Source organism: Mesorhizobium sp. M0848, from assembly GCF_040319805.1.
Taxonomy (GTDB): domain Bacteria; phylum Pseudomonadota; class Alphaproteobacteria; order Rhizobiales; family Rhizobiaceae; genus Mesorhizobium.
Genome location: NZ_JAMYOM010000004.1, coordinates 110,326 through 165,425, shown reverse-complemented (window position 1 = coordinate 165,425; position 55,100 = coordinate 110,326). Strand labels below are relative to the sequence as shown.

General features: G+C 61.9%; 60 protein-coding genes, 1 tRNA gene and 2 pseudogenes (2 of these 63 only partly in view). 25 read left to right on the top strand and 38 right to left on the bottom strand.

Annotated features, from left to right (window positions below):
- Positions 1-2,032 carry the 3' portion of a DNA topoisomerase IV subunit B gene (parE, locus tag NKH95_RS06135; protein WP_023810500.1) on the top strand. It extends 26 nt beyond the left edge of the window, so the window shows 2,032 of its 2,058 coding nt (coding positions 27-2,058); the start codon falls outside the window, past its left edge; its stop codon occupies positions 2,030-2,032.
- A 45-nt stretch (positions 2,033-2,077) separates the two neighbouring features.
- The gene (locus NKH95_RS06130) at positions 2,078-4,144 is read left to right on the top strand and encodes an FUSC family protein (RefSeq protein ID WP_352610680.1); all 2,067 of its coding nucleotides are present in this window, start codon (positions 2,078-2,080) and stop codon (positions 4,142-4,144) included.
- Here NKH95_RS06130 and NKH95_RS06125 read toward each other — a convergent pair.
- A complete protein-coding gene (locus tag NKH95_RS06125; RefSeq protein WP_352610678.1) occupies positions 4,141-5,265 on the bottom strand; it encodes a DUF2336 domain-containing protein in 1,125 nt (374 codons plus the stop codon). The two genes, NKH95_RS06130 and NKH95_RS06125, sit on opposite strands and share 4 nt — an antisense overlap.
- Positions 5,266-5,414: 149 nt before the next feature.
- Between NKH95_RS06125 and NKH95_RS06120 the strand changes: the two genes are divergently transcribed.
- On the top strand, positions 5,415-5,867 hold the full coding sequence (locus tag NKH95_RS06120; protein WP_023810497.1) for a MaoC family dehydratase: 453 nt from the start codon (positions 5,415-5,417) through the stop codon (positions 5,865-5,867).
- A 3-nt stretch (positions 5,868-5,870) separates the two neighbouring features.
- Positions 5,871-6,752, top strand: a complete 882-nt coding sequence (locus NKH95_RS06115; protein ID WP_352891183.1) for an HpcH/HpaI aldolase/citrate lyase family protein — start codon at positions 5,871-5,873, stop codon at positions 6,750-6,752.
- A gap of 7 nt (positions 6,753-6,759) precedes the next feature.
- Here NKH95_RS06115 and NKH95_RS06110 read toward each other — a convergent pair whose 3' ends face one another.
- A complete protein-coding gene (locus tag NKH95_RS06110) occupies positions 6,760-7,434 on the bottom strand; it encodes a methyltransferase family protein (protein ID WP_352552893.1) in 675 nt (224 codons plus the stop codon).
- 108 nt (positions 7,435-7,542) lie between these two features.
- Between NKH95_RS06110 and NKH95_RS06105 the strand changes: the two genes are divergently transcribed.
- The gene (locus NKH95_RS06105) at positions 7,543-8,274 is read left to right on the top strand and encodes a TetR/AcrR family transcriptional regulator (protein ID WP_352440237.1); all 732 of its coding nucleotides are present in this window, start codon (positions 7,543-7,545) and stop codon (positions 8,272-8,274) included.
- On the opposite strand, the gene NKH95_RS06100 is transcribed toward NKH95_RS06105, so the two are convergent.
- Positions 8,271-8,879, bottom strand: a complete 609-nt coding sequence (locus tag NKH95_RS06100; RefSeq protein WP_352891181.1) for a flavin reductase family protein — start codon at positions 8,877-8,879, stop codon at positions 8,271-8,273. The genes NKH95_RS06105 and NKH95_RS06100 overlap by 4 nt on opposite strands.
- Positions 8,880-9,464, bottom strand: a complete 585-nt coding sequence (locus tag NKH95_RS06095) for a nitroreductase family protein (protein ID WP_352891179.1) — start codon at positions 9,462-9,464, stop codon at positions 8,880-8,882.
- A gap of 153 nt (positions 9,465-9,617) precedes the next feature.
- On the opposite strand from NKH95_RS06095, the gene NKH95_RS06090 reads away from it, so the two are divergent.
- A complete protein-coding gene (locus tag NKH95_RS06090) occupies positions 9,618-10,580 on the top strand; it encodes an RgsD C-terminal domain-containing protein (protein WP_023810491.1) in 963 nt (320 codons plus the stop codon).
- Positions 10,581-10,614: 34 nt separating this feature from the next.
- Here the strand turns inward: NKH95_RS06090 and NKH95_RS06085 are convergent, their stop codons facing one another.
- The 7 genes from NKH95_RS06085 to NKH95_RS06055 all read right to left on the bottom strand — a co-directional run bounded on the left by NKH95_RS06085 (position 10,615) and on the right by NKH95_RS06055 (position 16,073).
- On the bottom strand, positions 10,615-10,929 hold the full coding sequence (locus tag NKH95_RS06085) for a type II toxin-antitoxin system RelE/ParE family toxin (protein WP_023810490.1): 315 nt from the start codon (positions 10,927-10,929) through the stop codon (positions 10,615-10,617).
- Positions 10,919-11,194 (bottom strand): type II toxin-antitoxin system ParD family antitoxin, encoded by a 276-nt coding sequence (locus tag NKH95_RS06080; RefSeq protein ID WP_023810489.1) that lies wholly within the window; start codon positions 11,192-11,194, stop codon positions 10,919-10,921. The genes NKH95_RS06085 and NKH95_RS06080 overlap by 11 nt, the downstream gene beginning before the upstream one ends.
- Before the next feature lie 108 nt (positions 11,195-11,302).
- Positions 11,303-12,241: a lysophospholipid acyltransferase family protein gene (locus NKH95_RS06075; protein WP_352720252.1), complete on the bottom strand. Its 939-nt coding sequence runs from the start codon at positions 12,239-12,241 to the stop codon at positions 11,303-11,305.
- An 86-nt stretch (positions 12,242-12,327) separates the two neighbouring features.
- Entirely contained in the window at positions 12,328-14,304 is a 1,977-nt protein-coding gene (gene thrS / locus NKH95_RS06070; RefSeq protein WP_352891178.1) for a threonine--tRNA ligase, read from the bottom strand.
- Positions 14,305-14,479: 175 nt separating this feature from the next.
- Positions 14,480-15,307 carry a class D beta-lactamase gene (gene blaOXA, locus NKH95_RS06065; protein WP_352891176.1) on the bottom strand — a complete coding sequence of 276 codons (828 nt, stop codon included), beginning with the start codon at positions 15,305-15,307 and terminating at the stop codon, positions 14,480-14,482.
- A gap of 147 nt (positions 15,308-15,454) precedes the next feature.
- Entirely contained in the window at positions 15,455-15,829 is a 375-nt protein-coding gene (yidD, locus tag NKH95_RS06060) for a membrane protein insertion efficiency factor YidD (protein WP_127297163.1), read from the bottom strand.
- A gap of 85 nt (positions 15,830-15,914) precedes the next feature.
- The gene (locus NKH95_RS06055; protein WP_081734812.1) at positions 15,915-16,073 is read right to left on the bottom strand and encodes a hypothetical protein; all 159 of its coding nucleotides are present in this window, start codon (positions 16,071-16,073) and stop codon (positions 15,915-15,917) included.
- 91 nt (positions 16,074-16,164) lie between these two features.
- On the opposite strand from NKH95_RS06055, the gene NKH95_RS06050 reads away from it, so the two are divergent.
- A complete protein-coding gene (locus NKH95_RS06050; protein WP_023810484.1) occupies positions 16,165-17,070 on the top strand; it encodes a LysR substrate-binding domain-containing protein in 906 nt (301 codons plus the stop codon).
- 18 nt (positions 17,071-17,088) lie between these two features.
- On the opposite strand, the gene NKH95_RS06045 is transcribed toward NKH95_RS06050, so the two are convergent.
- Positions 17,089-17,526 (bottom strand): iron-sulfur cluster assembly scaffold protein, encoded by a 438-nt coding sequence (locus NKH95_RS06045; RefSeq protein ID WP_352630189.1) that lies wholly within the window; start codon positions 17,524-17,526, stop codon positions 17,089-17,091.
- Between the two features lie 239 nt (positions 17,527-17,765).
- On the opposite strand from NKH95_RS06045, the gene folE reads away from it, so the two are divergent.
- The 3 genes from folE (at position 17,766) to NKH95_RS06030 (ending at position 20,009) form a co-directional block, all read left to right on the top strand.
- Positions 17,766-18,401, top strand: coding sequence for a GTP cyclohydrolase I FolE (gene folE, locus NKH95_RS06040; protein ID WP_023810482.1), 636 nt, complete (start codon positions 17,766-17,768; stop codon positions 18,399-18,401).
- 90 nt (positions 18,402-18,491) lie between these two features.
- Entirely contained in the window at positions 18,492-18,953 is a 462-nt protein-coding gene (gene hisI, locus NKH95_RS06035) for a phosphoribosyl-AMP cyclohydrolase (protein WP_352440229.1), read from the top strand.
- An 81-nt stretch (positions 18,954-19,034) separates the two neighbouring features.
- Entirely contained in the window at positions 19,035-20,009 is a 975-nt protein-coding gene (locus NKH95_RS06030) for a patatin family protein (protein ID WP_196815316.1), read from the top strand.
- 7 nt (positions 20,010-20,016) lie between these two features.
- Here the strand turns inward: NKH95_RS06030 and recJ are convergent, their stop codons facing one another.
- The 8 genes from recJ to NKH95_RS05990 all read right to left on the bottom strand — a co-directional run bounded on the left by recJ (position 20,017) and on the right by NKH95_RS05990 (position 27,218).
- Positions 20,017-21,801 carry a single-stranded-DNA-specific exonuclease RecJ gene (gene recJ / locus NKH95_RS06025; RefSeq protein ID WP_023810479.1) on the bottom strand — a complete coding sequence of 595 codons (1,785 nt, stop codon included), beginning with the start codon at positions 21,799-21,801 and terminating at the stop codon, positions 20,017-20,019.
- 180 nt (positions 21,802-21,981) lie between these two features.
- A complete protein-coding gene (locus tag NKH95_RS06020) occupies positions 21,982-22,215 on the bottom strand; it encodes a DUF6434 domain-containing protein (protein WP_352891175.1) in 234 nt (77 codons plus the stop codon).
- Positions 22,216-22,288: 73 nt separating this feature from the next.
- A complete protein-coding gene (gene glpX, locus NKH95_RS06015) occupies positions 22,289-23,272 on the bottom strand; it encodes a class II fructose-bisphosphatase (RefSeq protein WP_023810477.1) in 984 nt (327 codons plus the stop codon).
- Between the two features lie 202 nt (positions 23,273-23,474).
- Positions 23,475-23,642: a Thivi_2564 family membrane protein gene (locus NKH95_RS06010; protein WP_023810476.1), complete on the bottom strand. Its 168-nt coding sequence runs from the start codon at positions 23,640-23,642 to the stop codon at positions 23,475-23,477.
- 71 nt (positions 23,643-23,713) lie between these two features.
- Positions 23,714-24,070 (bottom strand): hypothetical protein, encoded by a 357-nt coding sequence (locus tag NKH95_RS06005; protein ID WP_023810475.1) that lies wholly within the window; start codon positions 24,068-24,070, stop codon positions 23,714-23,716.
- 132 nt (positions 24,071-24,202) lie between these two features.
- Positions 24,203-25,516: a homoserine dehydrogenase gene (locus NKH95_RS06000; protein WP_352891174.1), complete on the bottom strand. Its 1,314-nt coding sequence runs from the start codon at positions 25,514-25,516 to the stop codon at positions 24,203-24,205.
- 47 nt (positions 25,517-25,563) lie between these two features.
- Positions 25,564-26,781: an LL-diaminopimelate aminotransferase gene (locus NKH95_RS05995; RefSeq protein WP_023810473.1), complete on the bottom strand. Its 1,218-nt coding sequence runs from the start codon at positions 26,779-26,781 to the stop codon at positions 25,564-25,566.
- A gap of 44 nt (positions 26,782-26,825) precedes the next feature.
- Positions 26,826-27,218 (bottom strand): hypothetical protein, encoded by a 393-nt coding sequence (locus NKH95_RS05990; RefSeq protein WP_023810472.1) that lies wholly within the window; start codon positions 27,216-27,218, stop codon positions 26,826-26,828.
- A gap of 97 nt (positions 27,219-27,315) precedes the next feature.
- Between NKH95_RS05990 and phaC the strand changes: the two genes are divergently transcribed.
- The 4 genes from phaC (at position 27,316) to NKH95_RS05970 (ending at position 31,525) form a co-directional block, all read left to right on the top strand.
- Positions 27,316-29,151: a class I poly(R)-hydroxyalkanoic acid synthase gene (gene phaC, locus NKH95_RS05985; RefSeq protein ID WP_023810471.1), complete on the top strand. Its 1,836-nt coding sequence runs from the start codon at positions 27,316-27,318 to the stop codon at positions 29,149-29,151.
- Positions 29,152-29,367: 216 nt separating this feature from the next.
- Positions 29,368-30,615 (top strand): YcbK family protein, encoded by a 1,248-nt coding sequence (locus NKH95_RS05980; RefSeq protein WP_023810470.1) that lies wholly within the window; start codon positions 29,368-29,370, stop codon positions 30,613-30,615.
- A 241-nt stretch (positions 30,616-30,856) separates the two neighbouring features.
- Positions 30,857-30,931 (top strand) — tRNA-Glu (locus tag NKH95_RS05975).
- Between the two features lie 351 nt (positions 30,932-31,282).
- A complete protein-coding gene (locus NKH95_RS05970; protein WP_023810468.1) occupies positions 31,283-31,525 on the top strand; it encodes a DUF6894 family protein in 243 nt (80 codons plus the stop codon).
- A gap of 155 nt (positions 31,526-31,680) precedes the next feature.
- Here the strand turns inward: NKH95_RS05970 and NKH95_RS05965 are convergent.
- Positions 31,681-31,913: pseudogene (locus NKH95_RS05965) on the bottom strand (hypothetical protein).
- A 769-nt stretch (positions 31,914-32,682) separates the two neighbouring features.
- On the opposite strand from NKH95_RS05965, the gene NKH95_RS05960 reads away from it, so the two are divergent.
- On the top strand, positions 32,683-32,901 hold the full coding sequence (locus NKH95_RS05960; RefSeq protein ID WP_352440221.1) for a hypothetical protein: 219 nt from the start codon (positions 32,683-32,685) through the stop codon (positions 32,899-32,901).
- Positions 32,902-32,939: 38 nt separating this feature from the next.
- Positions 32,940-33,239, top strand: a complete 300-nt coding sequence (locus tag NKH95_RS05955) for a hypothetical protein (RefSeq protein ID WP_245273186.1) — start codon at positions 32,940-32,942, stop codon at positions 33,237-33,239.
- A gap of 491 nt (positions 33,240-33,730) precedes the next feature.
- Here the strand turns inward: NKH95_RS05955 and NKH95_RS33440 are convergent, their stop codons facing one another.
- From NKH95_RS33440 to NKH95_RS05890, 12 genes and pseudogenes are all read right to left on the bottom strand, one after another.
- Positions 33,731-34,246, bottom strand: coding sequence for a class I SAM-dependent methyltransferase (locus NKH95_RS33440; protein WP_502895167.1), 516 nt, complete (start codon positions 34,244-34,246; stop codon positions 33,731-33,733).
- 4 nt (positions 34,247-34,250) lie between these two features.
- A pseudogene (locus NKH95_RS05940) lies at positions 34,251-34,457 on the bottom strand (methyltransferase domain-containing protein); the annotation flags it as partial.
- Between the two features lie 362 nt (positions 34,458-34,819).
- Positions 34,820-35,119 carry a hypothetical protein gene (locus NKH95_RS05935; RefSeq protein WP_127297149.1) on the bottom strand — a complete coding sequence of 100 codons (300 nt, stop codon included), beginning with the start codon at positions 35,117-35,119 and terminating at the stop codon, positions 34,820-34,822.
- A gap of 451 nt (positions 35,120-35,570) precedes the next feature.
- Entirely contained in the window at positions 35,571-35,873 is a 303-nt protein-coding gene (locus NKH95_RS05930; RefSeq protein WP_023810464.1) for a DUF1330 domain-containing protein, read from the bottom strand.
- Positions 35,874-35,987: 114 nt separating this feature from the next.
- Positions 35,988-36,230, bottom strand: a complete 243-nt coding sequence (locus NKH95_RS05925; protein WP_081734816.1) for a hypothetical protein — start codon at positions 36,228-36,230, stop codon at positions 35,988-35,990.
- Between the two features lie 394 nt (positions 36,231-36,624).
- Positions 36,625-37,032, bottom strand: coding sequence for a TadE/TadG family type IV pilus assembly protein (locus NKH95_RS05920; protein WP_023810463.1), 408 nt, complete (start codon positions 37,030-37,032; stop codon positions 36,625-36,627).
- A complete protein-coding gene (locus tag NKH95_RS05915) occupies positions 37,022-37,447 on the bottom strand; it encodes a TadE/TadG family type IV pilus assembly protein (RefSeq protein WP_050592670.1) in 426 nt (141 codons plus the stop codon). Before NKH95_RS05915 ends, NKH95_RS05920 begins: the two co-directional genes overlap by 11 nt.
- Before the next feature lie 19 nt (positions 37,448-37,466).
- Positions 37,467-38,648, bottom strand: coding sequence for a pilus assembly protein TadG-related protein (locus NKH95_RS05910; protein ID WP_081734815.1), 1,182 nt, complete (start codon positions 38,646-38,648; stop codon positions 37,467-37,469).
- 327 nt (positions 38,649-38,975) lie between these two features.
- Positions 38,976-39,251 carry a DUF6074 family protein gene (locus NKH95_RS05905; protein WP_502895166.1) on the bottom strand — a complete coding sequence of 92 codons (276 nt, stop codon included), beginning with the start codon at positions 39,249-39,251 and terminating at the stop codon, positions 38,976-38,978.
- A gap of 203 nt (positions 39,252-39,454) precedes the next feature.
- Positions 39,455-39,751, bottom strand: coding sequence for a DUF982 domain-containing protein (locus NKH95_RS05900; RefSeq protein WP_352440220.1), 297 nt, complete (start codon positions 39,749-39,751; stop codon positions 39,455-39,457).
- 160 nt (positions 39,752-39,911) lie between these two features.
- A complete protein-coding gene (locus NKH95_RS05895; protein ID WP_352440219.1) occupies positions 39,912-40,037 on the bottom strand; it encodes a hypothetical protein in 126 nt (41 codons plus the stop codon).
- A gap of 113 nt (positions 40,038-40,150) precedes the next feature.
- On the bottom strand, positions 40,151-40,573 hold the full coding sequence (locus NKH95_RS05890) for a hypothetical protein (RefSeq protein ID WP_352440218.1): 423 nt from the start codon (positions 40,571-40,573) through the stop codon (positions 40,151-40,153).
- Between the two features lie 200 nt (positions 40,574-40,773).
- Between NKH95_RS05890 and map the strand changes: the two genes are divergently transcribed.
- Complete coding sequence (gene map / locus NKH95_RS05885) at positions 40,774-41,601, top strand: type I methionyl aminopeptidase (RefSeq protein ID WP_013532002.1); 828 nt, start codon at positions 40,774-40,776, stop codon at positions 41,599-41,601.
- A 27-nt stretch (positions 41,602-41,628) separates the two neighbouring features.
- On the opposite strand, the gene NKH95_RS05880 is transcribed toward map, so the two are convergent.
- From NKH95_RS05880 to NKH95_RS05870, 3 genes are read right to left on the bottom strand one after another with little or no spacing between them, the layout of a single operon-like run.
- A complete protein-coding gene (locus NKH95_RS05880; protein ID WP_352440217.1) occupies positions 41,629-42,954 on the bottom strand; it encodes a sensor histidine kinase in 1,326 nt (441 codons plus the stop codon).
- Complete coding sequence (locus NKH95_RS05875; RefSeq protein WP_032900681.1) at positions 42,951-43,712, bottom strand: response regulator; 762 nt, start codon at positions 43,710-43,712, stop codon at positions 42,951-42,953. The genes NKH95_RS05880 and NKH95_RS05875 overlap by 4 nt, the downstream gene beginning before the upstream one ends.
- 41 nt (positions 43,713-43,753) lie before the next feature.
- Positions 43,754-44,611, bottom strand: a complete 858-nt coding sequence (locus tag NKH95_RS05870) for a MipA/OmpV family protein (protein WP_352440216.1) — start codon at positions 44,609-44,611, stop codon at positions 43,754-43,756.
- Between the two features lie 251 nt (positions 44,612-44,862).
- Between NKH95_RS05870 and radC the strand changes: the two genes are divergently transcribed.
- The 8 genes from radC (at position 44,863) to NKH95_RS05830 (ending at position 52,991) form a co-directional block, all read left to right on the top strand.
- The gene (radC, locus tag NKH95_RS05865; protein WP_023810452.1) at positions 44,863-45,624 is read left to right on the top strand and encodes a RadC family protein; all 762 of its coding nucleotides are present in this window, start codon (positions 44,863-44,865) and stop codon (positions 45,622-45,624) included.
- Between the two features lie 254 nt (positions 45,625-45,878).
- On the top strand, positions 45,879-47,060 hold the full coding sequence (locus tag NKH95_RS05860; protein WP_352440215.1) for a carbohydrate kinase family protein: 1,182 nt from the start codon (positions 45,879-45,881) through the stop codon (positions 47,058-47,060).
- Between the two features lie 72 nt (positions 47,061-47,132).
- Complete coding sequence (locus NKH95_RS05855) at positions 47,133-47,906, top strand: glutamine amidotransferase (RefSeq protein ID WP_023810450.1); 774 nt, start codon at positions 47,133-47,135, stop codon at positions 47,904-47,906.
- Between the two features lie 27 nt (positions 47,907-47,933).
- Entirely contained in the window at positions 47,934-48,704 is a 771-nt protein-coding gene (locus NKH95_RS05850; protein WP_023810449.1) for an ATP-binding cassette domain-containing protein, read from the top strand.
- A 33-nt stretch (positions 48,705-48,737) separates the two neighbouring features.
- Positions 48,738-49,724 carry an autoinducer 2 ABC transporter substrate-binding protein gene (locus NKH95_RS05845; protein WP_027036878.1) on the top strand — a complete coding sequence of 329 codons (987 nt, stop codon included), beginning with the start codon at positions 48,738-48,740 and terminating at the stop codon, positions 49,722-49,724.
- A 47-nt stretch (positions 49,725-49,771) separates the two neighbouring features.
- Positions 49,772-50,719 carry an ABC transporter permease gene (locus NKH95_RS05840; RefSeq protein ID WP_352440213.1) on the top strand — a complete coding sequence of 316 codons (948 nt, stop codon included), beginning with the start codon at positions 49,772-49,774 and terminating at the stop codon, positions 50,717-50,719.
- Positions 50,716-51,675, top strand: a complete 960-nt coding sequence (locus NKH95_RS05835; protein ID WP_128303348.1) for an ABC transporter permease — start codon at positions 50,716-50,718, stop codon at positions 51,673-51,675. The genes NKH95_RS05840 and NKH95_RS05835 overlap by 4 nt, the downstream gene beginning before the upstream one ends.
- Positions 51,675-52,991, top strand: a complete 1,317-nt coding sequence (locus NKH95_RS05830) for a M20 family metallopeptidase (RefSeq protein WP_352796731.1) — start codon at positions 51,675-51,677, stop codon at positions 52,989-52,991. Before NKH95_RS05835 ends, NKH95_RS05830 begins: the two co-directional genes overlap by 1 nt.
- Positions 52,992-53,245: 254 nt before the next feature.
- On the opposite strand, the gene NKH95_RS05825 is transcribed toward NKH95_RS05830, so the two are convergent.
- Both NKH95_RS05825 and tig read right to left on the bottom strand, forming a co-directional pair.
- Complete coding sequence (locus NKH95_RS05825) at positions 53,246-53,770, bottom strand: hypothetical protein (protein ID WP_023810444.1); 525 nt, start codon at positions 53,768-53,770, stop codon at positions 53,246-53,248.
- A gap of 160 nt (positions 53,771-53,930) precedes the next feature.
- Positions 53,931-55,100: the 3' portion of a trigger factor gene (tig, locus tag NKH95_RS05820; protein ID WP_352555251.1), read on the bottom strand. 297 nt of this gene lie beyond the right edge of the window; only the last 1,170 of its 1,467 coding nucleotides appear in the window; its start codon lies beyond the right edge, outside the window; it ends in the stop codon at positions 53,931-53,933.

The following is a 55,100-nucleotide window of genomic DNA, read 5'->3' as shown; positions in this document are numbered from 1 at the left end:
CAATGACGACAACAAGCCGCAGCCGGTTCGCGCGCCAGCGCGCCCTGCGGATCCACTGGTGGTGCAAGCCACCAAGCGTCCTGCCTCGACCAAGGACGGCAGCGAGGGCTATAGCGCCGCCGACATCGAGGTGCTGGAAGGGCTGGAGCCGGTGCGCCGACGGCCAGGCATGTATATCGGCGGCACCGACGACAAGGCGATGCACCATCTGTTCGCCGAGGTCATCGACAATTCGATGGACGAAGCGGTGGCCGGCCATGCCACCTTCATCGATGTCGAGCTCTCGGCCGATGGCTATCTCGCCGTGACCGACAATGGCCGCGGCATCCCGATCGATCCGCACCCGAAGTTCAAGAAGCCGGCGCTTGAAGTGATCATGACGACGCTGCATTCGGGCGGCAAGTTCGACTCCAAGGTTTACGAGACATCAGGCGGCCTGCATGGCGTCGGCGTGTCCGTGGTCAACGCGCTGTCGGACCATCTCGAGGTCGAGGTCGCGCGGGGACGGCAACTCTATCGGCAAAAATTCTCGCGCGGCGTTCCCGTGACCGGGCTGGAACAGTTGGGCGAGGTCCACAACCGGCGCGGCACAAAGATCCGCTTCCACCCCGACGAGCAGATTTTCGGCAAGGGCGCGGCGTTCGAACCGGCGCGGCTCTACCGCATGACGCGCTCGAAAGCCTATCTGTTCGGTGGTGTCGAGATCCGCTGGACCTGCGATCCGTCGCTGATCAAGGAAAAGGACCAGACACCGGCCAAGGCGGAATTCCATTTTCCCGGCGGCCTGAAGGACTATCTCAAGGCATCGCTCGGCGACGACTTCCAGGTGACGCGCGAAATCTTCGCCGGCAAGAGCGAGAAACAAGGCGGCCATGGGTCGCTGGAATGGGCGGTGACCTGGTTCGGCGGCGACGGCTTCATCAATTCCTACTGCAACACCATCCCGACCGGCGAAGGCGGCACACACGAGGCCGGCTTCCGCAACGTGCTGACGCGGGGCCTGCGCGCCTATGCCGATCTCGTCGGCAACAAGCGCGCCTCGATCGTCACCTCGGAAGACGTCATGATCTCGGCGGCGGGCATGCTGTCGGTGTTCATCCGCGAGCCGGAATTCGTCGGCCAGACCAAGGACAGGCTGGCGACGATCGAGGCGATCCGCATCGTCGAGACCGCGATCCGCGACCCGTTCGACCATTGGCTGGCCGACAATCCGCAGGAAGCCTCGAAGCTGCTCGAATGGGTGATCGCACGCGCCGACGAGCGCGTGCGCCGGCGCCAGGAAAAGGAAGTGTCGCGCAAGAGCGCGGTGCGCAAATTGCGGCTGCCGGGCAAGCTCGCCGACTGTACGCAGAATGCCGCGGCCGGCGCTGAACTGTTCATCGTCGAAGGCGACTCGGCCGGCGGCTCGGCCAAGCAGGCGCGCGATCGCGCCAGCCAAGCGGTGTTGCCATTGCGCGGAAAAATCCTCAACGTTGCCAGCGCCGGCAACGACAAGCTTGCCGGCAACCAGCAGATCTCGGACCTGATTCAGGCGCTCGGCTGCGGCACGCGGTCGAAATACCGCGACGAGGATTTGCGCTATGATCGCGTGATCATCATGACCGACGCCGACGTCGACGGCGCCCACATCGCCTCGCTGCTGATCACCTTCTTCTACCAGGAGATGCCGGCACTGGTGCGTGGTGGCCACCTCTATCTGGCGGTACCGCCGCTTTACTCGATCAGGCAAGGCGGCAAGGTCGCCTATGCCCGGGATGACGCGCACAAGGACGAGCTTATGCGCACCGAATTTACCGGGCGCGGCAAGGTTGAGCTTGGCCGCTTCAAGGGTCTGGGCGAGATGATGGCGGCCCAACTCAAGGAAACCACCATGGATCCGAGGAAGCGCACGCTGCTTCGGATCGATGTGATCGACGCCGAGGCGGCGACCAAGGACGCCGTCGATGCATTGATGGGCACCAAGCCGGAGGCCCGCTTCCGCTTCATCCAGGAACGCGCCGAATTCGCCGAGACGGAAGTGCTGGATATCTAGCCACCAGCCGGTCCATAACAAGGCTCCAGTTGCGGAGACGAGCATGTGACCTGGGCGCGGCTGAAAGGCTATTTCGAGACGAGTTTAGCCGGCTTGACGCAACCGACGCGTTCGGACTGGATTTTCTCGCTGCGCACTGTTTCGGCTGGCCTGATCGCTCTGCTAGCCGCCTATGCGCTGAAGCTCGACCATCCGCAATGGGCCATGATGACGGTGTTCATCGTCGCCCAGCCGGTTGCCGGCATGGTACTGGCGAAGGGCTTCTACCGGCTGCTCGGCACGCTGGTCGGCGGCATCGCCGCGATCGGCATCACCACCGTTTGCGGCACCAGCCCCTGGGTGCTGGTAACGGTGCTTGCCGTCTGGATCGGCATCTGCACCTTCGTCTCGTCGCTGCTGCGCAATCCGGAAGCCTATGGCGCCGCCCTCGCGGGCTACACCGCAATGATCATCGGCCTGCCCGCTTTCGGACAGCCGCATCTCGTCGTCGACCTCGCGGTCGCGCGCTGTGCCGAGATCGTGCTTGGCATTGTCTGCGCCGGCCTGACCAGCCGCCTGATCCTGCCAAAACTGGCCAGCGACGCCATCGTCTCGCGCCTGAAACGCTGCATCCTTGATCTTGCCACCTATGCCGGCGGTGCGTTCTCCGGCGGCGACCCGGCAACGCTGTCCGCGCTGCACCGAAAGCTGATCACTGATGCCCAGACGCTCGGCGAGATGCGCGCCTATGCCAGGCTCGAAGCGCCAAGCTTCGCGCCGCGCGCCCATCCAGTCCGGCGCACCATCGGACAACTGCTCTCCGCGCTCTCGGCGGCACGCGCGCTGCATTCGCACGCCGCCCCGAAGAATGCGGCGCTCATTCCGGTGCGCTCGGAATTACAATCGCTGGTCGGCGAGCTGGCGACCAAGCCCGGCGCGCTGGACGATACGGCGCTGTGGATGGCTCGGCTCGATGCGATTGCCGGAAACGCCCGGCAAATGCCCGATACCTCGACCGACCAGGGCAACGACAGGGTCGGCACTATCACCCGCCTGACCATCGCCGCCGATTTCGCCGATGCGCTCAAGCAGGTGCTGCGCGGCCTCGACGCCTTGCGCGCGCCTGCCACACGTCCGGCCCGGGGCAGCAGGCAGCCTGCGCTGGTGGTGCATCGCGATTACGCCGGCGCATCGCGTAACGCCTTGCGTGCTGCCCTTGCCACGCTGCTGGTCGCGGCCTTCTGGCTGACGACGAAATGGTCGGAAGCGGCCGGTACGGTCATTCTCGTTGCTGTCGTATCGAGCCTGTTTGCTGCTCGCCCCGACCCTGTGCAGGTCGCCTGGGGTTTCTTCAAGGGAACGCTTCTGGCGCTGCCGTTTGCCTTTCTCGTCGGCCAGATCGCATTGCCTGCCCTGCCCGGCTTCGGCTGGTTCATGCTGTTTGTCGTGCCCATCCTTGTACCGACGGCGCTGGCCATGGCCAATCCACGCTATGTCGGCGTGGCGACGGCCTTCGCCATCAACTTCCTTGCCTTCCTGAGCCCGCACCAGGCGATGACCTACGATCCCGGACCCTTCTTCGCCGGTTCGGCGTCGATCCTGGTCGGCATCCTGCTGGCGATCGGTGTCTTCATCGTCGTGCTGCCCGCCGATCCGTGGCTCGCGGCCAACCGCATCGTGCGCGCCATGCGCGAGGATCTGGCGCGGCTTTGCCTGCATGAGCGCGTGCCGAGACGTTCGGCCTTCGAGAGCCTCGCCTACGACCGCATCAACCAGCTGATGCCGCTGGTGCAGAATGCCGGTCAGAAGGGCGATGCGGTTCTGGGCGGCGGAGTCGCCGCCGTCACCGTCGGCCTGGAGGTCCTTCGGCTGCGCGATGCAAGCCAAAGCCATGCCATTCCATCCGAGACCGCGCTTTCGATCGCCAACTTCCTGAGGGGACTGGCGCGCGAACTGCTTTTCCGCGCCCCCAGCGATCCGCAGACCTCGACCGTCGCCGTCGCCCGGCAGTACGCAGCGAACATCGCCGAGCGAAACGGCACCAGCGAATTGCTGCAGATCGCGGCATCGCTGCGCATCATCGCCGCCGCGATGGAGGATTTCCCCGACTTTTTCGCGAGGGATAAAGGTTAAGCTGCCGCTATCGCCAGCGCGTGGCCTCGCGCGTTCTCGCGCAGCGCATCGAGATGGATCGACTTGATCAAGGCGGCAAGATCGCCTTCGGCGGATTGCCCACCCACTTCCTTGAGCATCAGCCAGCTGACCTCCTGCACACCGGCGATGCGCTTGCCGTTGGCAACCTCGCGCCAGATCTTCAGCGCACGCAGGATGATGGCATGGGTGACTGCGGCGAGTCCGGCGCTGCGGAACAGCGCCTGCAAGGCCACGTCGTGCCCACCGGCCAGCAGCGCCCTTACCCTCTGTTCGGACTGCTGGCTGAGCGCGACCAGCGCCGAGCCGAAGAAATCCACCTTGCCATGCGCGATGGTGCGGATCAGAAAGCTCGCGGTAAGGTCGCCACGCAGCCTGAGATGCTCGATCAGGGCCGCATGTTCTTCCTGGCGCGTGCCTTCGATCAGCGTCACGGAAGCCTTGACGCAGGCGTCGCGCATGACGCGGTCGGCTCGCGCCGCGCCCATCATCGCCATCACCAGTGGCGACGTTTTCAACATTTCGCCAAGCTTGACGAGCAGCATATGCCGGCAGTCGGCCGGCAGCCTGATATCCGATATCAGCGCCTCGCGCACCAGCGGCAGGTGCCCATGCCGTTCGGCCATGCGGCGGAAGCTGAGCGAGGCGATGTCGGCGCCGCTGTTGGCGAGCAGCACGGCGCAGGCGTCCGCCTCGCCGATCTCGGCGATGGCCGCCGACAGCGCCATCGAGACGAGTGGCCGCTCGGCGATCAATTTCTGTGTCGCCTTCGGACTTGAAGCCACGCGGTTGATCAGGTCGGCGTCGGTGAGCAGCGGCGAGCGCGCCAACACCACGCCGGCGACTTCCGGCTGGTCGGAGGCCAGCACGCTGATGATCTGCATTGGCGCGTGGTGGCTCATCGACAGCGCCTCGGCCATCGCCAGCCGCACCTTCGACGAGGCATCGTCGAGCAACAGCGTCAGCGCCGCCTCGGCGGCGCAACGGTCCTCGAAAGGCAATTCGGAATTGATATAGGCCCGGGCCAGAGCGCTCGCCGCCGCGGCGCGCTCCGACACCCTGGCCGTGTAGATCCATTTCAGGAAATGCGAAACAACAACCATGCCCGCCTGCTTACGCCCCTTGTCAGAAGCTTCTGACCCCACTGACGACCGTAGGCAGAATTGGTTTACGAACCGTTCACCATGTTCATTAACTGGCTTGCGAGCCTGATTTGCAGCGCCTATCACCGTCAAGCACCTGGGGAGAAGAAATGGCCGGGCTTTATCTCGAAGAGTTCGTTGTCGGCCATGTCTTCCAGCACACGCTGCGCAAGACCGTTACCGAAAGCGACAACATGCTGTTTTCGGTAATGACGCTGAACCCGCAGCCGCTGCACATCGACTTCGATTTCGCCGCCAAGAGCGAATGGGGCAAGCCGCTGGTCAACTCGCTGTTCACGCTCGGCCTGATGATCGGCATTTCGGTCAATGACATCACAGTCGGCACTACGGTCGCCAATCTCGGCATGAAGGAGACCGTGTTTCCGCATCCGGTCTTCCATGGCGACACCATTCGCGTTGAGACGACAGTCATCTCGGTGCGCGAGTCCAGGTCGAAACCCGATCGCGGCATCGTCGAATTCGAGCATCGCGCCTACAACCAGCATGGCGATCTCGTCGCCAAATGCACCAGGCAAGCGATGATGCTGAAGAAGGCGATCTGACGCATGCGTTCGCTGCTGTTCATCCCTGGCGATTCCCAGAGGAAACTGGAAAAGGGTTTTGGTGTCGGCGCCGACGTGGTCATCGTCGACCTCGAGGATTCCGTGGCACCGCACAACAAGGCGCTGGCACGCGAGGTGGCGGCGCGCTTCATCCTGGAACGCAGGGCGCAAACCGGTTCAGCCATCTATGTCAGGGTCAACGACCTGTCGACCGCGCTGACGGACGACGATCTCGCCGCACTGGTTCCAGCGAAACCCGACGGCATCATGCTGCCCAAGTCGAACAGCGGCCAGGATGTGCAGCACCTGTCGGCAAAGCTCAGGGTGCGCGAGGCCGAAAACGGCTTGGCCGACGGCGCGATCAAGATCCTGCCGATCATCACAGAAACGCCGGCAGGCGTGCTGGCGGCTGCGACCTATGCCGGGACAAGCGCGCGGCTTGCCGGCCTCACCTGGGGCGCTGAAGACCTGTCGGCGGCGATCGGCGCGCGCAACGCCCGCGACGAGCATGGCCGCTACACGGACGTGTTCCGTCACGCTCGCACCATGACCATACTTGCCGCCGGTGCGGCGGAGGTCGAGGCGATCGACACCGTCTTCCCGAATTTTCGCGACATGGCGGCCTTCGAAGCGGAATGCACCGAGGCCGAGCGCGATGGCTTCACCGGCAAGATGGCGATCCACCCCGATCAGGTGCCGGTCATCAACGCCGCCTTCACGCCGTCGATCGACGCCGTGAGACAATCGGCGGCAATCGTTGCCGCGTTCGCGGCAGCGGGAAGTCCCGGCGTCGTCAGCATCGACGGCAGGATGTTCGACCGCCCGCACCTGCGGCTAGCCGAGCGGCTTCTGGCGCGGGCAAAGGCGGCAGGTGTTTCCGCCTGAGCGCCTGCTACCAAACCAACGGGATCAGGCGGTAACGGACCCGGGCCACATAGTCGTCATAGCCGCGCAGGCCGGTGCGAAGCGTCTTCTCTTCAATGAAGGTGCGGATGGCCAGGAGAACGACGATCACGAGTACCGACGCCAGCCCCCACCAGGAACCAAGCAGAAGTGCCGTGCCGGCGAAGAAGAGGATGGCGCCGGCGTACATCGGATGGCGGACGTAGCTGTAAGGCCCCGTGGAGATCACATGTTGTCCGCGTTCATCCTGGATCTTCACCACGGGCGCCGCGAAACTGTTCTCCAGCATCGTCAGATAGCAGATCCAGATTCCGAGCAACAGGACGAGCGCGCCGACCACCTGCACCCAGACGGGAACCACGGACCAGCCGAAACGGACGTCGAACCCCATGAATATCTGCGAACCAAAGATGGCGAACAGTAGTATGGACAGCAGGACCTTGTCGGCCGTGTCCTGATTCTTCTGGATGGGAGAACTCAGCCGCTCATTCATCAGGCCGGGATCGCGCCTTGCCAGCGCCACGCCCAAGGTGAGACTGAGCCCCACCATCCCCACCAGATAGACCCAGGCCCCCGGCCAGTGCAGCGTGCCGGCCGACAGGAAGAGCAAGGCGCCCATGGCGCCAAACCAGACGAATGTTTGAAGGACCAATTTCGCGATCATGATCGGCCTTTCATGATATCCGCTCACTTGCGCTGGCAATTTTAGACCATCGGTCTACCATACCGACCGACGGTCTGTAATTCAAGCGAGCTGTGCAGAAGGTTCATCATGCCCCGTGTCATCAAGCATCCAGAGTTCAGGCGAGAAGAACTTCTGGACCATGCCCAGACGCTTTTTCTGACGCAGGGCTATGACAAAGCGAGCCTCAACGACGTGATTGCGTCCGCCGGCGTCTCCAAGGGCGCCTTCTATCACTACTTCCCCTCCAAGGAGGCTCTTCTGGAAGCCTTGGCCGATCGCTTTGCAAGACAGGCACTGGCTGGCGTGCAAGACATAATCGACGATCCGGGCCTAGACCCGCTTGACCGCCTGAATGGCCTGCTCAGCCAGTCGCGGCGGGCCAAGATCGAGACCGCGCCGGAAGCTTGGACTCTTTTCGAGACGATGTTTCGGCCTGAGAATCTGGTGCTTTTCCACCGTATCAATCTGGCCGCCAGCGCGTCGTTTTCACCTCTGCTGGTCAAGATCATCAGGCAAGGGATCGAAGACACCACTTTCAGGACCTTCGATCCGGAAGGTGTCGCCGACATCGTCATGCAGTTCGGCATGGCCACGCATGACGTCGTTGCCAAGGCAATTGCCGGGGGCAGCGACGCCGACATGGAGATCGCGATCGAGGCCCTGGAGAAACGCGTCAGGCTCTACGAGATCGCTCTCGACCGCATACTGGGCCTGCCCGATGGAAGCATCCGGATCGGCGAGCCCGGCTATGTGCGCACCGTCATGACGGCCAGGCGGCGAAAGAGTGCCGGCAAGGCGCTGGCCAAGCCTGATATCTAGTCCTTGTCCCAGCGCGGCCGGCGCATCGAAAACACTTGGTCGACGCTGGCATAGTCCATATAGCCGAGACGAGCGACATTGCCGGCCTTGGTGATGTCGAACAGGCCGTCTGTCAGGAAGGCGTCGTCGATGTGCACGCCGACCACCTCACCGGCAACAATCACAGCGCTTGTCGGCGATCCGTCCAGCGCCTTTGGCCGAAAAACTTCCGTCACCCGGCATTCGAGCGCAGCCGGCGCTGCCGCCACGCGCGGCGGCGCGACGAGGCGCGACGGCGCCATGGCAAGATCGGCATAGACGAACTCGTTGACGCCGCGCGGTGCGTTGACCGATGTGCGGTTCATCTTCTCCGCGAGATCGCGGCTGACGAGATTGGCGACGAACTCGCCGGTTTCCTGCGCGAAGGAGGCGCTGTCCTTCTCGCCTTCCGAGGAAAACCAGACGATGAACGGTCGCGTCGAGACGGCATTGAAGAAGGAGTATGGCGCGAGATTGACCTCGCCTGCCCCGTTCAGCGTCGAAATCCAGCCGATCGGACGCGGCGCCACGATCGCCTTCGAAGGGTCATGCGGCAGGCCGTGGCCCTTTGAGGGTTCGTAGAACATTCAGCCCGCCCACGGCCCCGAATAGTCGCCGTAAAGCTTTGCCGGATCGGGCCGCGGCCGCTCCGGCGCCGGGCCGGCATAGGAGCCGATATGGATGAAGCCGACGACGCGCTCCTGCGGCGCCAGCCCCAGCAGCGTCCTGCCCTCCGGCACATCCGAATACCAGTTGCTGATCATGTTGGTGCCATAGCCCAGCGCATTCGCTGCTATCATCAGGTTCATCGCCGCCATGCCGCCCGACAGGAACATTTCCCATTGCGGGATTTTGGGATTCTCCCGGGGGATAGATACGACGCCGATCACCAGCGGCGCGCGTGAGAACCGCGCCAGTTCCTGATTGCGGCGGCCTTCCGGCAATGGGCCCTCCCGCTGCTCTGCAAGCGCTGCCAGTTGCCTGCCGATCTCGGCGCGGGCGTCGCCACGGTAGACGATGAAGCGCCAGGGCTCCAATCGGCCATGGTCGGGCACCCGCGAAGCAGCAGTGATCATCGTCGCGACCTCCGCATCGCTCGGCGCCGGCTCCTTCAGATCGGGGATCGGAGCGGAGTTTCGGGTCAGCAGGAAATCGATGATCGGCGACGCCATGGGCGCAAGTCTCCTGAACATTCTGTTTTGAGCTGAAGCGCACCATCGGGAATTCGGGCGGCTCGGGCATTGGCGCGGGATACGCCGGACGGAAGAGTCGTATCGGACTCTTAAGCCTTGAAATTGCCACCGCCATGGGCTTCAACGCAAGGCATGTTTGAGGGGACTGTCCGTCTTTTCCTGATCTGGCTCGGCGCCCTGCTGTTCATGGCGCCGGTTTCGTACGCCATGGCGCAGAACGTCGACGGTGTCAGCGACCTGAAGCTTCCGGGAATTTCGAGCTACGCGACGCCGAAAGGCGAGACGTCACTGGCACTAAGCGGCGGCGGCGCCATCACATTGTCCGCCCAGTTGACCGACAAGGGTTCCGACATCACGCGCGGCATCGTCTGGCGGGTTTTCAAGCCCGAAGCCGTCAACGGCAAATTGCCGATGGTCGCCTCCTCCCATGGCGGCACCGCCGTCTTCCAGCTCGAGCCTGGCAGCTATCTGGTTCACGCCTCCTACGGCCGGGCCGGCGCCACCAAGCGCATCACTGTCGGCAAGGACGCCAAGCGCGAAAGCCTCGTGCTCGACGCCGGTGGCCTTAAGCTCGACGCCGTGCTGTCCGGCGGCGTGCGCATTCCGCCGAAGAAGCTGCGCTTTTCGATTTACGAGGGCACCGCCGAGGCCAATGGCGACCGCGCGCTGATCATTCCCGATGTCGAGCCTAACAGCGTCGTGCGGCTCAACGCCGGCATCTACCATGTCGTCTCGACCTATGGCGCGGTCAACGCGGTCATCCGCTCCGACATCCGTGTCGAGGCCGGCAAGCTGACCGAAGCGACCGTCGAGCACCACGCCGCCGAGATCACGATGAAGCTGGTGCGCGAAACCGGCGGCGAGGCGATCGCCGATACCTCCTGGTCGCTGCTCAATGAGTCCGGCGATCCGATCAAGGAAACTGTCGGCGCCTTCGCCTCTATGGTGCTGGCCGAGGGCGACTACACCATCATCGCCAAGAACCGCGACCGCATCTACCAGAAGGATTTTACGGTCGTGGCCGGGCAGAACCAGGAAATCGAGGTTCTGGCCACCGAGGCCGCGGCGATGGATCCCGAAGAAGGTGCTGATTAGACCAGACTGCAGTTCGCAATCCCTACCAGAGGAATCAGGTGTCTGCTTCATCCTCTGAACTGGCCGGATAATCCTGTCCGCCGTAGAGCACACGCAGGATGACCACGGTGTCACCGTTGACCCGGAAAACGATAGATACGCGGCGTTCAAAACCGACGATGCGGACGCCGGGGCCAACAGCGTCGCGCACGGTCCCGCGCTCCGGGAAGGTGGACAGCGCCATACACGCGGCCTCTATGCGGTTGACATAGTCGCCGGCACGCCGATTCCCGCTGTCGTTTTCGATGTAATTGTAGATGGCGAAGAGGTCGGCTTGAGCCGCTGGCCTGAAGACGACCTTATGCGTCACGCTTAGAGGCCTTCATGCGGTCCGCATGATGGGCGCGCAACGCTTTGAAGACGTCTTCTGCCGGGATGTCCGGACGCGGGTCGTCAAGGGCTTCCTGGACCTTGGCGTGCATAACAGCGGTGATGATCTGCTCCTCGCGATCGAGGGCGCGTAGCGCCGCGCGCATGACTTCGCTGGCGGAATCGTAGGCGCCCGAGGCCAGACGTGCGTCGACGCTGCTCTGCTGGCGGCCGAGGGTCACGGTGATTGGTTTGCTGGTTCTCATGGCAAGTTCGTTTCTTGCCTCCTTATAGCACCGCAACGTTACAGTGTCATACTATTTTCTGAACGGACGGTCGAGTCTCGGCCCCTCGCGAGCCGGACGTTTGTTGCCTCAAGCAGCCAGCTTGGTCCGCGCCGGCAGGAACGGAATCCGGCGGCGCCTCACGACTGGCGCAAGGTCGAACACGCCGCGATAAAGGCGGTCGAGCAACTCCTTGCGGTCGCGCAATGGCTCCAGTTCGCTCCAGCTCAGCATCTTGCCGACACGCACGTCGATCGCCTTGCCGGACAACCGCGCGAATTCGTGGATGAGCAGCGACGTGCGCAATGTCACCGAGGCCTTGCCGATGAATTTCGCCACCCGGCCGTCGCTCTCAGCCATGTTCATCGGGCCGCTGACCAGATGGAACAGCCTGCCGTTCTGCCCGGAAAAATGCATCGGGATGACCGACGCTTTGGCCTCCTGGACGAGACGGGCCGGAAACATCTTCCACGGCAGGTCGCGCGCCCGGCCAAAACCTTTTGGCGCGGTGGCGACACCGCCGGCCGGAAACACCACGATGGTGACGCCCTCCTTCAGCAGCCGCACCGCTTCATGGCGCACGGCCATGTTGTTCTTCAGCGCGTCCTTGGTCTCGGAAAAGTCGATCGGCAGCGAGTAGGGCTCCATCTCGCGGATCTTGAGCAGGTCCTTGTGGATCATCACCCGGAACGGCCGTCCGAGCTGCTCGGCCAGCGACAGCACGGCAATGCCGTCACCGATGCCGAACGGATGATTGGCGACGATCACCAGCGGCGTATCAGGCAATTGCGCTGGCGGCCACTGATCTGCCGTCCGCACGCGGACGTCGATCAGGTCGAGCATGCGGCTGAACACACGCTCGCCGGTCGGCACGACCTGGCGGCGCCAAAAATCGTAAAGCGCGGTGTAGCGGTCGCGGCCCGACAGGCCTTCGATCGAATGGATGAACCAGCGCGTCAGCGCCGGCTGGCGCGGATTGGCATAGGAAAGCTCGGGAAAGGGTCGTTCGCGCGATTTCAGCTTGAGCATAGGGGTTCGTTACAAGGTCGGCGTGACAAGGATATGAAAATGGCGGTGGATCGCTCCACCGCCATTTGGCCGAAAAACTATGCCGATCAGGCAGCGAGTTTGCGCCTGCGGTCGGGCGTGACGGCTTCTTCGGTCAATTGCGCGATCGCCTGGTCAAGGCCAAGCGATTCCTGGTCGCGTGAGCCCAGCCGGCGCATGTTGACCGTCTGCTCTTCGGCCTCGCGCTTGCCGCAGACGAGGATGACCGGAACCTTGGCCAGCGAGTGTTCGCGGACCTTGTAGTTGATCTTCTCGTTGCGCAAATCCGCTTCCGCCAACAGCCCGGCGGCCTTCAGCTTTGCCACCACTTCGGTCGCATAGCCGTCGGCATCCGAGGTGATCGTCGCCACCACCACCTGCAGCGGCGCGAACCACAGCGGGAAATGGCCGGAATAGTTCTCGATCAGGATGCCGAGGAAGCGCTCCATCGAACCGCAGATGGCGCGGTGCACCATCACAGGCTGCTTCTTCTCGGAATCGGAGCCGATATAGAAGGCGCCGAACCGTTCCGGCAGGTTGAAGTCGACCTGCGTCGTGCCGCACTGCCATTCGCGGCCGATGGCATCCTTGAGCACATATTCGAATTTCGGTCCGTAGAAGGCGCCTTCGCCCGGATTGATCGAGGTCTTGATGCGATTGCCGGATCGTGTCCTGATCGTCTCCAGCACGCTGCCCATGATTGCTTCGGCGTGATCCCAGGCTTCGTCGGTGCCGACGCGTTTGTCGGGCCGCGTCGAAAGCTTGACGCTGATTTCGTCAAAACCGAAATCAGCATAGGTCGACAGGATCAGGTCGTTGATGCGCAGGCACTCCGCGGCCAGCTGCTCCTCGGTGCAGAAGATGTGCGCATCGTCCTGCGTGAAGCCGCGCACACGCATCAGCCCGTGCAGCGCGCCCGACGGCTCGTAGCGATGCACATTGCCGAATTCCGCAAGCTTCACGGGTAGATCGCGATAGGACTTCAACCCATGCTTGAAAATCTGCACATGGCCCGGACAGTTCATCGGCTTTAACGCGAAGACCCGGTCGTCATCGGTGTCGTCGCCGGCGACCGTCACCTTGAACATGGCGTCGCGATACCAGCCCCAATGGCCTGACGTCTCCCACAGGCTCTTGTCGAGCACCTGCGGCGCGTTGACCTCCTGATAGCCATGCTCGTCGAGGCGGCGGCGCATGTAGTTGACCAAGTTCTGGAACATCTTCCAGCCCTTGGCATGCCAGAAGACGACGCCCGGTCCCTCTTCCTGGAAATGGAACAGGTCCATCTCGCGGCCGATCTTCCTATGGTCGCGCTTCTCGGCCTCCTCCAGCATCATCTGGTAGGCTTCGAGCTGCGCCTGGTCGGCCCAGGCCGTGCCGTAGATGCGGGTCAGCATCGGGTTGTTCGAATCCCCGCGCCAATAGGCGCCGGCCACCTTCATGAGTTTGAAGGCATTGCCGATCTGCCCGGTCGAGGCCATGTGCGGGCCACGGCAGAGGTCGAACCAGTCGCCCTGCGCATAGATCTTGAGATTCTGATCCTCAGGAATGGCGTCGATCAGCTCCAGCTTGTAGCGCTCGCCCTTGTCGGCAAAGACTTTTTTCGCCCTGTCGCGCGACCAGACTTCCCTGGTGAACGGCTTGTTGCGCGCGATGATCTCGCGCATCTTCTTCTCGATCACCGGAAAATCGTCAGGCGTGAACGGCTCGTTACGGGCGAAGTCGTAGTAGAACCCGTTCTCGATCACCGGCCCGATGGTCACCTGCGTTCCCGGCCACAATTCCTGCACGGCTTCCGCCAGCACATGGGCCGCGTCGTGGCGGATCAGCTCCAGCGCGCGCGGGTCGTCGCGGGTGACGATCTCGACCTTGCCGGACTTGCCGAGCGGATCGCTGAGATCGCGAACGGTGCCGTCGATCGCATAGGCGACCGCCTTCTTGGCCAGCGATTTCGAGATCGATTCGGCGAGGCCAGCACCGGTCATCGCCGCGTCGTATTCGCGGACGGAGCCATCGGGAAATGTCAGAGAAACGGAATTCAGCATATCTATCTCCTATCCAGTCCCGCAAACGAGCGCGGGTGGTTGAAATGCATGTCGCCCAAAAGTGTATGGCGGTTTTGGGTTACGATATGCATAGGGAAAAGCCGGATGCGTCCGGCAGCGGCTGTCTTTTATGGACAGATTCCGCCTCCGTAAAGCCCGGCTCAAATGTCAGCGTTCATTTGATGAGGAGCGGCAGGTCCTTCAGGAACGCGGCGCGGGTCTTGAGGCCCTTGGGCATGTCGGTGCGGTTGGTGTCGACGACAAGCCGCGCAAAGACGATCTGGCGGCCATCCTTTTGCGCCCAGCCGACGAACCAGCCGAGCGAACGCTTGTCCTGAACCTTGTCGACGTCGTTGCGCAGCCTGGTGCTTCCGGTCTTGCCTTGCACCGTCCAGCCTCCGGCCTGGAAGGTCGGGATGATGGCTGATGTCATGTCGTAAGCCCTGGCCGAGACAGGCAGCTTGCGGGCCAGCAGCTTGCGCAGGAATTCGACCTGCTCGACCGGCGTGATCTTGAGCGAGGAATTCACCCAGGACTTGGTCAAACCATCATTCTTGCCGGGATTGCCGGAAACATCGGCGTTGCCGTAGTCGAATTTCGAGACATAACCGGCAAAACTCCCAGACCCAAGCCGGCGGGTGATTTCCCGGGAAAACCACAGGATCGAATCCCGCTCCCAGACCACCGGATCGACGGTCTTCTGATCCCGCTTCACCGCGTTGAATTCAGGCTTGTAATCCCAGCTCGGCGTGTGCTCGTCGCTCAGGATCCCGCTGTCATAGCCGATCAGCGACAACGGCAACTTGAACGTCGAAGCCGGGCTGAACCGCTCGTCGCACACCCCGTCCTGGTAGAGCGCCTTGCCGCTCGCCGCATCGGCGATCACCGTGCACTGCACGTCCCCCAGCGGCGCCGATTGCGCGCGCAGCGGAAATCCCAGCAGCCAGGCGAGCAGGAACAGTATCCCGGCAAAGATGAAGGGAAGACGGTCGAAATTGCGCATTTTCTGCTCGCTCCAGAAGGGGGTTCGGGAGCGGCTTAGCGAGGTCTCTTGTCTCGATTTTGTCTCAAATGCGCAGTCTTTGTGCAGGCTGTTGTTAACCCTACCGGATCGTAAACGGGCAGAGCCGGCGGGACCTGACTGACGCGATCACCCCTGCGCTTCGCCGCGCTTGCTGCCGATCCGCCAGTACCGCCATGGCGTGAACCAGACATAACGATCCTCCAGCACCTCCGGCACGAGGTCTATGCCATGCGTGCCGAATGGCCCGCAGCGCAGCACCCGGAAAAATCCCATCCAACCGCCCGCCCACAGCCCATGGCGGGCGATCGCCTCATGGGCATATTCCGAACAGGTCGGCAGATGCCGGCAGGAATTGCCGACAAAGCCCGACAATGTCAGCTGGTAGAGGCGCACGAGCGACGTGCCGAGGAGACGGCCCGGCGTCTTGCGCCATGGACCGGGCCAGTTACGGCCGCGTTTCGGCGGCCGGGCGATATGCGCATGCCCATGCTGGTCGCGCACCACAGTCTCCGTTTCGCTGTTCCCACGCGATAGATGTGGGCTTCTACTGGAGAACGCAATCCCCGCGCCCTGCATGGCCCCACCGTCACGGACGGAAACGACGAAACGGCTGCCAGTCAGCCGAAGCCACCCACCGGCCACGACTGGTCGGCTCTTCGTAACGCTTTTCATGCTGTCTTCTGTCACGCCATTGAAACGTTGCGATCCGCATGACATCGCCAAAGATGCTCAGCAACTGGATCATGGTCGGTCTCCTTTGATGCGATTAGACGGCCGCTGGCCTTCGCCTTCAAACGAGTATAATTTCCACTTCGGATAATCCTGGGTTATGCGAAATGAAGCGTGGGCGCCTGCCGTTGACGGCATTGAGGAGCTTCGAGGCGGCGGGCCGGCATCTGAGCTTCAGCCGGGCCGCCGAGGAGCTTTTCGTCTCACAGGCGGCGATCAGCCGGCAGATCCGGGAACTCGAAATCTTCCTGCGCCAACCCTTGTTCGAACGTCACCATCGCCGTGTCGAACTGACCGACACCGGACGGCGTCTGCTGGATCAGCTTGTCAGAAGTTTCGACGCTATCGATACCTTGCTTGGAGAACTGGTGGCGACACCGGCGCAGTCCGTGGTCCGTGTCAGTGTCGAGCCGTCGCTTGCATCCGTGTGGCTGGTGCCACGGCTCAACCGGTTTCGCCAATTGCGGCCTGACATCGACATCTCGCTCGAGGTCGATCCAAGGCTGATCGAGTTCCGCAGCGATCAGCCGGAGCTTGCCTTGCGCTTCAGCGCACATGCCACCGCGTGGCCGCGCAGCGAAGCCGAGCAACTTGCTTCGACAGTCGACTCACCTGTTCTGTCGCCGGCGCTGCTTGCCTCGGGCCCCGCCCTCGAGAAGCCGATCGATCTTGGTCGCTACACGCTTTTGCACGAGGAGAACCGCCAGGGCTGGGCGCGCTGGTTCGAAGCGGCCGGCGTGCCCGCCGACGCCGTGCCGGCGCGCGGGCCGATGCTGGCGGATGCGTCGCTTTCAAAGCAGGCCGCCTTGCTCGGACATGGCGTTGCACTGGGCGATCTCTTGCAGATCGGCGGAGAAGTCGCGTCCGGCGCGCTGGTCAAGCCGTTCGACATCGACGTCGCATCCGGCGCCTATTGGCTGGTGGCCAGAAGCTTGCGCGATCTGTCGGAGCCGGCCGCCGCGTTCGCGGACTGGGTACGCGGCGAATTTGCCGAAAGCAGACGTGCATTGTAAACGGTCGGTTGCCGGCCCTCAGGCTTCGGCGCGCTTCTCGATCTGGCCGATGGCGTCGACCACGGCGTCGAAAGTCAGCATGGTCGAGGCATGACGGGCCTTGTAATCGCGCACCGGCTCCAGATATCTGAGGTCCGCGAAGCGACCGTCCGGCGGGGCGCCATTTTCCTTGAGCATCTTCAGCATGGTGTCGCGCACCGCGCGCAATTCCTCGGCGCTCGCGCCGACGACATGTTGCGCCATGATCGATGACGACGCCTGGCCGAGCGCGCAGGCCTTCACATCATGGGCAAAGTCCGTGACCACGCCGTCCTGCATCTTGAGGTCGACGGTGACCGTGGAACCGCATAGCTTGGAGTGCGCCTTGGCGGTTGCGTCAGGATGATCGAGCCGGCCGATGCGGCCAATGTTCCCGGCAAAACCGAGAATTTTCGCGTTGTAGACCTCGTTTATCATTATTTTCCAATCCGTCGCCGCCAAGCGAACAGCGATTGCCGCTGTCGTGTCTTCCTTTCGCTCGCTATGACCTTATATAATGGTGGCAGTCCGGTATCGACAAGAAGACGAAAGCCAATGTCCTTGCCGGGAAGTTCACGCCGCTTACGGGGCTGGAAACGGGGCGAGTTTCCGACACCGAAAGGTCGTGGTCCGTTCAACTCGTTCCTCCGCCGAGAGGGACTACGGGAGACGCCTTTATGGATGCCGTCATCAAGAAGCTCATGCCACAGTCAGCCTATATGGAAAAGCCGGTCACCGACCGGCCGAGCGAAGCCGAAGTCGAAGCCGCCGTGCGCACGCTTTTGCGCTGGACCGGCGACAATCCGGACCGCGAGGGGCTGGTCGACACGCCGAAGCGGGTGGCAAAGGCCTACCGCGAAATGTTCGGTGGCTACGACATGTGCCCGGCCGACGAGCTCGGCCGCACCTTCGAGGAGGTCGCCGGCTACGATGATCTGGTCATCGTCAAGGACATAACATTCCATTCACATTGCGAGCACCATATGGTGCCGATCATCGGCAAGGCGCATGTCGGCTATCTTCCGGACGGCAAGGTCGTCGGCCTGTCCAAGATCGCCCGCGTCGTCGATATCTTCGCCCACCGCCTGCAGACCCAGGAGGCGCTGACGGCGCAGATCGCCGGCGTCATCCAGGACGTGCTCAATCCACGCGGCGTCGCCGTCATGATCGAGGCCGAGCACATGTGCATGGCCATGCGCGGCATCCGCAAGCAGGGTTCAACCACGCTGACCTCGACCTTCACCGGCGTTTTCAAGGACACGCCCGAAGAGCAGGTCCGTTTCGTCACCATGGTGCGCGGCGGCGGGGTCTGATCGGCCCTCGCCGGCCATCAGACCATGATCCCGAAAAGTGGAGACCGGTTTTCGGACAAGATCATGGTCAAAGAGGAAAATGGACCGGCGATGTCGGCACTGGAATTTCCAAAAGCTCCGTCAGACAAGAAAGCGCTTGAGGAAGGCGCGGTGTTTTCGCCGCGCTTCGATGCAGCCGGGCTGGTCACGGTCATCGTGACAGACGCCGCGGACGGCATGCTGTTGATGGTTGCGCATATGAATGCGCAAGCACTGGCACTGACACTGGAGACCGGCATAGCCCACTACTGGTCGCGCTCGCGGGACGCACTTTGGAAAAAGGGCGAAACATCAGGCAATTTTCAGCATGTCGTCGAGATGCTCACGGATTGTGACCAGGATGCCATATGGTTGCGCGTCAAAGTATTGGGCCACGACGCAACCTGTCACACTGGCCGGCGTTCATGCTTTTATCGGACGGTGGGGCTGATCGATGGCAAGGGGACGCTTGCCGACGACGGCAGCAAGCCGCTGTTCGATGCGGAAAAAACGTATCGGAAACCACTAGCTTGAACCTTCTGCCTGACACCGACCACACGGATTCATCATTTCGATACGGCCCGCTCGTATAGTAGCCGTGGGACAAGGGAGATCATGATGCTCGAGTGGGCGTCATTGCGTAACAGACCAGATGTCAGGGAGGCCAACGGCCTGTCCTCGTCAGGCGGCGCGTCCGAAACGAACTCCCAGAAGAAAACAGGCATTTCGCTCGCCTTAGGTGGCGGGTGCGCCCGCGGCTGGGCGCATATAGGCGTGCTGCGCGCGCTCGACGAAGCCGGCATCGAAGTATCGATGATCGCCGGCACCTCGATCGGCGCGCTGGTCGGCGGCTGCTATCTCGCCGGCAAACTGGACGAACTGGAAGAATTCGCCCGCAGCCTGACCAAGCGCCGCATCTTCGGCCTGCTCGATCTCAATTTGCGCGGCAGCGGCCTGTTCGGCGGCATGAAGCTCGATGCAAGGCTGCGCGAGCACATGGCCGGCATTCGTTTCGAGGACCTTGCCAAGCCGTTCGTGGCGGTCACCTCCGAAATCCGCACCGGCCACGAAATCTGGCTGTCGAGCGGCTCATTGATCACCGCCATGCGCGCCTCCTATGCGCTTCCCGGCGTGTTCGAGCCGGTGAATTGCAATGGCCGCGTGCTGGTCGACGGCGCGCTGGTCAACCCCGTACCGGTTTCGGTCTGCCGCGCCTACGAGCAGCCGCTCGTCGTGGCGGTCAACCTTCACTATGATCTGTTCGGCCGTGCCGCGGTGATAAAACACAGCGCCGGCGAACTGGTCATCGAAAAGGACGCACCAAGGCCCGGCAAGGTCGACGCCGAGCACCAGTCGCATCAGACGCGGCTCGGCATTACCGGCGTCATGGTCGAGGCCTTCAACATCATCCAGGACCGCATTTCGCGTGCCAGGCTTGCCGGCGACCCGCCCGATATGTCGCTGCAGCCGAAGCTCAGCCATATCGGCCTGACCGAGTTCCACCGCGCCGACGAGGCGATCAACATCGGCTATCAGGCGACGATGGCCCAGATCGGCGAGTTGACCCGGCTGCAGACCGTTCTCGCCTGATCAAAACCTACGCACGCGCCGCATCGGTGATGCGAAACTGCACGGTGCGGTTGCCGTTCCAGTAATTTCCCGACAGCGAACCGGCGACGTGGATCGTCTTGCCCCGGTTCTTGAACAGAAATTCGCCAAGCGCGGTATCGACGGCGCGAAAGGCGATCGCCTGGATGCGGCCGCCGCTTTCCGATTGCAGCTCCACGCGGATGTGGTTGGTGCCGACCGGCCGCGCATCGGCTAGTCGGTGGCGCGGCAGCGCGAAAACGGGGGCAGCGTGCCCGGCACCGAAGGGTCCGGCCTTCTCCAGCGCATCGAGCAGGCTGAGCGTCGCGCCTTCAGCGGCAAGCGCACCGTCTATGGCCAGGCTTTCCTCGCCCTGCAGGCGGAACACGTCGGCTGCCGCCCGCTCTTCGAAAAACGCCCTGAGCTCACCAAGCTTCGCCCGCTCGACGGTGATGCCCGCCGCCATGCCATGGCCGCCGCCCTTGACGATCAGCCCCGCAACGGCCGCCTCGCGCACCAGCCGGCCGAGGTCGAAACCCGAGACCGAGCGGCCCGAACCGGTGCCGATGCCCACAGTGTTGAAGGCGATGGCGAAGGCCGGCCGGCGGGCGTGGTCCTTCAATCGCGAAGCGAGCAGGCCGACAATACCCGGATGCCAGCTGTTGCTGGCGGTGACGACGATAGCCGGGCCATTGCCGCCGGCAAGCTCTGCATCGGCCTCGGCGCGCGCCGCCGCGAGCATCTCCTGCTCCATCAACTGCCGTTCCTGGTTGAGCCGGTCGAGCGTCTCGGCAATGGTGCGCGCCTCCACCGGGTCGTCGGTCGCAAGCAACCGGCTGCCAAGTGCGGCATCGCCGATGCGTCCGCCGGCATTGATGCGCGGACCGATCAGATAGGCCAGATGGAAAGTGCTGATCGGCTCGCCGATGCGCGACACCCGTGCCAGTGCCGCCAGCCCTTCATTCTTCTGCTGGCGCGCCATCTGCAGCCCCTTGACCACGAAGGCACGGTTGACGCCGGTCAGTGGCACCACGTCACAAACAGTGGCCAATGCCACGATATCGAGCAGCGAAAGCAGGTCTGGCGGCGTAGCATCGGGCATGCGGCTACGCAGGATCCTGGCCGTCTGCACAAGGGCGAGGAAGACCACGCCGGCGGCACAGAGATGGCCCTGCCCGGAAAGGTCGTCGTCGCGATTGGGATTGACGACAGCGATTGCCGCCGGCAAGGCACCGCCGACCTGGTGGTGGTCGAGCACCACGACGTCGGCCCCGGCCTCGTTGGCGGCATCGATGGAAACGGCGCTGTTGGTGCCGCAATCGACAGTGACGATCAGTGTCGCACCACGCGAAACAAGTTCGCGCATGGCGTCGGGGTTGGGGCCATAGCCCTCGAAAATACGGTCCGGGATGTAGATTTCCGACGGCACCGAGAAATGCGTGAGGAACCGCTTCAGCAACGCCGACGAGGCGGCGCCGTCGACATCATAGTCGCCGAAGATCGCCACCTTTTCCCTGGCCATCACTGCGGCGGCGATGCGGGCCGCCGCCCTGTCCATGTCGGTCAGCGATGCCGGATCCGGCAGAAGATCGCGGATCGTCGGGTCGAGAAACCGCTCGGTTTGTTCGGCGGTGACACCACGGCCGGCAAGCACCCGCGCGACGATGTCGGGCACGCCATGGCCTTGCGCGATGGCGAGCGCAATCATGTCCTGGCGTTCTGTCAGCCGATGTTCCCAGGAAACCCCTGATACCGACTGCCTGACATCGAGGAAGAGGCGTTTTTCGCCGGTCATACGCTTTGCCAACTCATCGTTGGCCGCACGACAATGCATGCCGCCCATAAGTGCGCAGCGGTTTTGAGGCCACGACCCGCATTGGCAACAATTTCAAGCGCGTCACGTTCACGCGACGCTCTATAGGCCAAAGGCGGGCAAAGCCATGCGATTCACGGGTGTGCGCCGTCCCGGAATAGGTCAAGAAAACTGCGCTTTCCGCTTTTCAGCCTGTCGCCTAAGCCATTCGTCGGCCGCATCGCCCATCGTCTTTTCCACACCGTCCTTGAGCCAGGCCATGAAAGGCCGGTCGAACATGAATGCGTTGCCGCATTCCCCGATGAGAAAGCGACGCACATTCTGGGTGTTGCGATAGGACTTTGTGATGGCGGTGGCACGCGAAATCGGATCCGCATGCCAGTCGAACGGTTTCATCGTCAAATCCCTGCAGCCATCATCGGATGCGCCCGAATGGCTAACAATTGCAAGGCGGCTTCGCAAGCGAGCGTCAGAACTTATCCAGATCCTGATGGCGGGCCTTGATCTCGCGCACCGTCCGCGACGACGAGCGCAGCACGATCGTGTGGGTGGTGATGTAATTGTGGCCGAACTTGACGCCAGCCAGCATGTTGCCGTCGGTGACACCGGTGGCCGCGAACAACACATCGCCGCGCGCCATGTCCTCCGTCCGATAGACCCGTTTCGGATTGGAAATACCCATCTTTGCCGCGCGAGCAACCTTTTCCGCCGTGTCGAGGATCAGTCTGCCCTGCATCTGGCCGCCGGTGCAGCGCAGCGCGGCAGCGGCCAGCACGCCCTCGGGTGCTCCGCCAGTGCCCAGATAAATATCGATGCCGGTTTCTTCCGGGTCCGTGGTGTGGATGACGCCGGCGACATCGCCATCGCCGATCAGCCGGATCGCGGCCCCCGTGGCGCGCACGGCATCGATCAGCTTGGCATGGCGCGGCCGGTCGAGAATGCAGGTGGTGATTTCCGATACAGCGACGCCCTTGGCCCGAGCGAGGCTGGCGATGTTCTCAGCCGCCGAGGCGTCGATGTCGATGACGCCGTCCGCATAGCCCGGACCGATGGCGATCTTGTCCATGTAGACGTCCGGCGCGAACAGCAGGCTGCCCTTTTCGGCGATCGCGATGACCGCGAGTGCATTGGGCAGGTTCTTGGCGCAAATCGTCGTGCCTTCGAGCGGATCGAGCGCGATATCGACGGCCGGACCTTTGCCAGTGCCGACTTCCTCGCCGATGTAGAGCATCGGCGCCTCATCCCGTTCGCCTTCGCCGATCACCACCGTGCCCTTGATGGAAAGCCGGTTGAGCTCCTGGCGCATGGCATCCACGGCTACCTGGTCGGCCGCCTTTTCGTCGCCGCGCCCGCGCAGCCTGGCGGCCGCGACGGCGGCTCGTTCGGTGACGCGCACCAGTTCCATGGTGAGTATCCGGTCAAGGCCGGCGACGATGTTCTGGGCCACATTCATCTGGTGATTTCCTCGTTGCCAATGCGGCCCCCGCCGGAGGCGGGCCTGTTTTGTCAAACGAGCATGACAACGGCAAGACCTGCGGAAGATTTTATCGAATAGTCAGCAATATCAATCGATTAAACCGCATTTTTGAAACAAGGCCAGCCGGCCGCAATGAACCGGGCCGGCCTTGAAAAGCGAAAGTTAGACCTCTTTGGCGCTAGAAAACCGCAAGATATTTGAGCAGCGAAATGATGCCGATTATGAGGACGATAACCTGCACGATCTGCCTCATCCGGCCGTCGAGCGGCAGGCGCTGAACAAGATAGAGAACGAGGATGATGACGAGGAATGTGATCAGGATGCTAATCAAGGCGGATGAAGCCACAGTGCCCTCCTTAAAAATGATGTGCTGAAACAAGGAAACGAGCCGGCAAACCCGGCCCTATCGCGCCGTGGTCAATACCAGCGGCGCGACGTATCGTTCGTCGACTGACCTATGGCGAAACCGGCCATAAAGCCGAGCAAACCGATCACGCCGACCAGGGCAGTCGTCGTACCGGGGTTTTCGCGCGCTACTTCCGAGACGGACTGAGCCTGGCTGCGCAGTTGTTGCGCCGTACGCGAAGCGCGGCTCGCGGCCGTGTCGTACAACTCGGACGCCTGTTCGCTGGCGTCATCGAGCATTTCCGCGCCCCGCGCCGAAATGCTCTTGTTGATCTTGGTGATCTCCTTGCGCAAATCGGCAATCTGCTTTTCCAGCGTCTTCTGGATGTCGTCGATATTAGGGGTGTCGGACTTGTTGGCATCGGCCATGAAGCGGTTCCTCTGGTTGCTGACCAAGAGAACGGCGACGACACCAATTCGTTCCCGTGTGGCGGCTGTCCCCACCAGACCGGACCTCAATGCCTGCGGGATTCCTGTCCCGCAGGGCCTATCGGGCAAAAGCTACCCTGCCCGCTCGATGCGGATGACCTGCGGCTTGTCGGTCAGATGGCCATCCTTGGTGATGCCATCGACGGCCTTGCGCACAGCGGCCTCGGTCGTCTCGTGGGTGACGAGGATCACCGTCTTCTGTGCAGCCGCCTCGCCATTGACCGCGTGCTGAACGATCGATTCCAATGAAATATCATTATCGGCCATGCGCTTGGCGATTGCCGCGAACACGCCGATGCGGTCATGCACGGTCAGCCGGATGAAATAGCCGCCGGCATGGCTGCGCATCTGCGCCTTCTTGTAGGGTTTCAGCTCCTTCGCCGGCCGTCCGAAGACCGGACCATGCTGGAAGCCTGGCCGGCTCTTGGCGATGTCGGCGATGTCGCCGATGACGGCCGAGGCGGTGGCGTTGCCGCCGGCACCGGGGCCCGACAGAAGCAGCTCGCCCAGAATATCGGTCTCGATCGCCACCGCATTGGTGACGCCATGCACCTGCGCGATGACCGATGCGGTCGGCACCATGGTCGGGTGCACGCGCTGCTCGATGCCGCTCTCGGTGCGCTGGGCGACACCCAGCAACTTGATCCGGTAGCCAAGATCGGCGGCCGCGCGGATGTCGGCCTGGGTGATGTTGGAGATGCCCTCCATGTAGATGTCATTGGCGGCGATCCTGGTGCCAAAGGCAAGGCTGGTCAGGATCGACAGCTTGTGCGCGGTGTCGTGGCCCTCGATGTCGAAGGTCGGATCGGCTTCGGCATAGCCCAGCCGCTGCGCGTCCTTCAGGCAAGCATCAAACGAGATGCCCTCGGCCTCCATGCGCGTCAGGATGTAGTTGCAGGTGCCGTTGAGGATGCCGAACACGCGGGTGACCGAATTGCCGGCCATCGCCTCGCGCATGGTCTTGATGACGGGAATGCCGCCCGCCACTGCCGCCTCGTAGTTGAGCAGCACGCCCTTCTTCTCGGCGATTTCGGCCAGCGCAACGCCATGCTTGGCCAGCAGCGCCTTGTTGGCAGTGACGACATGACGGCCGGCTTCGAGTGCCGCTTTCACCGATGAGCGCGACGGACCCTCGTCGCCGCCGATCAGTTCGACGAACACGTCGATTTCGGCGGTCTGCGCCATCTTGACCGGATCGTCGAACCACTCTGCCGAGCTGAGATCGACGCCGCGATCGCGCTTCGGGTCACGCGCCGAGATGGCGGTGACGATGACGTCGCGGCCGCACTGGCGGGTCAGTTCCACCGCCTTGTCGCGCAGCACGCGCGCCACCGACGCGCCAACGGTGCCGAGGCCGGCAATTCCAACACGCAATGCTTCAGCCATATCCGGCGACGTCCCTCAAAATTCGATCGAAATCGTCTGCGGCAAGCTTACCGATGAGCGGAGAGCGGCACGACATTGTTGGGCTGCTTGGCGCTGGTCGACAAGAAGCGCTTGATGTTGCGCGCCGCCTGCCGGATCCTGTGCTCGTTCTCGACCAGAGCGACGCGCACGAATTCGTCGCCATGCTCGCCGAAGCCAACACCCGGCGCCACGGCCACGTCGGCATGTTCGATGAGCAGCTTGGAGAATTCGAGCGAGCCGAGATGTCGGAACGGCTCCGGGATTGGCGCCCAGGCGAACATCGATGCCGCCGGTGCCGGAATGGTCCAGCCAGCGCGGCCGAAGGCATCGACCATCACGTCGCGGCGCTTGTGATAGATATCGCGCACCTCGGCGATGTCGGCGCCGTCGCCGTTGAGCGCGTGTGCCGCCGCCACCTGGATCGGCGTGAAGGCGCCGTAATCGAGGTAGGATTTCACCCGCGTCAGCGCCGAGATCAGCCGCTCGTTGCCGACGGCAAAGCCCATCCGCCAACCGGGCATGGAGAAGGTCTTCGACATGGAGGTGAATTCGACGCAAACGTCGATCGCGCCAGGCACCTGCAGCACCGAAGGCGGCGGATTGCCGTCGAAATAGATCTCCGAATAGGCAAGGTCGGACAGGATGATGATGTCGTTCTTCTTGGCGAAGGCGACCACATCCTTGTAGAAATCGAGCGAGGCGACCAGCGCCGTCGGGTTCGACGGATAGTTGAGGATCAGCGCCAGCGGCTTCGGGATCGAATGTTTGACCCCGCGCTCGAGCGCCGGGATGAAGCCGTCGTCCGGCTCCACCTGCAGCGAGCGGATGACGCCACCCGACATGATGAAGCCGAAGGCATGGATCGGATAGGTCGGGTTCGGGCACAGGATCACGTCGCCGGGCGCCGTGATCGCCTGCGCCATGTTGGCGAAGCCTTCCTTGGAGCCAAGCGTGGCCACCACTTGCGTGTCGGGGTTGAGCTTCACGCCGAAGCGCCTGCCATAGTAGGCGGCCTGGGCGCGACGCAGGCCCGGAATGCCACGCGACGAGGAATAGCGATGCGTGCGCGGGTCGCGCACGACCTCGCACAATTTGTCGACGATAGCCTTGGGCGTCGGCAGGTCCGGATTGCCCATGCCGAGGTCGATGATGTCGGCGCCACGCGATCGGGCGCTGGCCTTCAGCCGGTTGACCTGCTCGAACACGTAAGGCGGAAGCCGGCGAACCTTGTGAAATTCTTCCATGGCAGTTCCAGACAGCGAAGGGGTGTTGGGCGCGCGCTATATACTTATTTGCAGGTAGGGTCGAGGGTGGGGTCGCATTTGGCTTCGATCTGCCTCAGCGTTTCGTCGCCATGCTTCTTGGCCAGATCCGTCAGCGCCGCCTGGTTGGCGACCTTCGGGCCGCCGCCCTTTGCCGCCTGCGCATTCTCATCCGCCTTCAATTGCGCGAGCTTGGCGTTCTTCTCGGCTTCGGTGAACTGCGACGCCGCCACTTGCGGCTTGATGTTCAGGTTCGGAAAGGTGCCGGTATCCTTCGGCCCCGCACCCGCAGCGACAGGCGTCGGGCCATTCGTGTTGGTGCTCGAGCACCCGGCAATCCCGATGAGGACGATCGCCACGCCGATGCGGCAAAAACGTCCGGCACCGAAAAAAACAGTCTCGCCAATATTAATCGTCATATTGTTTCCCTGGCAGCCGAGGTAGAGCGAGATTGGCCCGGTCGGATGTCCCATGTTAATATGTCAAGAAAAGGCCTCGGGAGGAACCCCGCCAACCATGTCCAAAACACCCGATTCGGGCAAAGCGGAAGATGACGAGCCTTCGACCGTCGAGCAATATCTGGTGAAGGACCCGGAACGCTTCGCCCTGAACATGGCGCGCATGATCGAGCAGGCCGGCAAGGCAGCTTCCGCCTGGGCTGAGCCGCGCGAAAAAGGCGACGTGCGCGACCATGTCGCCGAGCCCGTTGTCGATATGGTGAAGACCTTTTCCAAGCTCAGCGAATACTGGCTTGCCGATCCGCAGCGCGCGCTGGAAGCGCAGACGCGGTTGTTCTCCGGCTATATGACGGTCTGGGCCAACGCCATTCAGCGCACCAGCAACGCCGCGCAAGACACCGAGGACGCGGTCAAGCCGGAGCGCGGGGACAAGCGCTTCCTCGACCCGGAATGGGGCCGCAATGCCTTCTTCGATTTCCTCAAGCAGGCCTATCTCGTCACCTCGCGCTGGGCGGCCGATCTGGTCGAGCACGCCGAAGGTCTGGACGAGCACACCCGCCACAAGGCCGGCTTTTACGTCAAGCAGGTGTCCAACGCCATCTCGCCGTCGAATTTCATCCTGACCAATCCGGAACTGTTCCGTGAAACCGTCGCCTCGAACGGCGAAAACCTGGTGCGCGGCATGAAGATGCTGGCCGAGGACATCGCCGCCGGCAAGGGCGACCTGAAGCTGCGGCAGGCCGACTACTCCCCCTTCGAGATCGGCAGGAACATCGCCACCACTCCCGGCAAGGTGGTCGGCCGCAGCGACGTCGCCGAAATCATCCAGTACGACCCGGCCACCGAGACGGTGCTCAAGCGGCCCCTGCTGATCTGCCCGCCATGGATCAACAAATTCTACATCCTCGATCTGAACCCGCAGAAATCCTTCATTCGCTGGGCGGTTGAACAGGGCCACACCGTGTTCGTCATCTCCTGGATCAATCCGGACGAGCGCCACGGCACCAAGAGCTGGGAAGCCTATATCCGCGAGGGTCTGCAATATGGCCTCGACACGGTCGAGAAGGCCACCGGCGAACGCGACGTCAACGCGATCGGCTATTGCGTCGGCGGCACGCTTTTGGCGGCGGCACTGGCGCTGATGGCGCAAGAGGGCGACGACCGCATAAAATCGGCTACGTTCTTCACCACGCAGGTCGACTTCACCCATGCCGGCGACCTGAAAGTGTTCGTCGACGAAGAACAGGTCGCCGCTGTGGAAAAGTCGATGAGCGAAAAAGGCTATCTCGACGGCACCAAGATGGCGACCGCCTTCAACATGCTGCGCTCAGGCGACCTGATCTGGCCCTATGTCGTCAACAACTACATGCGCGGCAAGGATCCCCTGCCCTTCGACCTGCTCTACTGGAATGCAGATTCCACCCGCATGGCGGCGGCCAATCACTCTTTCTACCTGCGCAACTGCTATCTCGAGAACAACCTTTCGCAAGGCACGATGGAACTGGCGGGCCATACGGTCTCGCTCGGCGACATCACCATCCCGGTCTACAACCTCGCCTCCAAGGAAGATCACATCGCGCCGGCGCTTTCGGTGTTCCTCGGCTCGAAATATTTCGGCGGCACAGTCGAGTATGTGATGGCCGGATCGGGCCATATCGCCGGTGTCGTCAATCCGCCGGCATCCAACAAATACCAGTATTGGACCGGGGGTATGCCGACGGGCGACTTCAGCCAGTGGATAGCCAATGCCACCGACCATCCAGGATCCTGGTGGCCGCACTGGCAAGACTGGATAGAGGCCAAGGACAACACGCGCGTGCCTGCCCGCAAACCGGGCAAGCATATGAAAACCTTGGGTGATGCTCCCGGCACCTATGTGAAAGTACGTGTGTAACGGACTGTAATGTGTGGTGAGTTGACGGACCGCCAAAAGCGGGCGAAATGGTGTCGTCAACCATCAAGCGGCCGTAATTCGGCAATCACCGCAAAAATACTTTCAGGCTTGCGGATTTGACACAGGTCTCGTTTCCGGATCGGAGACAAAGGTCACCCTGGCATCGACGCATGCGTGTGGCGCCAAGGATATACCGACCGGACATCGAGGGGGAATTTGACTTTGAAATCAGCAGGATGGAGCCTCGCAAAGGGAGAACGCCGCGCCATTGTGGCAGCGCTCTGCTCCTTGCTTCTGGCCTCCTGCACTTCGGCTGGCGACCCGACAATGTCGGTCGGAATGCCCGGTTACAATGCCACCGCATCGGACATAAACGCGGCCTCCAGCGGCAAGGCGATCGCCTCCGATTCGTCTGATATCACGACCGAGCAGACGACGGTGATGACGGCAAGCGATACGGCGCTGCCTGAAAAAGTCGCCTACGTGCCTATGTCCAAACCGGGAGCTGCCTTTCCGCTGACCACGCCGGCGGGCGCCGAAACCATCGTTGGAAACACGCCGCAATCGCTGACGCAGCAGGCACAGACCGCGCGCCAAACCGACGCGGTCGCCCAGCAGATTGCCGCGGTCGACGGCGACGTGGCGGCGCCGAAGCCCGCTGCCGTTCCGGCCATGAACAACCCGGTCTATGTGACAGCTGGCGAGATGCCGCAGGCCGAAGCACCAAAGAAGAAAGGCTTCCTCGCCTCGATGTTTGGCGCAACGCCAGCCTCGGCGACACCAGCCCCCATCATCAGCAACGCCCGGACGGGCGAGCAGCCCCCGGCGCAGGCAAAAGCGGCGCCAGCAGCGGCAAAGCCGATCATCACGCTTGCCTCGGCCAGTTCCACGGCCAAGCCGGTGCAGCTGGCTTCGCTCGGCGGCGATACCGGCCACGTCACTGGCAGCGATGCCCTGCCCGGCGTGCGCCAAACGGCCCTGTTCGAGATCAAGCGCAAGTCCGGCCTCGATGACGAAAGCGACGTCGACCTCAACGAGGATGAGGGGCCAATCGGCGGCTCCTATCAGGTTGCGTCAGCCGCCGGCATGGCCCGGTTGGCGCCCAACGGGCTGCTCAAGCAGAACGAGAGCGTCGACGTGGCCTGCCTGAAGCCGTCGCTGGTGCGTGTGCTGAAGACGATCGAAGGCCACTACGGCCGCAAGATGACGGTGACGTCAGGCTATCGCGACCCGGCCCGCAACCGGCGCGCCAACGGCGCCAAAAATTCGCTGCACATGTATTGCGCCGCCGCCGACATCCAGGTGCCCGGCGTTTCGAAATGGGAACTGGCGAGCTACATCAGAAGCATGCCCGGCCGCGGCGGCGTCGGCACCTACTGCCACACAGAATCGGTTCACGTCGACGTCGGCCCCGAGCGCGACTGGAACTGGCGCTGCCGCCGGCGCAGCGGCGGTGACGGCTAGCGCGGATCTGAGATCGGCTGGCGGCCAAGATCGTTCCGTTGGGCATCCCGAATATCGGATTGGCCGAAGCCTTCCCAACTTCATCATTCCGGAGCAGAGCGATGCGGCGTCCCCGCTAATCGTCAAGCTCGCCAACTTCGGGAAATCGTTGATTTGGCAGGCCCGGAAAAAAGTTGTCCAAGGTGGCACCTGACGGGTTGCCGGTTGCGCACAACGCCAGTATAAGCCGCTTCGTCTGAGCGCGCCCATCGTCTAGCGGTTAGGACACCGCCCTTTCACGGCGGTAACAGGGGTTCGATTCCCCTTGGGCGTACCAGATCTTTCAACGACTTAGCCGAATCTGTACCCCATTCGTCACATAAGCGTCGAATAAGCGCAGCGAATTTCAGCGGACGTTCGCGCACAAACCGAATCAACGTGACTGAGAAAAGCCCGCCACCGTGAGGTAGCGGGCCAAACGCGACAGTTCAGGCTGCGCCGCCTTCCGAAGCGTTGACCGCCTCTTCCAATACTTCTTCCGGTAGGAACGACCAGAGCAGCGCGTCAATGTCCTCATGCTTGGTCCGCGAATATGTCGGGTGCGAGCAGATCGAAGTTGGCTTGGTGGACTGGATAACCAGCAAGTAGCAACAAGGAAACCTTTTTCGGGGTTAGGAATTAAGGCCATATGGCCCGCTTCTTCTTTGATCTAACGGACGATGGCGAAGTGTTTCCCGACCCTGAAGGCACCGAGCTTAAAAGCCGGAAAGCCGCTGAAGATGAGGCAGCAACAGCGTTACTCGAAATAGCCAAAGACCAGATGCCGGAAACTTTCAGGAAAGTTGCCATCCGTGTCCGCGACCACACCAGCAAGCCGCTATTCACCGTGAAGGTCACGTTCGAGTGGGTGCGTGAGCTGCCCGATGGATGAGGACATCGCCTTAGAGCTATTCATTATGGCGGCGCACCGACGCCAGCGACATGCGGTCGCTGAGGCAGACAACATGCTTTCGGCCATCGCGGAGACGCGCCGCACAATCGCAGAGTCGCGCAAGCTGCTAGAAGGACTAACCGACACGTCAGGCCTTAAGTGGGTAGCACCGGCCCAGTAGTGTTCCACCGGATGAACTCGACTTCCCTTCCGGTCACATCCCGCACGGCTTTCAAAAGCACCTCATGTAAGACGCGTGTCTGTCTGTAGTGGTCGCAGAGCGGCGATATGAACGGCTTGACGAAGCTCAGGTGCAGCGCTTCCGCTGCCACCAGAAAGCGCTCGATTCAACCTGTGATAACTGCTTGGAAGGTTTCGATCGGGCCATTTGTGCGAACTCCGTTTGAGGGGATCGCCGCAACGGAAGGATTATATTCCTCATCGCCATCGGGCTGGCAAGCGACCGTAGTCGGCCCGATCAAGCAGCCGAGCATCGAGCGCGAGCATCAGCGGCTAAAGCGACCTAGCACCCGGATCGACCTTTCTTGATTTGTGAAGCCTTGGCTTCGGCAGCAAGGCGTTGTTCTCGAAGTCGGGCAGTTTTTGTATCTCGCGCCTCTCTCTCGGCCGCGTTAGCAATCTTTGCCTCACGGTCTGCGCGCTCCAACCGGTCTTTGTCGACGCTCCGCTGGGACAGTTTGGCCTCCTGCAGAAGAACCTTCAATTTACAGTTTGCTAAAATGTTCCCATCAATTTTGTCGCCCTGAGGGAGCAGTGACGGCCTTCCGATGTTCTGCTCCGCCAGGGGAACCGAGCGCGATCCAAACCTCCTTTTCGGAGCGTGTTCCAGTGGGTCCGCCCCCACTGGCGGGCAGAGGCGGACCCGGCCGGGGCTTGGAGCCTCGGCCCGGCAGCGGGGGACGCTGCCGCCATTTCCAACCCGCCTCGACATATCAGGTTCCGCTAATACATAAAAAAGCCCCCACCGTTCGGCAGCGGGCCAAACCTTGGATGGAAATCAGATCACCAGCAGGGTTCGAACATTGGCCAATTCACCGGTCCTGTCCCGTGCCACTGAATGACGAAGCATCCTTATGGGCCGGAACTTTGATGCAATAGCGAAGTTCGAGAGGAGATATTTTCGCAGCAGGCACGCAATGAACGGGATCGTAAACGACATCCTGGCCGAGGTGGCAGAGATACTTCCGTCGCTATCACCGGACGAAAAAGATTTGCTGCCGAAACTGCCAGTCGACGCGCCCAATTTTCCCAACGACCTGGAACCGGTGATTCGAGCGGAGAGGCCACCCCCGGAGCAGAAAGCAGAAACCGCAGACCGTCACTGCGACGGGAAGCCGCCTCAAGGCGAAGCCTGATGTCGGACGACGGGCGGAACCGAGTTCGGGAAGGCGCGTTGCTCACCAGCGCCACGTCACGAAAGGCCGGAGCAATGGCGGACAATCTATCTCGCAGGCAAGAACAGCGTGGCACGCGAAGACTCATGGCGTGGGGCGTGGCGGTTATCGCCGTCCTTTTTCTAGGCCTGATAGCATTCTTTGTACTCACGCCTTTATCGAACGGCTCTTGGCAGACGGCACCGTTCAAGCGTGCTCCTGAGCAAAACCAGGGCGGTAATGCGCCAGCGGACACGTCACCCAGCCCAGGCGTGAAAAAAGACCCTCAGGAAAATACTGAAATGCCCGAGCAGCAGTAGTGGGGTGGGAACAAATCCGCACCGGTCTGGAAAACTTTTTTCGGGCTGCCGGGCGATTTTAACAAAGAACCCGCCCGCCGACCTTTCCCGCGCGGACCTTCTGGTAATGCTCCTACGAGCGGCCCTGATGCTCCGAAACGTAACCCAGCGCTTGACCCGAGGGTCCAAGAGCCCCTGTCGGGCGTGGCGGAAGAAATGGGGCTCAGGAGGGCGGACCATCCGAACGATAGTGGGCGATTGGCTGTCGCTAATGCGTATCTGCCGGTTCCGCATGCATTGGACGAGGACAGCACTGTGGAAGGAAACGCATGATCAACGCACCATGAGCGCGAGTGACCCTGAGATTGACTGTCAGGAGGCGATGGGCCGGCTTTCAGGTCATCGTGGGCTGAATGCTGGAGGGCCGATATCCCGCACGAGCGCCGCCCGTGACATCAAGCGGCGGCTCGGCGAGGAAAGCGACGTAGAAGGCATAGGCATGATCATGGTGCTTACATTCGTCGCGACCAGGCACCCACCTCATATCGGCCGACCACCACGCTTGCGCTTGCATAAACCTCTGCGCGAATTCGATCTTGAAGCGTCTCGGGACCGAGTTCTGAAGCTGTGATAACGCCCATCTGCTCCATGACCGGAGCCATGATCGCTGCGAGATCGGAGATCAGATCAATGCCGCTCAGACTGTCTGATCCACCTCCGGCTAGAGCACTTACCGCCATGCTAGGGGCCGGCAGCCCGGCTTTGAGGAAGGTCGAATGGAGTTGCAGGCCCATGTTTGGGTTGGTCCCTACCCGACGAAATGTCTCAACGATACATCGAAAGCAGTTGTCGTAGGTCGGGACGGAGGGAAATGAGGCAGCGCCGGTCCAATCGACTTCGTGGAATACTATCACGCCGCCGGGAGCAAGATGCCGCGCAACGCCCCTCAACATTTCGACGGGATCGGGCGAGAACATTAATACGTATCGGCCCACGATAGCGTCGAACGATACATGTGGCAGGATCACATTGGTGGAAGATTACATTCTCCAAACCACGTTGCGCGGCTCTCGCCCGAGCAGCGTCAAGAGCCTCCGCCGACCTGTCAGAGCCGATGACAAGACCTGTGGGTCCGACAACATCAGCCGCGAGAAAGGCGACATCCCCGGCGCCGCTCCCCACGTCAAGGACATGCATTCCCGCTCGGAGACCAGCTCGCCGCAGGTAATTCCGTGTCATCGGGTCAACCAATGTCGCCTGCGTCGCAAGCCTTTTCAGTTCTCTTTCCGAATGCCCCAGTTCGTATTCGTGCTGACGTTCGCTTGTCATACTGGTGTCCCCCCGGATGAAAAAGCACAACAAGTTAGAGCTCGAATGCAGGCCCTTGGCGCACTCTAAAGCCGAGCGGCTCATCTGCACTTTAGAGATGTCTAACATAAATGGCGGCTGAAAGGGTGTCTAGGCGCATCCTCATTGGACCTCCCAGAAGTCCTTCAGCGAGGCGAACCCGCCTTGGCGGCCTAGCACGACAGGCTTTTCGAAAGCGGCTACATCCTGAGAATCGACCGCTATGCATCAACCTGGGACAGTCCAAAGGCAGGTCAGCAGCCTTCCGTGGTCTTTTTCATCTGACCAGGAGCAGCCGAGTTAGCATCGGTGTCCTGTTGACCTGGGGCGGCCTGCTTGGCGCTGCCAGTTTGTTGACCCGGAGCGCAGTCCTTGGCGGAGTTCGAGTTCGTTCCACTCGTGGTGGTCGAATCCGTGCCCTGATCGGTCGTAGTGCTCGGCATGGTCTTGGTTGTCGAGGTCGACGATCCGCCTGTGGTCGTGTCGGTCGATTGCGCAAATGCGAGGCCAGTTGACAGTGCCATAATGGCTGAAGCGAAAAGAACCTGTTTCATGATCAACTCCATTTCGGAATGTCCCTTTGGTACCGAACTTCGCTGCGGCACGACGGTTCCAAGAAAAATGGGCAATCCAGAGGTCCGCACCTGGGATTGCCCTATGGCCCGCCACTGGGAAGCTCTCTGCCGTTATCTTCAACGAAGACCTGTCTTCCGCGATCACACCATAGGCTAACGCGGTCACACGGGTCATAATCCTGCTACAAAGTGGTCGATTCCTCAGGGATGTAGCCGCTCCAAGAGCCCGCCGCAGGTCGCCCCCGTGGCGGGCTTTTCAATTGCACGGTCGAGTTGGGTTCTCGGCACTGCGATGATGAGAAAGCCCCGCAGTGGTGGTAAGCCCGTATTTATTGCCTGGTTTCCCGGCTTTAAACAGCTGACTTCGCGGTGTGCGGATTCGGGCAAAAGCCGGATTCTGCCTGATGAAGGCGGAGCCGAGTCACCACTGTCAAACAGTGGGTGTTGCGATCCCCTCAAGCGCAATTATCCTGGTGTTGGCGCAACGCTTACGGATTTCGATAAGGCGCGCGTATTCCGGCGAATTGTACCAGCCCATCAATGACGTCATGTCGGGAAATTCGATAATAACCAAACGGTGTGGCTCCCAATCACCTTCCAAAACCTTGGTCGCACCGCCACGACCTAGATATTTCCCACCATAACGCTCCTCGGTGGCCGGCACATCCCGCCGGTATTCCTCGAACACGGCAGCGTCCTTTATGTCTACATCCGCGATCAGATAGGCGGCCATTTGCGCATCCTTCTTCTCAACGGCGCCCGACCCTTGCGTTCCACTCCCAGGGGGCGGCGCCCGTCGGTCAAGACGACTCTCTTCAGCGCTTCAACCGGCATTCGCCATGCGAAGTCAAAAGCCTGTTACAATCCACGGGTTGGAGTCGTATCCGAGGCGCGGCTCTGCCTTTGCGCCGCTATCTTGCGATTTGGCGGTTCCGGTGACACCGCAGTCCAGATTTGGAACGGGCTTCTTGGCTGACGGGTTGGTGGAACACAAGGCGGCGGCATCACTGACCGCCACCTTCTTTTCCTTGGCATCAGCGACACCAGTCGCAGCGAAAACCACAGCCGCGCAAAATACAGCCACTCTCATTGGAACCCCCTTTATTGCACCCGATAGATGGTCCGACATGACGTAACGTCATCTCAATATTAGCACTAATGAATATATTATCTAGCCCCTTGCCATCAAAAGCAGGCTGAGAGCCAGGCTTGCAGCGCGACCGCCAAAACCGGTGCCGATCTGGACACCAGCCGGCATGAGTCGCATTCTGCTCGTGGGGAAGGATGTGGATCGACAAAACACAGGGGCTGATCAGGCCAAACGCTAGCGGGACCGGACCCTGCGCGGCCGCCGGAGGCGTCTGTCGCATAACGTCGTGTCGTGGGCGCTGATCCTGATGGCGATAACCATTCTCGGTGGTCTAATCGCGCTCAAGGCGTACAAGTAAGCAGAGCCCCAGCACGCGAAGCTATCAGGCCACAGCCTAGCCGCTGCCAAGCAGCGGCACGGTAACGGTTGTCGCGTAGTTGATGGGGAAGGAACTGAAGTAGGGAAAGTCGATGACGAAGGCATAGGCCGCGGTCAGATGCGCCATGCGGAAGCCGCCGCTCACCGGGTCGATGGCGATGGTGACGTTCACGTCCTTAAACCCCAAGGCCTGCAATTTCTGCGTGGCGATCGATTGAATGTCGGCCTGGGTCAGCGTGTTCTTAAGCTGCAGCGAGCGCGCTGACGTCTCCAGCGTATAGCGAACACTGGAGACCGAGTGCATCGACCAGCCAAAAGCGAAGATCCCGAACAGCAGCATGACGAGGAAGGGGGCGATTAGCGCGAACTCCAGCCCGGCCCCGCCCGATCGATCCTGCCGGAACGCGCTTACCCTAGCGGACACGGATCATCTCCTGGTGACCGATTACAGTGGAAGTGGCAAATGGGCCGAAGGCAATTGGCGGCACCCAGGTGCCCGATGCCTGTATCTGGACATAGACCGCCGGCACCTTCGGCCCACTGCACATGGTGGACACGTCGACCACCGTCGCCCCGCACATACGGATGCGGCTTAGCGTGACCTGACCGTCCTCCGGCCGATTTTCCCAGCTCGCAATGGCAAGAGCTTGGGTCGCCGCATCATCGGTCGATCCGCTCATGACCAGGTTCGCGGCGGTCTTCACACCGGCGCGCATCGACAGTGAACTCGTTACGTAGGACCAGCCGTCCAGAATACCAAGCAGCACCAGGCACAGAATGGGCAGCACCATCGCGAACTCGACCGCCGCAACGCCCGAATCATCGCCAAGGTTCGGCATCGATCGGCGCCCCACGGGGCTACTCGGAAAGTGCCACGGACCGCGCGGCTGGAATGTTGGGCACTCCGAGGCTTGAGCAATCCTGATTGATGGTTGAATTACCGGACCATTGAATCGTATTGGCGACGACCCTGGTGCAGCCGCCCTTGCCCGAGAAGTTGCCAAGATAGTTCACTTGCTGCTTGGGGAAATAGATCGCCCCGGTCAAAAGCGAGTCCGCCGTGCCGTTGAATGTGCTGGATGCACTCATGCCGGTCCTGTCGCCGTAGAACAGAACGCCTGAGTAGGTGCCCGAAGTCGCCGCGCTGAGGTTCACGGACGCATTGCCATTCATGCTGACAGTCGAGCTGCCCGACATGAAGATGGTCACCCCGCTGCCAGTGATGGCCGCATTGGCGTTTATCTTGAAACTGCCCTGGACGACATAGACGCCGGGCGAAAGCGTGACATTGCCCTTTAGGTTCATGCCGCTGCAATAGGTGCCTGGACCGAGCGTCGCCTTGTTGTCGTTCTGGCAGGTGGTCCCGGCCACCGGGGCCGGCAGGTCGACAAAGGGATCGCCGGCAGGCAGTGCCTGGGTGATCGGGGCCGCGCAGACGGTCCTGACGGGATTGCTGAGAGAGACACCGCCCGCCGATATCAGGCAATCGGCCTGCAGACCGGCCGAGCCCTGAAGCTTGATGGCGTCCGAGGCGATCGAATTGGACATGACCGAGCAGCCGCTGAGCTTAACGCTGGTACTGCCGGAAAACAGCACTGCCTGCGAAGCGGATGGATCGAGCGCGAGCATGCAGGCACTCGAGGCATCGGTAATGACGGCCACCGCCCTCGCCTGTTCGGGAACCTTTTCCTGTGTAAAGATCAGGGTGAACATCCGGTCGAGCTTCTGGCCTACGATCACCTCGACCGCTTTTTTTGCCGTATTCGGTCCGGACGCTGGGGGCGTATTGACGACGATCGTGCCCGAGCCCAGTCCGTTCGACGCCGCGGACTGGGTCGCGGCCGCGACGATCGTCGGCTTGTCGGAACCCGAGATCTGTTCGAGCGCACCGGCATAAGCGGCTGCATCGGCCGTCGCCTGCAATCTCAGGCTGTTGTAGTACCAATAGGAGGTCTCGACGCCGAAGCCCGCAGCGCCGACAACGACCGGCAAGGTCAAGGCAAAAATCGTAGCGACATTCGCGCCCGTGCTGCGGCGCATGGCGTCCATTACAAGCCGAACACGGGTGAAGCTACTCAAGGCCATGGTTTAAATTAGAAAGCACGCATAGATGAACGAATGGCTAAAAAGTTCGTTGCATTTTTGAGCAGTGGTCCATTGGCTTCAAAAAAGAAGTGTTTCGCTGGCTGACCAACGCGCAAGCGCATCGATGTCTCAGAGTGGGCCGCCCCTCAAGGCCGGCGGGAAATTGCCGGATTCGCAGCCGAGACCGCGCGAACAACGACCGGGTCTCCGAAAAACACACCGGAGTAAGCGTATTTACAAATTACTGATGCATGTGTGGAGGATGGAGGTTCAGGATTTGCTTCAAGCGGAAAGAATTGGCATCGACTCCGCGACCGTATCAGCCAACATCTCTCGCTGCACGGCCAGGAAAAACCTGCGCACTTCATCGCTGGCTGCCGTTCTGTCCCTGCCGGATCCGACCACAAGATCGAGCAACTCCGACGCTTTGGCCCTCCAGAAGGAGGTGGCGGTCTCGCCATGCAGATTGCCGAGCTTGGCAGCAACCTCTCGAACCAAGAATACCTGACGGTCGATCGGGAATGCACGAACTTTTTCTGGAGACATCTTCCGAACCATGAGACTGATGCAACGAATCAACCACTGCCAACAAGCAATGGCATAGCCGGGAAGATGGAAACGGAAGCTTAACGGCGCCGACGATGGTGCATCCTGGTGCAGTCATCGCGGACGAGACCCGCGCAGGCGCGTGCGAGATCCTCATGGGCGTTCAACCGCGTTCGTTGGCGTGCCAATCGAGCCAGGCGAAACGGGCGACGGCCTTACGCCTGGAACGCCCTCGCCTCACCGCCGCGCTTGCGCGGCGTCATCATATCCCTGGCCATCAGTCCGCTCGCCCGGCAAAACGCCATGAAGGCCCGGCACGCATCCTCGGTCTTGACCACGTCCACCGTAGCGCCAAAGCAGGCGTTGAACGCCTTCTGATAGATCGGGCCCTGACGGCGCACAGGCCAGTCCTGGAGAAAGTCGAGCGCCTGTTCGACGCCGTAAATCTCCTCGACTGGCAGGCCGGGCGCGGGTGCGATGCGCACCGGCACCTCGAATTGCAGTCTGTCCATTTCCTATCTCCCGAACTGGCGTCACCGAGGCAACGCCATTCGTCGTCAAAAGTTGCTTTGCCGGGCTTTTGGTCCAGAAATGTGTCGTCACTTGGGTCGCTGGACCGCCACGTCGCCCAAAACAATCACGCACCGATGATATGCCTTGGGCGACACGTGCTCACTGGTTCGCCAGATCTGTCTCCGCGCCGAAGGCCATGCGAATGGCGGCAATCTGGACGGAGAGGAACGTGGCAGCCGAGGCCGCGCGCGACAGGGTTTTGAATGTCTTGATGCGTTGTTGCATTGAAATGATCCGGAAAAAGACGCGCCGCGCGACCGCTGCGCGGCCGACAGCCGCCGCACGATCACGACGCAAACAGGAATAACGATGAGGTGAAGGGTACGGTTCTGGACCGCTCAGGCCGTGATGGTCGGCGGTGCGCGCGGCTGGTTGGTGCGCGCCCCGGGAACCGAGGCGGCCCCATATCCCGAAACCATCGCTCTTTGCGATGTTCCTTCGGCCCAAAGAAAAACAGCGTCAGGGACCGGAAGCGCGGGATGGCCGCCGGCGAACTTGACCAGGAGCGGACGGCCGGCACGAACTTCCAGCGCTTGCGCCTTGCCGGTGACACGCAGCAGCGCCGCCACCTCGCCCGACCGCTCGACACCGACACTGGCACCGCTTGGCGCAGACCCCGCAAAGGCTGACGCCGCCGGCAGGCCGAAGCACAGCATCGCCAGCAGCACCATGCGCATCAGGCATGAGCACGCTGCCGTCAGCGGCGCTTCAGGCCATCCGGTTTGCCTGGCCGCCCCGAAGGGACGCGATCTCGAAAACATCACCCGCCCTAACGCACCACGGCCGGAAAGGGAAGCAAACCGGGCAAAAACCGGTAAGACATCGCCGATGCGAGGCAAATATCCGGAAGCGCGCGGCTGCATCAAACAGTTCTTCCTTGAACCTTTTGCCCTCAAGTGCCAAATCTGGGGAAATTTTCACGCTGGCTCTCCTGCAGAGCCCTACCCGCTACACGGACAGAATGGTCACCTATCTCGACGCCGCCACGGCCCCGCTCAGAAATACCGGCCAGATCCGCCTCTATGGCGAGGACGGCTTTGCCGGCATGCGCAAGGCATGCGATCTCACCGCACGCTGCCTCGACGAGTTGGTGCCGATGGTCCAGCCCGGCGTCACCACCGAAGCAATAGACCGCTTCGTCTTCGAATTCGGCATGGACCACGGCGCGCTGCCGGCGACGCTCAACTATCGCGGCTACACGAAATCGTCCTGCACCTCGATCAACCATGTCGTCTGCCATGGCATTCCCGACAACAAGCCGCTCAAGGATGGCGACATCGTCAACATCGACGTCACCTACATCCTCGACGGCTGGCACGGCGATTCTTCGCGCATGTATCCGGTCGGCACGATCAAGCGCGCCGCCGAGCGCCTGCTCGAAGTCACTCATGAATGCCTGATGCGCGGCATTGCGGCGGTCAGGCCGGGAGCCCGCACCGGCGCCATCGGCGCCGCCATCCAGACCTTTGCCGAAGGCGAGCGCTGCTCGGTGGTGCGCGACTTCTGCGGCCACGGCGTCGGCCAGCTGTTCCATGACGCGCCGAACATCCTGCATTACGGCAGCGCCAATGAGGGCGTCGAGATGCGGCCAGGCATGATCTTCACCATCGAGCCGATGATCAATCTGGGCAGGCCGCATGTGAAGGTTCTGTCGGACGGCTGGACCGCGGTGACGCGCGACCGCTCGCTGTCGGCGCAGTACGAGCACACGATCGGCGTGACCGACACAGGGTGCGAGATTTTCACGCTGTCGCCCAAAAAGCTCGATCGCCCCGGCCTGCCGGCCTAGCGGCGCATCTACCCGGCAGGAGGCCGTCTATGCCGACTGCAAATCCGCAGCATTCGGCAGGTCGATGGTAACGACCAGTCCGCTGGGCTGGTTGTCCTCCAATTCGATCCTGCCGCCGTGCCCCTGGACGATGTCGGCAACGATCGAGAGGCCCAGACCGAAGCCATGCTTCGATGCAATGCCGCGCGACGCATCTTCCTTGAAGAATGGTTCGAAAACACGAGCACGTGCCGTCATCGGAATACCCGGCCCGTCATCCCCTACCGTGATGCGCGCCGCCGTGCCGGTCGCCGTCAAGGCGACCGTGACATTGCCAGCGAATTTGACCCCGTTGTCGCAAAGATTGGCGATGGCACGCGCCAATGCATTGGGCTTGCACCAGCCCAGGAGCCGGTCCGGCCCGGAATATGAGACAGGAAATCCGACATCGGAGAATTCGGCGCAGACGGTTTGCAGAACGCTGGCAATGTCGGCGCGCTGCAGCTTCTCCGTCGAAACATCGTTGCGCAGATAGGTCAGGGTCTCGTCGATCAAGATTTCGATGTGCTGGACATCGGACAGGATTGCGGTTCGGATTGGGCCATCATCCATACGCTCGGCGCGAAGCCGCAGCCGCGTCAACGGCGTGCGCAGATCATGACTGACGCTGCGCAACATGCGCGTGCGATTTTCGATCATGGTGCGGATGCGCGTCCTCATCCTGTTCAGGGCGCGCGCCAAGCCCACCATTTCAATGGAGCCGTGTTCGACGAAGAGCTGTTCGCCATTCTCGATCTCGGCCGAACCGACTGCTGCCGAGATGCGCTTCAATGGATCCGTCACGGCCCAAACCGCAAACAGCCAGATCAGCACGGGCAAGGCGACGAAAGCCATGAACCTGTAGAACGAGGCACGGACGAGGCCCGATGTCAGCCAGGAATCGGGCATGCCGAAATGGGCCAGGACGTCCTGCTGGTCCAAATCGATGACAAATGCGTATCGGCCGCCGATCCTTAGCCAGCGTCCATCAACCGTCCCCCTGTCGATACGCAAAAGCCATTCGACACTTCGCCATTGCAGATAGGACTGGGGAATGCCGCGTATCTGGTCCTTGGGCAATATCTCGAAATCAAAGCCGGCCCGCTTTGCTGTCGCCAGAATTGCCCCACGCGCCTCCGCCGGCGTTTCTTGCAACAAGGCAGCAACAACGGCCGCACGCCTTGCGTTATCTTCCGCGGCGGGAAGGTCGACGTTCTCTATGAAAATCTCGACGACCGAACCGACGAACATGATCACGATCACCGCGATGAAAATGATTGCCACAAACTGCCCACGCACGGACTGTGGCAAGAAACGGCGGATGAAACCCCTCATGCTTCCTCCACCGTCGCGGTGAAGATGTAGCCACCCAACCGAACAGTCCTCAAAAGCACCGGATCGCGCGCATCCTTTTCGATCTTCCTGCGGATTCGACTGATATGGACATCGACGCTACGCTCGATCGGCCCCGCGAGCCCGGCATGGGTTACGCCCAGAAGTTCCTCGCGCGAGAGAACCCGGCCTGCATTGCGACAAAACGCAAGCAACAGGTCGAATTCATGCGTCGTGGTCGTAACCCGCGCATTGTTGGGGTCATGCAATTGCCGTCGTATGGGATCGAGGCGCCAGCCGTTGAAACGAAGCACCTTCGACCAGTCCCGCTCGTCTGGAGCATAGGCTGTACGGCGCAGCAGCGCCCGTATCCTGGCCGTCAGTTCGCGTGCGCTGAACGGTTTCGTCACATAGTCGTCCGCGCCGATTTCCAGCCCGAAGATGCGGTCGATTTCCTCACCGAGCGCGGTCAGCATCAGGATCGGAATGTTGGTTCCGGCACGAAGACGGCGACAGATGTTGAGACCGTTTTCGCCCGGCAGCATGACATCGAGCACGATGAGATCGAATTTCTGGTTGCGAAGCGCGGCATTCATCTGGACGCCGCTCTCGGCAATTTCCACGATCATGCCGTTGTCGGTGAGCGTCTCGCCCAGCATGCGCGCGATCTCAAGATCGTCTTCGACAATGAGGATGCGCGAACCTTGCCTTGCCGACCTGGATTCGGCGCTCAAATCGCTTTGGTGCCGTTGCTGTGCCATTCCGGAGTTTGTCTAGCCTGCATTTGGTGCCTGGGTAGGCGTCAGAACCGATATCCGACGAGAAGCATTCCTGAAGGCTGGATCTTTTCGACGACAACAGGGCTGTCGGCAGCATCACCCAAGAGAACGCCGACCCCCGCTTCGCCGCGCACCATCCAGTTCTCGTCAAGCATATATGTGGCGGAAATCGAAAAATCGGCGCGCTTCAAACCAGCGCCGGCATCATAGCGCGCCAGCCCCGAGCGAGCCGATTGTTCGGGCGTGACGCCAAAATAGGCCTGCATGTAATTTTCGTCGGCAAAGACGGCGGACACGCTGGCGCCGATCATCAACGATTGAGACAGAGGCCGGATCACCTCGATCCCCACCCTGCCCTCCAGGCCATCGCTGCCACCGATGGTCTTGTCCAGTTGCGCGAATATTTCGGCCGGACCGAACTTCGCCGCTGCCTTCACGCCGACCGTCGCGCCCATGTCGACGTCCCCCAAGCCGCGCAGATGGTCGGAGTCGTCTTCCTTGCGGCCCATCTCATAGCCAAGCCGAGTGCTGAACGCGAACGGTCCTTGTTCATAGACGGCGATGTTGGCGCCTGTCGGGTCGATCGTCACCGTGTCAAGGAATGTCGCCGTGACGAAAGGCACCGGCATGATCTTGAACTCATTGCTGCCTTCGTATTTGGGGACGATGATGGCGCCGCCGCCAAGCACGACATGCCAGTCGGCCAGCTTCTGTTCGAAACGCCCGAAACGGGAAGGCTCGGGCGGCAGGGTAAAATCATCGGAATTCACCGCAATGGCGTCTGCCGCCAGCGCGCCCTCCGAATGCGTCGAAAGCAGGATTGCCATGGCCGCGAGAGATGCCCGGCCGGCAAATAGTCCAGAGTCAATTTTGGCGAACATGCGCGCTCCAGTATAGCGAGGCCACGAGCCTCCGATGGCGCCAACATGTCAGGTGAAAGTGGCCGCATGCGTTAAGTGATGTTAAGTTTTGTTGCGCAATCGTGGTTTCATCTTGCCGTATAGGGAAGCCATAGACTGACAGCGGGAGCTACCACGATCTGCCGTGGATCGTCTCGCGATCGGGGAACAGAACTGTTTCAATCCCGGCCAGAACAGTTCTAATGTCTGTGCTGGAGCAATGTAGGCGGTGTATGGGGAACACAAGCGACGACGACGAGCGGAGTTTCTTCTCCGAAGCGCCGATGCGGCCTGCGGCGAAAGCCAAGGCGACGCTCGACGAAAAGCCGCATTACCTCGGCCATCGCGACCGCTTGCGCGAGCGCTTTGCCCTGGCGGGGCCGGATGCCCTGCCCGATTACGAACTTCTGGAACTTCTGCTCTTTCGCCTGATCCCTCGTGCCGACACCAAACCGGCGGCCAAGGCGCTGCTGGCACGCTTCGGCACGCTGGCCGAAGTGCTCGGGGCGCCGGTTGGCCTCCTGCAGGAAGTCAAGGGCATTGGCCCTGCGGTGGCGCTCGATCTCAAGATCGTCGCGGCAACCGCGCAGCGCATGGCGCGCGGAGAGGTGCAGAGTCGCGAAGTCCTCTCGTCCTGGACACAGCTTCTTGCCTATTGCCGGTCGGTCATGGCCTTCGAGGCGCGCGAGCAGTTCCGCATCCTGTTCCTCGACAAGAAGAACGCGCTGATCGCCGACGAGGTTCAGCAGACAGGCACCGTCGACCATACGCCCGTCTACCCGCGCGAGGTGGTCAGGCGCGCCCTCGAACTCTCGGCCACCGCCATCATCCTGGTCCACAATCACCCGTCAGGCGACCCCACACCCTCACGAGCCGATATCGAAATGACGAAGGAGATCATCGAGGCGGGCAAGCGGCTGGGCATCGCGGTGCACGACCACATCATCATCGGGCGCAAGGGATACGCCAGCATGAAGGGCCTGTTGCTGATCTGACGGGCCGGGGGCATGCCACGACCGCCCGATCAAGCCCGGGCGATCGAATGAAGTGCAGGAAATTCGCTTGCACAATCTTTTGCCAAAAAATTTGAAAATTGTTCAATCTTGGAAAGAGGATCCCAGTATCCGCTATTTCTGGATTAATCTTCCAATCTAGAAGAATTCTCTCTTTGATTTTTAGAAGATAATTCCGTTGAGGCATCGCATTTTCGCTGCTACCGTTTTGAAACGCTTCAATTGGAACTCCGCCATTGCAACGCAAGCGCCCGACCATAGCGGATGTCGCACGAACCGCCGGTGTCTCCATCGGCACGGTGTCGAACTTCATCAATGGAACGGCCAGCCTGAGGGAAGGCACGCGCGACCGCATCGAGAAGGCGGTTGCCGCGCTGATGTATCGGCCGAGCTCCTTTGCGCGCTCACTGCCGGGCCGCGCACCACGCAGGCCAAAGAATCTCGACCATCTGCCAAGACTTCTGGTCGCCGGTAGGGTGAGTGTCGACTTCCTGTGCCGCGTCGACGTGCTGCCGCATCGCGACGACCGGATCACCGCCAGCCACATCGACAAGGCGTTGGGTGGCCCCGCGGCCAATCTCGCGGTTGCCGCCGCCGGCATCGGAGCTCCCTACGCGCTGGACGTTGAGCTGGCGACAGCGGTCGGCCAGGATCCAGAGAGCGATTGGGCGCTCGGCGCGCTTTCGAAACTGGGTGTCCACGCCTTGCCGATCCGCAACACGCCCAACAACCGCCTCTCCCAGGCGATCGTGATCATCGAGCGCAACGGCAGCCGGACGATCATCAGCGAACCGTTCGAGCTTGGCGAGGTCGACCTGACAGCCAATCTGGATATCCAGCCCGAGCAACGTCCGGCCTGCCTTCATATCGAAGGCTTTCACTACGAGACGATGACCGCGTCCATCGCGCGCTTTCATCAGGCGGGCTGGAAGGTGAGCCTGCATTCGGCCGGTCTTCCCAAAAGCGCCCGCACGCCGGAAACCTTCTCGCAGATGGTCAAACAGATCGATCTGACCTTCATCAACGATGTGATGATACGGGAGATCTTCGGCTTTCGCAGCCGCATGGCGACGACGATCGAAGAGGTGCGGCTGATGCTGTCACGCATCAAACAACGGGGAACGGTCGTGCTCACCCTCGGCGAGTTCGGCGCCGTCGTTTTTCCGGCGAATGGTGGTCCGCAGATCGAGGTGCCGGCGCTGCCGGTCAATCGCGTCGACGCGACAGGCGCCGGCGACAGCTTTGCCGGCATCTTCCTTGCCCTTTGGCTGCATGGCGCGTCGCTGGGCGACGCCGCGCGCTACGCGGCGATCGGGGCGAGCCTGACGACAACGGTCGAAGGCGCGCAGGGTTACATCGCAGACTTTGCCACGCTGAAGGCTGCGGCCCTGGCGAACAATGCCGTGATGGCCAGTTGAAACAATGGCTTATCGACGTTTCGACCCGGCGCGGAAAACCGCATCAACCGACGAAATCAGGAGAGTATGATCATGGCGAAAACAAAAGTCCTTCTTGTCGGCGAAAGCTGGGTGAGTTCGGCGACCCACTACAAGGGGTTCGACCAGTTCGGCAGCGTCACCTTTCACCTGGGCGCAACACCCCTGGTGGACGCCTTGAAGGGCAGCGAATTCGATCTCGACTACATGCCCGCTCACGAGGCCGTCGAGAAGCTGCCTTTCACCATGGAAGGGCTGTCGCAATACAGGGCGATCATCCTGTCCGACATTGGCGCGAATTCGCTCCTGCTCCACCCCGATGTCTGGCTCCACGGCAAAACGGTTCCCAACCGGCTCAAGCTGCTGCGCGACTGGACGCTGGCCGGCGGCGGCCTGATCATGATCGGCGGCTATTTCAGCTTCCAGGGCATTGACGGCAAGGCGCGCTGGCATCGCACGGCGGTCGAGGAGGCGCTGCCGGTGACCTGCCTTCCCAACGATGACCGGCTCGAAATTCCGGAGGGCTTTCGTCCTGAGATCACTGGTTCCAGAGACCACCCGCTTTTTGCCGGCATCGAGGGCGAATGGCCGCTGCTGCTCGGTGCCAACGAGGTCATCGCCCGTGATCGCGACGATGTCGAGGTCCTGGCACGGCTGCCGCAGGACCAGGGCGGCCATCCCCTGCTGGTCACCGGGCGCCATGGCGAAGGGCGTACGCTGGTCTGGACGTCGGACATCGGTCCTCACTGGCTGCCAAACAGTTTTGTCGAATGGCCTGGCTACGCGAGGCTTTGGACCAACGTGCTGCGCTGGGTCAGCAACGCCTAGCGGTCCGCAATCGTCGGGGAACCCGTCATGACAGAGCCCTTTCTTGTCGCCAGAAACATCGCCAAGCGCTTCGGCGCTCTGACCGCGCTGGCAAATGTCGATCTGGAGATCCGCTCCGGCGAGGTGCTGGCGCTTCTCGGCGATAATGGCGCCGGCAAATCGACCTTCATCAAGATCCTGGCAGGCGCTCATCCGCCCAGTGGTGGGGAGCTTGTGATCGAGGGCAATCCGGTCGCCTTTCACTCGCCCAAGGATGCCGCGGCATCGGGGATCGCGACGATCTTTCAGGAACTGGCGCTTTCGGAGAACCTGTCGATCGCAGAAAACGTCTTTCTCGGCCGTGAATTGAAACGCTCCATTTTGGGCATTCCGTTCCTGAAGCGCAAAGAAATGCGCCAGCGCGTCGACGGCCTGCTGAAGGAGCTCGATGCTCATATTTCCGATCCAGAAGCGCCTGTTGGCAGTCTGTCGGGCGGGCAACGCCAGGCCGTCGCAATCTGCCGGGCGCTCAATCTGAATGCCAGGCTGGTCATCATGGATGAGCCGACTGCGGCCCTTGCCGTTGCCGAAACGCGCAAGGTCCTGGCGCTGACACGGCGGCTTGCCGCGCGCGGCTGTGCCGTTGTGCTCATCAGCCACAACATTTCCGAGGTCTTCGAGGTCGCCGACCGCATCGTGGTGTTCCGGCGCGGCCGCAAGGTGGCCGAACGGCTGGCTGCCGATACCGATCACGAGGAAGTCGTTTCGCTCATAACAGGCGCTCATCCCGACGTGCGGGCGCTTGAAAAAACAAACTGAAACGCACGTCATTTCCAGAGAGGTTCAAACACAATGCTTTCACAGTTCAAGAAAGTGCTCGCCGCATCCGCACTGTCACTCGCCATTGCAACCGCGGCGCATGCCGCGGACAAACACAAGGTCGCCTTCGTTCCGCAATTGATCGGCATCCCTTACTTCAACGCCATGGAAGCCGGCGGCAATCGCGCCGCCAAGGATCTCGGCGTCGATTTCATCTATTCCGGTCCCGTCGACACCAATCCGGTCGACCAGTTGCAGATCGTCCAGAACCTGATCGATCAGGGCGTCGAGGCGATCTCGGTCAGCGTCCTCGATGCCTCCAGCATCGCACCCGTGGTCGAGAGCGCCAAGGCGAAAGGCATCAAGCTGTTCACCAGTGACAGCGACGCGCCCGACAGCGGCCGCGCCGTCTATGTGGCGCAGGCGACCGACGAAGGCCTCGGCACAACCATTGTCGACGAACTCGTCAAGCGCGTCGGCGAGGACGCAACCATCGGCATCGTCTCCGGCGAGGCAACGGCGTCCAATCTCAACGCCTGGATCGGCTTCATGCAGAAGCAAGCCACCGCCAAATATCCGAAGCTGAAGCTGCTCGCGCCGCAATTCGCCGGCGGCACCGCCGAACGCGCCGCGCAAATATCAGGCGATCTGATGGCGGCCAACCCGGACATCAAGGCCATCATCGCCGTCGCCTCCTCGACATGCCCGGGCGTAGCCCAGGCCATCGAAACCGCAGGCAAGATCGGCTCGGTCATCGGTGCCGGCTATTGCAGCCCGAACACGGCACGGTCCTACCTGAAGAGCGGAGCCTTCGGCTTCACCGTGCTCTGGGATCCCGAGCAACTCGGCTATCTCACGGTCTGGGCCGGCAAACAGCTGATCGACGGCAAGAGCTTCGAAGCGGAAAACAAGGTCGCCGGCCTGGAAAAGCCAGTCACCTATGATGCCGCCAAGGGCATTTTGCTTCTCGGGCCGCCGGCTGTCTTCACCAAGGACAATGTCGACAAGTTCAACTTCTGAGCTCTGAGATGAACGTAGTGCGGCAGTTTGGAAACGGTGTCTTCTCCATGAACGGGCGGGAGTGGTCTCTGCTTGTCGCCTGTTTGCTGGCGATCGTCATCTTTTCTGTCGCATCGCCGCACTACGCGACATCAGGCAATGCAGCCACGGTCTTGCGCAACAGCGTCGAACTGCTGCTGATCGGCCTTGGCATGACCCTGCTGCTCGCCATGGGCGGCATCGATGTCTCGATCGGCATCGTCATGGGTCTGGCGGCGATCGCCATCGGGCGCGTGCTCGGCGCCGGCGGCAATCCGCTGCTGGCGCTCATTGCGGGTCCTTTGGTCGGTGCGGTGCTGGGATGCGTGACCGCCGCCGTCGTTGTCCTCGGCCGCGTTCCGGCAATTGTCGGTACACTCGGCCTGCTCGGTGTCTACCGCACCGCCGTCTTCGTACTTCTCGGAGGGCAATGGCTTTCGGGCCTGCCCTCGAGCCTTACAGATCTTCTTGCAACCAGCGTGCTCGGCGTCCCCGTCCCTGCCCTGGTGATTGCCGCTGCCTATCTGGCCGTCTGGCTGGCGCTGCGGCGAACCCCTTATGGGCTGCATCTGCTGGCGATCGGCAATTCGGAGGAAAAAGCGCGGCTTTCTGGCATCCCAGTGATCAAGATCCGCTTCATGACCTTCGCCATCAGCGGTGTGCTGACTGGCATTGCCGCCACGTTCTATGTCGCCACCTATCGCAATGTGGAGATGACGATCGGCAGCACGCTGGCGCTCGACGCCATTGCCGCGGTCATTCTTGGCGGCACCAGCATATTGGGCGGCAGATGCAGCCTGATCGGCACCGTGCTCGGCGTGCTTCTGCTTAGAATCCTGCAAAACGGTCTGCTGCTGATCGGTGTCCCCTCCCTTTGGCAGCCTGTCGTCACCGGCGTTCTCATCATCGGCGTGCTTGGCTTCGAAGCTGTTTGCAACCGATTGCCGCTCGGCAGATTTCAACGAGCCCGCGCATGAAAACGTTCCGCAACCTGCAGGGCCCGGCCCTTACCCTGGCTTTGCTCTGTACCCTTTGGCTGATCGTCATTGTCGGCCTGCTGGCGCTCAAGCCGTCTGTCTTCCATCTCGGCACTGTCACCACCATTCTTCAGTTCTCGACGATCCTGGCCCTGGTCGGCCTTGGGCAGGGATTGGTCATCATGGCCGGTGGCGCCGGCATCGACCTCTCGGTCGGCGGCGCGGTCTCGCTGTCCGCCATCGTCGCGATGCTTTGCCTCAAGCTGGGATTGCCGCCGGTCCTGCTGCCCGCCGTCTGCATCCTGGCCGGCGCGATGCTCGGTGCCTTGAACGGATGGCTGGTGAACGGGCTCGCGCTTCTCCCCTTCATCGCGACGCTCGGCACCTTCTTCGTCTATTCCGGCGCTGCACTTGCCATTACCGGCGGCGCGGCCCAAGCCGGCGTGCCCTCCTGGCTGCTTGTGTGGGGGCGCGGCGTCGTCATGGGCATTCCCCTGCCCTTTCTCACCCTTGCCATCCCCTGCTTTGCGCTAGCCGGTTTGGTGCTGCTCTCGACAGCGTGGGGGCGCTGGATCTACGCCATGGGCTTCAACGAACGCTCGGCCAGGCTGGTCGGTATTCCGGTCGATCGCGTTCGCTTGGTCCTCTACGCCTTGAGTGGCGCGCTCGCCGGCGCCGCGGGACTCGTCTCGATCGCCTGGCTCGGCAGCGGCAGGCCCAATATCGGCCAGAACCTCGAACTCGAATCGCTGACTGCCGCCATGCTCGGCGGCATCGCCATCACCGGCGGGCGTGGCGGCGTCGGCGGCGTGTTCGCGGCCGTCCTGCTGCTGGTCACGCTGAAGACCGGCCTTCTGCAATTGAACATCAACACGGTTTGGCAGGTGGGGATTGTCGGCGCCCTTCTGGTTTTCGTCCTTCTCGCCGACCGACTTTCCCAACGTTGGAGATCATGATGCCGTCCATGGAAGAGATCATTGCCGCGCGCGTCGAAGCAAGCGCTGACCGTATCGTCCAAACGCTGAGCGATCTCGTCGCCTTCCCCTCGATCGTGAAATCCGATCCAAAGGAGGCCGGCCCCGGCGAGCGTGATTGCCAGCTCTATCTGCAAAAGCGGATCGAGGCGCTAGGCTTCTCGACCGATCTATGGGACCCGGACGGCCCAGCACTCTACGAAAAATACAAGGGGCGGGCCGGCGCCAACAAAGGCAGGACGTTCGAAGGCCGGCCCAATCTCGGCGGCGTCTTGAAGGGCACGGGCGGCGGTCGCTCCATCATGCTGACCGGCCATATCGATGTCGTCCCGCCCGGCGCCGCCGGTCACTGGACGACCGACCCGTTCCAGCCCGTCCTCAAGGACGGTTTTCTACACGGCCGTGGTACGGTCGACATGAAAGGCGGCGTCGCCTGCATGCTGATGGCCGTCGAGATCCTGAGGGGACTCGACATTCCCCTGTCCGGAGACGTCGTCTTCACCACCGTGGTCGATGAGGAAATCGGCGGCATGGGGTCGCTGGCCATGGTCGATCGCGGCTTTCACGCCGACGCCGGCATCATGACCGAACCGACCGCGAACAGGATCGCACCGCTCTGTCACGGCATTCTGTGGGGGAGGATCATCATTGACGGCATAGGCGGGCATGCGGAGCTGACGCCCAATGCCTGGTATTCGAGCGGCCCGGTCGATGCCGTCCAGCTTTGCCGGCAGATCCTCGACGGCATCGACATCCTCAACCGGCGCTGGATGTTCGATCCCAGAAAGAACCATCCGTTGATGGACCTGCCCAACCAGATCATCGTCACCCAGATGAGCGCCGGCGAACATCCGTCCTCCGTGGCAGGGCGCGGCGAGATCATCATCGACGCCCAGTATCTGCCAAGCGAGCATGACGAGTTCAAATTGGGCGGCAACGTCAAACGCGAAATCGAAGAGCACATAGCCAATGTCTGCCAGGCAGACCCTTATCTTCGCCAGCGCCCTGCCCGCGTCGAATGGATTCTCGACGCCGACTGCGCCGAGATCCCAGCGGACAATCCCTTTGTCGGCGTCTTCCAGGAGGCCGTCAAAGAAGCCAATCTCTCGCCGGTCCTGAGTGGCTTTGGCGCGCACAGCGACATCGGCCTGCCGACCGGCCTCGGCAACACCCCGACCGTCAATTTCGGTCCCGGCGACCCCGCGCAGGCGCATCAGCCGAACGAACGCGTTTCGGTGCGCGATCTCGTCGATTGCACCAAGGCAATTGCAATTGCCGTCGAAAAATGGTGCCGCTAGCGGGCAGACGATTGGCAGTGCGACAACGCAGCATAGGGGCCATGGCCCTTCGACAGGAGCCGCAGCTTCTGGTCATCGACCGGCGGCGGCACGCCCTCGAGTTCCCGCCATGCGGCAAGTGATCGATCTTTGCCGCACTGCAGGCATGGTTGCGCCCCTGCCTGGTGACGTCGTCGCGTTCTGACACCCGGCGAGCTTGCGCACGTGATTTGAGCTGAACGCCTGTGCAGCAAGCCGTGCCCGTTGCGGTCCGTTCACGGCGGATCGGTGTTGCAGCTGCCGGCTACCTGGTTGACCGCTTCGCCGAACCCGGCGAGGTCGAAATCGGCCTCGCCGCGCCCCGCCAGCAGCCCGAACCGCCAGGAAAGCTGGAGCCGGTTCGCGGCGACAAGGCGCCTGATGCCGTCGGCTCCATCGCGCACCAGCATCCGGCCGCGCGGCCCGACCGACCAGCTTTCATCGAACTTGCTCTCCTGATCGACCGTGATCGACATGGTGATCTTGCGGCTGGCCGAAACAGCGTCGTTCAGTTGCAGCCATTCAGTCCAATGCGGCTCGCCGTTTACCCGGCAGGCAATCGTCAGGATCGGGCTGTAGCTCAAGGCACCGCCGCCGGTGATCAGCTTGTTGGTGGCATAGAGCGAGGCCGTGACGAGGCCGTCTTCACTCGTGCCGAACCGCCAGTTGTCAGGCACCGTGCCGGCCTGGGCAATGCCGCAGACCGAGACAAGCATCAGCGCGATTGCCGAAGCGTGTCCCAATTCGACGAACAGTCTCAACACGCCCTCCAACAACCAAGCGGCTTGCAATAGAAGCGCAGATAATGATCAAAGCTTGGTCGCCACAGGCCGTCGCGTGCGAAGCATGGCGGCTGTTGCAGTTTGGCAACGAAAAAGGCCGCCTCGACGGCGGCCTTCCTGTTTCAGCGGAGCGCTGGTGTTATTCGGCGGCCTTCTTCTTCGGCGCAGCCTTCTTCTTGGGCTCTTCCGCGTCGTCGGCCTTCTTGGCGTCGGCCTTCTTGGCGGCGGCTTTCTTCGCCGGCTTCGCCTTGACGGCGGTCTCGTCCTCTTCGTCGTCGGCCATCAGCTCTTCCTTGCTGACCTTGACGTCGGTGACCGAAATCTGACCGAGCAGATGGTCGACCACCTTTTCCTCGAACATCGGTGCCCGCAGCGTGTTCAACGCTTCCGGGTTGTTGCGGTAGAACTCGAAGACTTCCTGCTGCTGGTTGCCCGGATAGCGGCGCACCTGCTCGAACAGGCCGCGCTGCAGCTCTTCGTCCGATACGGTGACGCCGGCCTTCTCGCCAATTTCAGCCAGTACCAGGCCAAGGCGTACGCGGCGCTCGGCAAGCCGCAGATACTCGGCGCGCGCCTCTTCTTCCGTCGTCTCTTCGTCGGCGAAGGTGCGTCCGGCTGCTTCCAGGTCACGATTGACCTGCGCCCAGATGTTGTTGAACTCGGCGTCGACGAGCTTCGATGGCGCCTCGAACGAATAGGCCGCGTCGAGCTGGTCGAGCAGCTGGCGCTTGACCTTCTGGCGCGTCATAGCGCCGAACTGGTTCTCGATCTGGCCGCGTACGACGTCGCGCAGGCGCTCCAGCGACTCCAGGCCGAGGTTCTTGGCGGTCTCGTCGTTGATTTCCAGCGCGCCGGGCTGGGACACTTCCTTGACGGTGACGTCGAAGGTCGCTTCCTTGCCGGCCAGATGCGCGGCCTGGTAGTTTTCCGGGAAAGTCACGGTGACCTGCTTTTCGTCACCGGCCTTGGCGCCGACCAGCTGATCCTCGAAGCCGGGGATGAATTCCTTCGAACCCAACACCAGCGGCTGATCGGTGCCGGCGCCGCCATTGAAGGCCTCGCCGTCGATCTTGCCGACATAGTCGATGGTGACGCGGTCGCCATTGGCGGCCTTGCCGGTCTTCGGCTCATAGCTGCGCGCCGATTCGGCAACGCGCTGAACCTGCTCGTCGATCTCGGTATCCGGAACGTCGAACACCTGGCGTGTCACCTTGATGTCGGAAAAGTCCTTGATCTCGATCGCCGGGATGATCTCGTAGTTGAGGCGGAATTCGAAGTCGGCGCCGCCGGCCAGGATCTTCTCGGCTTC

Excerpts from the sequence above, each read along its gene's own strand:
- NKH95_RS06125 (WP_352610678.1), bottom strand. The coding sequence starts at position 5,265 with ATGGTTGTTGTTTCGCATTTCCTGAAATGGATCTACACGGCCAGGGTG.
- NKH95_RS06120 (WP_023810497.1), top strand. The coding sequence starts at position 5,415 with ATGGCCGGGCTTTATCTCGAAGAGTTCGTTGTCGGCCATGTCTTCCAG.
- NKH95_RS06115 (WP_352891183.1), top strand. The coding sequence starts at position 5,871 with ATGCGTTCGCTGCTGTTCATCCCTGGCGATTCCCAGAGGAAACTGGAA.
- NKH95_RS06110 (WP_352552893.1), bottom strand. The coding sequence starts at position 7,434 with ATGATCGCGAAATTGGTCCTTCAAACATTCGTCTGGTTTGGCGCCATG.
- NKH95_RS06105 (WP_352440237.1), top strand. The coding sequence starts at position 7,543 with ATGCCCCGTGTCATCAAGCATCCAGAGTTCAGGCGAGAAGAACTTCTG.
- NKH95_RS06100 (WP_352891181.1), bottom strand. The coding sequence starts at position 8,879 with ATGTTCTACGAACCCTCAAAGGGCCACGGCCTGCCGCATGACCCTTCG.
- NKH95_RS06095 (WP_352891179.1), bottom strand. The coding sequence starts at position 9,464 with ATGGCGTCGCCGATCATCGATTTCCTGCTGACCCGAAACTCCGCTCCG.
- NKH95_RS06090 (WP_023810491.1), top strand. The coding sequence starts at position 9,618 with ATGTTTGAGGGGACTGTCCGTCTTTTCCTGATCTGGCTCGGCGCCCTG.
- NKH95_RS06080 (WP_023810489.1), bottom strand. The coding sequence starts at position 11,194 with ATGAGAACCAGCAAACCAATCACCGTGACCCTCGGCCGCCAGCAGAGC.
- NKH95_RS06075 (WP_352720252.1), bottom strand. The coding sequence starts at position 12,241 with ATGCTCAAGCTGAAATCGCGCGAACGACCCTTTCCCGAGCTTTCCTAT.
- thrS (WP_352891178.1), bottom strand. The coding sequence starts at position 14,304 with ATGCTGAATTCCGTTTCTCTGACATTTCCCGATGGCTCCGTCCGCGAA.
- blaOXA (WP_352891176.1), bottom strand. The coding sequence starts at position 15,307 with ATGCGCAATTTCGACCGTCTTCCCTTCATCTTTGCCGGGATACTGTTC.
- NKH95_RS06055 (WP_081734812.1), bottom strand. The coding sequence starts at position 16,073 with ATGATCCAGTTGCTGAGCATCTTTGGCGATGTCATGCGGATCGCAACG.
- NKH95_RS06050 (WP_023810484.1), top strand. The coding sequence starts at position 16,165 with ATGAAGCGTGGGCGCCTGCCGTTGACGGCATTGAGGAGCTTCGAGGCG.
- NKH95_RS06045 (WP_352630189.1), bottom strand. The coding sequence starts at position 17,526 with ATGATAAACGAGGTCTACAACGCGAAAATTCTCGGTTTTGCCGGGAAC.
- folE (WP_023810482.1), top strand. The coding sequence starts at position 17,766 with ATGGATGCCGTCATCAAGAAGCTCATGCCACAGTCAGCCTATATGGAA.
- hisI (WP_352440229.1), top strand. The coding sequence starts at position 18,492 with ATGTCGGCACTGGAATTTCCAAAAGCTCCGTCAGACAAGAAAGCGCTT.
- NKH95_RS06030 (WP_196815316.1), top strand. The coding sequence starts at position 19,035 with ATGATGCTCGAGTGGGCGTCATTGCGTAACAGACCAGATGTCAGGGAG.
- recJ (WP_023810479.1), bottom strand. The coding sequence starts at position 21,801 with ATGACCGGCGAAAAACGCCTCTTCCTCGATGTCAGGCAGTCGGTATCA.
- NKH95_RS06020 (WP_352891175.1), bottom strand. The coding sequence starts at position 22,215 with ATGAAACCGTTCGACTGGCATGCGGATCCGATTTCGCGTGCCACCGCC.
- glpX (WP_023810477.1), bottom strand. The coding sequence starts at position 23,272 with ATGAATGTGGCCCAGAACATCGTCGCCGGCCTTGACCGGATACTCACC.
- NKH95_RS06005 (WP_023810475.1), bottom strand. The coding sequence starts at position 24,070 with ATGGCCGATGCCAACAAGTCCGACACCCCTAATATCGACGACATCCAG.
- NKH95_RS06000 (WP_352891174.1), bottom strand. The coding sequence starts at position 25,516 with ATGGCTGAAGCATTGCGTGTTGGAATTGCCGGCCTCGGCACCGTTGGC.
- NKH95_RS05995 (WP_023810473.1), bottom strand. The coding sequence starts at position 26,781 with ATGGAAGAATTTCACAAGGTTCGCCGGCTTCCGCCTTACGTGTTCGAG.
- NKH95_RS05990 (WP_023810472.1), bottom strand. The coding sequence starts at position 27,218 with ATGACGATTAATATTGGCGAGACTGTTTTTTTCGGTGCCGGACGTTTT.
- phaC (WP_023810471.1), top strand. The coding sequence starts at position 27,316 with ATGTCCAAAACACCCGATTCGGGCAAAGCGGAAGATGACGAGCCTTCG.
- NKH95_RS05970 (WP_023810468.1), top strand. The coding sequence starts at position 31,283 with ATGGCCCGCTTCTTCTTTGATCTAACGGACGATGGCGAAGTGTTTCCC.
- NKH95_RS05960 (WP_352440221.1), top strand. The coding sequence starts at position 32,683 with ATGAACGGGATCGTAAACGACATCCTGGCCGAGGTGGCAGAGATACTT.
- NKH95_RS05935 (WP_127297149.1), bottom strand. The coding sequence starts at position 35,119 with ATGAAACAGGTTCTTTTCGCTTCAGCCATTATGGCACTGTCAACTGGC.
- NKH95_RS05930 (WP_023810464.1), bottom strand. The coding sequence starts at position 35,873 with ATGGCCGCCTATCTGATCGCGGATGTAGACATAAAGGACGCTGCCGTG.
- NKH95_RS05925 (WP_081734816.1), bottom strand. The coding sequence starts at position 36,230 with ATGAGAGTGGCTGTATTTTGCGCGGCTGTGGTTTTCGCTGCGACTGGT.
- NKH95_RS05915 (WP_050592670.1), bottom strand. The coding sequence starts at position 37,447 with ATGCCGAACCTTGGCGATGATTCGGGCGTTGCGGCGGTCGAGTTCGCG.
- NKH95_RS05910 (WP_081734815.1), bottom strand. The coding sequence starts at position 38,648 with ATGCGCCGCAGCACGGGCGCGAATGTCGCTACGATTTTTGCCTTGACC.
- NKH95_RS05905 (WP_502895166.1), bottom strand. The coding sequence starts at position 39,251 with ATGGTTCGGAAGATGTCTCCAGAAAAAGTTCGTGCATTCCCGATCGAC.
- NKH95_RS05900 (WP_352440220.1), bottom strand. The coding sequence starts at position 39,751 with ATGGACAGACTGCAATTCGAGGTGCCGGTGCGCATCGCACCCGCGCCC.
- NKH95_RS05895 (WP_352440219.1), bottom strand. The coding sequence starts at position 40,037 with ATGCAACAACGCATCAAGACATTCAAAACCCTGTCGCGCGCGGCCTCG.
- NKH95_RS05890 (WP_352440218.1), bottom strand. The coding sequence starts at position 40,573 with ATGTTTTCGAGATCGCGTCCCTTCGGGGCGGCCAGGCAAACCGGATGG.
- map (WP_013532002.1), top strand. The coding sequence starts at position 40,774 with ATGGTCACCTATCTCGACGCCGCCACGGCCCCGCTCAGAAATACCGGC.
- NKH95_RS05880 (WP_352440217.1), bottom strand. The coding sequence starts at position 42,954 with ATGAGGGGTTTCATCCGCCGTTTCTTGCCACAGTCCGTGCGTGGGCAG.
- NKH95_RS05875 (WP_032900681.1), bottom strand. The coding sequence starts at position 43,712 with ATGGCACAGCAACGGCACCAAAGCGATTTGAGCGCCGAATCCAGGTCG.
- NKH95_RS05870 (WP_352440216.1), bottom strand. The coding sequence starts at position 44,611 with ATGTTCGCCAAAATTGACTCTGGACTATTTGCCGGCCGGGCATCTCTC.
- radC (WP_023810452.1), top strand. The coding sequence starts at position 44,863 with ATGGGGAACACAAGCGACGACGACGAGCGGAGTTTCTTCTCCGAAGCG.
- NKH95_RS05855 (WP_023810450.1), top strand. The coding sequence starts at position 47,133 with ATGGCGAAAACAAAAGTCCTTCTTGTCGGCGAAAGCTGGGTGAGTTCG.
- NKH95_RS05850 (WP_023810449.1), top strand. The coding sequence starts at position 47,934 with ATGACAGAGCCCTTTCTTGTCGCCAGAAACATCGCCAAGCGCTTCGGC.
- NKH95_RS05845 (WP_027036878.1), top strand. The coding sequence starts at position 48,738 with ATGCTTTCACAGTTCAAGAAAGTGCTCGCCGCATCCGCACTGTCACTC.
- NKH95_RS05840 (WP_352440213.1), top strand. The coding sequence starts at position 49,772 with ATGAACGGGCGGGAGTGGTCTCTGCTTGTCGCCTGTTTGCTGGCGATC.
- NKH95_RS05835 (WP_128303348.1), top strand. The coding sequence starts at position 50,716 with ATGAAAACGTTCCGCAACCTGCAGGGCCCGGCCCTTACCCTGGCTTTG.
- NKH95_RS05830 (WP_352796731.1), top strand. The coding sequence starts at position 51,675 with ATGCCGTCCATGGAAGAGATCATTGCCGCGCGCGTCGAAGCAAGCGCT.